A 57,671-nucleotide genomic window follows, 5' to 3' on the forward strand; every position below is an offset into this window, starting at 1 on the left:
CAATCTTTCAAGGGGAAAGAATTACAAGAATTAGAGGCATTAAAATCCATTTTCCCTTGGCGAGGCTATTCGGGGTTCCGCTTTGCGGATGTGAAAGAACGTAAAGAAGGTGAATTTGATTTAGTTATTGTGACACACTGCAATGTGTTGATTGTGGAATTAAAGCATTGGAATGGTGTGATTACCTCTGATAAAGATAAATGGTATTTAAACAAAAAAGATATGGGGCGTTCACCAGTTTCTGTTACTCGAAATAAACAGTTTTTACTGGAAAAGAAACTGGATAAATTTAAACAACAATTTACCAATAAAGGTTTTAGTCCACAGGTACATTTTTTGGTTGTGATGACAGGTAATGCTGATTTTAGTCAGTTGCCCGACAATGAAAAACTACATGTTCTCACTTTAGCGGATTTTCTTAAACTTAAAAACGAACATAAATTTAACAAACGTTTTCGTCCACACCCAGAGAGTAGAACCTTAAATCAAGATTTTTCTATCTTTGATAATAAAATTTTTGGTGGCAATACTGTCAAACCCAACTCTATCAATATAAGTGGCTATTATGCTGAAGATACACCTATTTTTTCGCACCCCAAACACATTTTTCAAGAATATCTTGCGCAAACTGAAAACAAAAAATACCAAGACCAAGTTCTTTGCGTCGTTGGGATTTCACTAAAATCAACCGTCCGGAAGCACAAACGCCAGACGGGCGTTACCGTTTGGTCAGCCGCGAATACGATGTATTGAACCATATCAAATTAAAAAATAAAGACTTATATCACGCTTGTTTAAACTATAAAACCACGCCGCAAAAAAGCGAGATTACAGCTGAACATATTGATTTATTTGAGTTGTTCCCTCAGCAAAAGCGTTTTAATCAATTTGTCGGCGGGCATAGTGGTGAAAATTTAAGTCAAGAACGCCGTTTGGGATTAGTTCAGCTTTTATTAGATAAATTTGCCCAATTACATAAAATTGGTATTGCTCATCGGGATTTGGGCGAACACAGTATTTGGCTGTCGGCAGATGACAAAATTACATTATCAGGTTTTGCGACCGCTTACTTTCCGTCAGAGCAAACTGTTGGTGATGTGCGTGAAATTTTGGAAGTATCCGGCGATTTGGCAAAAGAAGCTTTTTCACTTTCAGACGGCATCAAACTTACGCCCTATCAATATGATGTACGTTCATTGGCAGTGCTAGCTTGGCATATCATTAAAGCAGAGAGGATTTCCTCAGCCAGCATTACCGATATGAAAACAAGATTGAATGAAGAAACAAAATGGTATAGCGATTTATTGCAGGTTGCATTGTCCGAAAAACCCTTTGAAAGTGCGGTAGAATTTTTGGACAGTTTTAATCAAAACAGACCTGACCAATCAGTAGATTTTTCATTTGATTTTTCAAAATTAGAGCCATTTACCCACGATATTAACCATTCTCGTGCCTATCGTGAGGACGATGATTTTATTGTTGAAACCAGTGAAAAAGAAGTTTACCGCTCTAATGGTTTATTGGTTAAAGCGTGGTTAAATTCAGACCCGCAGACCGATAGTTCAAAAGCCAGAGTAGTTTTGCATTGGCTGGAAAATATGGCGAAACTGGCGAAATTGTCGCCCGATTATGTGCCGAAAATCCGTGAATTCGGTATTGCTAAAAAATCGGGCTGCCTATTTGCAGTGAGCGATTTTATCGATAACGGTATACCTTGGCAAAAAACTCAAGAAATCAATTTGGCTGATGAGCTTAAGCTCACGCTTATTAATCAGCTTGTTCAAAATGTTGAACATTTGCACAGCTTAGGTTTTACGCACGGTGATTTGAAACCTGACAACGTATTGGTAACGATTGATAGCGACAATATTCGGCTTCAGATTTTGGATATTTTAGATTTCTCGCCAAGCGGACAAAGCCAGTTCAATACCGAATATTCGCCAGAATTTGATCATGCCACCGAAAAACAGCGGGATAATTTTGCCGTGATGAAAATGGCGTGTGAATTATTGGGCGTAGCATGGAATCAACCGTCTGAAAATTTTCCTGAAATTGCTGGATTAATACAACAAGAATATTCAGATAATCAAACGGCTTTTATTTCATTAGCCAGATTTAAAGAAGCGCTCAATCCAAAGCCAACCACGCCGATGATAAATATTACGGTGGGTGGGCGTAATTCGTTTACGCCAATTGAAATTTATCCTGATAATGGCGAGTTGTTTATTCAATTTGAGAAAAGCAAAAAAGATGATGTGTTGGTACAATTTATCGGTTTGGGAGGTGTATTAAAAGCGTTTTATTCGGTACGAGATAAGCAATTTACTCAAGCTTTGCCACCGATTGAACGCAGTTATATCAGCGGGCGAGACCGTGATAACAGTGTGATGAGTTTAACACTGGGACTAAATATTGTTTATGACTCTTACGGCGACATAAAGGCACTAAATGATGCTTTAAACAATCATGAGCAATTTACCCAAGTTATTGAACAATTTATCGCTGAACATATCTTAAAACAGCCTGAAAAAGAACAAATTGAAGCAGTTGAAGCGGTTCAAACTGAAACCGAAGTCGTTGATACTGATTCCGTAGATACTGTTATTGAGCAACGTCCCAGCATTCAAAAACTTTGGCAGGCAATTTTGGATACCGAAACAGAAGCTTTACCATCAATCACGGCAAGTGAAGCACTGCAAAAAAAGGAAAATGGCGACATTTATATCCCGTATGATGGTGAAATTAATCCGATTGACCAATTCAAACGTGATGAAATTGTAGAAGCGATTGGTAAAAGTGAAGATGGTGAAAAGATCTTTAAATATGGTGTGGTGGATATTGCCAAAAGCCAACTGAATGAATTACACCTCAAATCTAAAAATCTGACCAATTCAGCAAGCAATATTCAAACCGATACGCCTGTTTATTTGCAAAGCAAACAAAACAAAGCGTCTTACACCCGCCGTAAAAATGCTTTACAACGCATTTTAGATGGTGAAGGCGTAGTTAAAAATTTGGTTCATTATTTTGATGAAAAATGCGCTTTATCTGCGGACAATTATTTTATTAAAGTGAGTGATGATGAATTTAAACGTTACGACCAACCTGAAAAAGGCGTAAGTTTGAATGAAGCACAGCGTATCGCTTTCCAAAAACTGATTGCCAATGGACCATTATCTTTATTACAAGGCCCGCCGGGAACGGGAAAAACAGAATTTATTGCTGCATTTGTGCATTATTTGTTTGATGTACAGAAAGTTCGCAATATCTTGTTGGTTAGTCAATCGCATGAAGCCGTCAATACCGCTGCCGAACGCATCCGCAAGCACTGCCAACGCTTGGGAACAGATTTGCAATTGGTACGGTTTAGCAACCGTGAAGTGGCGGATTCTGAAATTTTAGAAGATGTGTTCTCGCCGAATTTGGTCGGGCAAAAAAAAGCGCAGTTGAATGTGAATAAAATTGGCAATATTTATCAGCTTGGGCGCAGTATGGGGCTGCCTGAAAGCTATTTGCGTGAGCGGGCGGAAATCATGTTTGATATCGGCTCACAAATCAGCCGTTATGAAAAAATCATTAAAAATTCAAAAGATGATAATATTGATGAAGACGAAAAGCGTTTACGCAAAAAGCTAGAAAATAGCATTAAAGAGCAAGCCCAAACAATGGGCATGCGTGAATTATTGGAGGTTGATGAGATTTTGCCAAAATTGATTGGTGAATTAAACCAAAAACACAATATTCAACCCGCAGAAGATGTTCAAGCCGGGAAATTGATTGGTTTAACCCAAGATATGTTGGAAGCGCTTTCCAATGAACGTACCAATTATGATGAGTTCTTGGCACGTTCCCGTCAGCTTGTGATTGGCACTTGCGTGGGTATTGGACAAAGACATATTGGCATTGCAGACAATATTTATGATTGGGTCATTGTGGACGAAGCGGCGCGTTCCATTTCCAGCGAATTGGCAATTGCCATGCAGTCAGGCACGCGCATTTTATTGGTGGGAGACCATAAACAATTACCGCCTTTGTATTCAGATGAACACAAAAATGCACTTGCCCGCCGTTTGGGGATTTCCAAACGTGGCGAAGAATTAGACCAAGCATTAGGTAGTGATTTTGAACGGGTATTCCAATCAGAATACGGCAAGCAAACTTGTGCAACGCTTAAAACACAATACCGCATGGCTCCTGCGATTGGTAGTTTGGTATCTGCTTGTTTTTATAATAATGTTTTGGAAAACGGCAAAACCGATAATGATGTACCCAATATTTATGCTAAGCTGCCTGAAAAAATCAAAGCCAGTGTGACTTGGTTGGATACCACTTCATTACCCAATGCTTATCATGAACAAGGTAAAAGTGGCAGTTTGTCTAATCGAGCTGAAGCCGATGTGATTATTGGCGTATTACAGGATTTGGCAGACGATGAAATGTTTATGAACAGCGAAGTTGTACAAAAATGCTTGGATAAGTGCGAACAAGTCATTGGCGTGATTTGTATGTATGGGGAACAGAAAAAACTCATTCGCAAAAAATTCAATGAACGTAGTTGGGATGAGCGTTTTCGCCGTTTCGTCAAAATTGACAGTGTGGACAGTTATCAGGGTAAAGAAAACCGTGTGATTATTTTATCGCTGACCCGCCACGATAAAACATACAGCACAGGCTTCTTATATTTACCCAACCGTATCAATGTCGCTTTATCCCGTGCGATGGATAAACTGGTAATTGTCGGTGCCAAAACCGTGTGGGAACAGCCAAAAAACAGCAAAACCCCATTAGCCAAGGTGTTACGTTTTATGCAACAACAAACCCATCCGCAATATTACGCTATTAAAACTCTGAAAAACGGAGCGAAAAAATGAGTGAACAACAAACACCCTATAATCAAATAGATTTTGTCGTTAAAGCCCCGCGATTCCGAATTGTATTTTCCTATATGAGCGACAAAGGCGTTGCATTTGTGCGCGAGTATTTGTTGAGGCTGTTGAAAGTAACACCGTGTAAACCTGCACAAATTGCCAAATATTTTGGCTTTAACCAACATGAAACCGAAATTGCTCTTGCTGATTTGGAACACAATAAATGGATTACTTGGCGAGATGATGGTTTGATTGAGCTGTCTGCTGAAGGCTCACGATTGTTTCAAAATGACGGACAAGATTCGCCCCAAATTCCAACATTAAAAGAATTTGGTGGAGAATATCGTATGGAGTTATTAAATAATAATTTTTTGCAGAAAAAAGATTGCGATAAAGCCCGCCAACAAGCCATTGAATTGGAAATTGAGTCCAAAGTATTGTCCGAAAGCAATGAAATTGTGCGAAAAACTTTTCAAAACAGTTTTCGGCAATTGATGGAAGATGACATCATCAATTTAAGTGAAAAAGATATTGCTTTATATAAAATTGATGCCATCGAGCCAAAAGGTTCACCTGATTATTTTCGGTTTACGCAAAAATTTGAATTGTTACCTGAAACAGGCGAATCCAAAGAACGCCATGATGTGCCAACCGTTATTTATCAAGATAATATCCAACAAGCGATTACGGAAAAATTGGGGCAATTTCCCCGTGGTGATAATTTGCGTGAATTACGTCAAAGCATGGATGAAATAGGTGATGACGATACATTAAAAGTGTTGTTTGGTGGGCGATTTGATATTATTGAATTTAAAAAGGCTCAATATCAATTTGAACAGCAAAATGGTTTGTATTTTTTGGGGCAAATTTATCATCAAGAAGCGTTATTCAAACGAATACAGGGTATTTTGAATGAATTGGATAAGAAGCAAACCAAAAAACTATATTGGCTTGCTCCAAGTGATATTTATTGGGGAAAACAGCGAAAAATCCACAATAAAATCCAATCTTTAGCTGATAAACAAAAGGAAAAAAATTATGATTTCCGACTTTATTTGCCTTTGCCATCTGAGCGCTATGATCGTGAAAAGCAAGAATGGTTGCATCAGTTTAGAGATGTATCAGAATCAGAAAAAGTACTCTATGGATTTTGTGAAGGCTTTTTAGACGGTAATACGGAAATTTTGTTTTTAGAAGATAAATTTGCAGTGGTTTGTTACCATACAAAATCACCTTCCTATCCAGTTACTTTACCGATTGGTTTTATGGTAACAAATAAAGATAAAGTTAAATATATTTCCAACTTAGTAGAACAATATTTAAACTCACAATTACACTCTTGTGATGAAAATAAAGACTTAGGTTTACTTGTTAAAAGAGCATAATAAAAAAGGATTGAGCCGAAACTCAATCCTTTTTAATTTATTGGGGAGGGGTTACATCATACCGCCCATTCCACCCATTCCGCCCATGCCTGCACCTAGGTCAGCTTTGTCGTCTTTTGGTAAATCTGTCACCATACATTCTGTAGTGATCATTAAACCTGCAACAGATGCTGCAAATTGTAATGCACTACGAGTCACTTTAGTTGGATCTAAGATGCCCATTTCAATCATATCGCCATATTGTTCAGTACCTGCGTTATAACCAAAATTACCTTCACCATTCTTCACCGCACTTGCGACTACTGATGCTTCTTCACCTGCATTAGTTACGATTTGACGTAATGGTGCTTCCATTGCACGTAATGCAAGTTTGATACCTACATTTTGTTCTTCGTTATCACCTTGAAGGCTCGCAACTTTGCTTGCTGCACGAATTAATGCAACGCCACCACCCGCAACAATACCTTCCTCAACGGCTGCACGAGTTGCATGTAGTGCATCTTCTACACGAGCTTTTTTCTCTTTCATTTCAACTTCGGTTGCTGCCCCAACTTTAATTACAGCTACACCGCCAGCTAATTTCGCTACACGTTCTTGTAATTTCTCTTTATCGTAGTCAGAGGTAGACTCTTCGATTTGTTGACGAATTTGCGCGACACGAGCTTGGATTTGAACTTCATCACCGATACCATCAATAATCGTAGTATTGTCTTTGTTGATTACAACACGTTTGGCTTGACCAAGATCCTCTAACGTTGCTTTTTCTAATTCCATACCGATTTCTTCAGAAATCACAGTACCAGCAGTTAAGATAGCAATATCTTGTAACATTGCTTTACGACGGTCACCAAAACCAGGTGCTTTCACTGCTGCTACTTTCACGATACCACGCATTGTATTTACAACTAACGTTGCAAGCGCTTCTCCTTCAACATCTTCTGCAATGATCAATAATGGTTTGCCTGCTTTCGCAACGCCTTCTAATACTGGTAATAATTCACGGATGTTAGACACTTTTTTATCTACTAATAAGATAAATGGGTTATCTAACTCAACCGTTGCAGTTTCAGGTTTGTTAATGAAGTATGGAGATAAGTAACCACGATCGAATTGCATACCTTCAACAACAGCTAATTCATCTTCTAAACCGGTACCATCTTCAACAGTGATAACACCTTCTTTACCTACTTTATCCATTGCTTGTGCGATGATTTGTCCAACGACACTGTCAGAGTTTGCTGAAATCGTACCAACCTGTTCAATTTCTTTTGAGGTTTCACAAGGTTTAGATAGGTTTTTTAACTCAGTCACTACTGCTGCAACAGCTTTGTCGATACCACGTTTTAGGTCCATTGGATTCATACCTGCCGCAACTGCTTTTAAGCCTTCATTTACGATAGCTTGTGCTAATACTGTTGCCGTCGTTGTACCGTCACCAGCAGCATCATTAGCTTTAGAAGCAACTTCTTTTACCATTTGTGCGCCCATATTTTCGAATTTATCTTCTAATTCGATCTCACGTGCAACTGACACACCATCTTTAGTAATTGTTGGTGCTCCGAACGATTTATCTAAAACAACGTTACGACCTTTAGGGCCTAATGTTACTTTTACTGCATCTGCAAGGATATTCACGCCCGCTAACATTTTTACGCGTGCATCATTACCAAATTTAACATCTTTTGCTGCCATTTTTTATCTTCCTTCTCTTATTCTACAATCGCTAAAATATCGTTTTCAGAAATAATTAATACTTCTTCGCCATCGATTTTTTCTGCTTTCACGCCGTAACCGTCATTGAAAATCACAGTATCGCCAACTTTAACATCCAATGGTTGAACACTACCATTTTCTAAAATGCGACCTTTACCAACAGCTAATACTTTTGCACGTGTTGATTTAGTTGCAGCAGAACCTGTTAGAACGATACCGCCTGCTGATCTGGTTTCAACTTCTTCACGTTTGATGATCACTCGGTCGTGTAATGGACGAATATTCATTGAATTACTCCTTAATAAAAAATGTGTTATGAAAATTAAACGTTTCCCTAATATGTGGGAGCTTTTTTAGGTTTCAAGGGTAAAAGTAAAATTATTTTATTCTTTTATCATCATCCACTTGTTTTTCGTATTCTGCTTCAAATACTTCGTCTGTTTCGTTAAAAGTGCGGTGCTTTTTGGTAAAAAATTTACTACTAAAAAAACGAATTTTTCGACTAATGAATGACTCAATCCAATAAGTGGCTGGGGTAGTTAAAAGTAATAATCCCATCACATCTGTTAAAAAACCAGGAATAAAGAAAAGTACACCAGCCACAATCCAAATGCCTGACTTTAACAATGAACGTGCGGGAATTTCGCCCTGAGAAAGTTGTTTCTGCACGTTCAATAAAGTATACCAACCACGTGCACGAATCATAAAAATTCCAATTAAAGAGGATAAGATTAATAAAATAATTAATCCCAATACTCCCATACTTGAGCCAATCCACACCAATAAAGATAACTCAAGGTAAATAAATAAAAACACGCTAATCAGAAATAGAATTAAAGGCATTTTGTGATATCCTAAAGAGTAAAAAGTCATGTAGTTTAGTTTACTATAAATAGTAGCAAACTCTTCAAATTTCAACCGCACTTTGTAAGAAAATAAAAACAATAAAGCTCACAATCAATGCGAGCTTTATGAATTAAGTAAAAACCACTATTGTGCTGGATAAAACATCGGTGCATTTGGCCCAACTGGCAGCCCCAATACGAACACCCAAATAAAGAACAATAATGACCACGCAATTAAGAATGACACTGAGTACGGTAACATCATTGATACCATTGTTCCTACACCAGCATCTTTCTTATATTTCAACACGGTTGCCATAATTAAACCAAAATAGCTCATCATTGGTGTAATAATATTAGTCACCGAGTCACCAATACGATACGCAGCTTGAATAATTTCTGGTGAATAACCTGTCAACATTAACATTGGTACGAAAATTGGTGCAGTCACCGCCCATTGTGCTGATGCAGAACCAATCATTAAGTTAATCAATGCACAGATTAAGATAAAACCCATAAATAAAATTCCGCCATGTAATCCCATTTCATTTAAAGCATTCGCTCCTTTTACTGCAATATATTGACCAATATTCGTCCAGTTAAAGAAGGCAACGAATTGTGATGCAAAGAAGATAATCACAAGATATAAACCTAATGTACTCATTGCTTCAGCCATCGCATTTACCACATCTTTCTCACTGCGGATACTCTTAGTGACGACACCATACACTGTGCCTGGAATCGCAAATAAAATAAAGATGAAAGCCACAATCGATTTTAAGAATGGAGAACCTGTGACTAAACCTGTTTTTGGATCACGCAAAATACCATCAGCTGGTACGACTGTCCAAGCAAGCAATCCACAAATTACAAGGAATACCACACCCGCATAAACTAAACCTTTGCGCTCAAGTGGGGTAACTTCATTTGAATGTTGTAAATTGATCTCTTCTTGTGAAAGTGTGCTGCTATAAGGCCCAAGTTGTGGCTCAACGATTTTTTCAGTAATGAAATAACCAATGAAAGCTATCACAAACGTACTCGCTGCCATAAAAAACCAGTTTGCCTCAGGGCCTACGGTATAAGTTGGGTCAATAATTTGTGCAGCTTGTTGCGTAATACCCGCTAACAATGGGTCGATTGTTCCCAATAATAAGTTAGCCGAATAACCACCTGATACCCCAGCAAATGCGGCTGCAAGACCGGCTAATGGATGTCGGCCTAATGAATGGAAAATAATTGCTGCTAATGGAATTAATACCACATAACCTAATTCAGAGGCGGTATTAGAAAGAATACCTGCAAACACAATGGTAAATGTGGTTAATTTACGTGGTGATTTTGTCACTAACAAACGCATTACTGCGGATAAAAGCCCAGATTTCTCTGCAATGCCAACCCCTAATAAAGCCACTAATACCGTGCCTAATGGTGCGAAGTTAGTAAAGTTTTTCACTAAATTAGTTAAAATTTTACTCAAACCCTCAGCATCAAGTAAGCTGACGACATAAATCATACCATCTGCGGCACGACCTTTAGCGCCTTCAGGGCGTGGATCTGGCACGGCTAAACCAAAATACTCACCTAGTGCGGAAGAAATTAAAAGTAACACAATAAAGATCATAAAAAGCGTTACTGGGTGTGGCAACATATTTCCTAGCCATTCCACCGTACTAAGAAATTTACTACCCTTTTTTTGTTGAGTTGTCTTCATATTTAATCCTTCTATATTCTACTTGGCACAAATAATTTGATGTTTTTTTGCACGAATTAAATTTAGCATGAACTTTGCAACACCAAAATAAAATTTTTAACAAATTGTTAACAAGATCAAATTATTTTCTATCTATTTTTGCAATGTTGATGACTTATATATAACCGTTTGCCTTTACCCTACTCTGATTTGGGATTAAAAAAAGTAATCCGAAATATAAAAATATGTCTTGAGGTGATGGGGTAAAAATGTGACGTTGATCAAATATTTAACTAGGTCTTTTTCCTATAATAAGCAAATAATATATTTAGCACTCGAAATGGAGGATAAAAATGGTAGCAACAAGAAAAGAAGTCGATTTACTTGGCGAACGTGATGTACCAGCAGATGCATATTGGGGCATTCATACTTTAAGAGCGGTAGAAAATTTTAATATTTCAAATGCGGTGATTTCAGATATTCCTGAATTTGTCCGTGGTATGGTGATGGTAAAAAAAGCAACAGCCTTAACTAACGGCGAATTAGGTGCAATTCCAGATAAAATAGCAAAAGCAATTGTTTCAGCTTGTGATGAGATCCTCACTACAGGTAAATGTTTAGATCAATTCCCTTCTGATGTTTATCAAGGTGGTGCAGGTACTTCAGTCAATATGAATACTAATGAAGTAGTTGCTAACCTAGCTTTAGAATTCTTAGGTCATAAAAAAGGAGAATATCAATATCTTGATCCGATGGATCACGTAAATGCTAGCCAATCAACGAATGATGCTTATCCAACTGGTTTCCGTATTGCGGTATATAACAGCATTATGAAACTCGTGGCGAAAGTCCTTTATTTACAACAAGGTTTTGAAAATAAAGCGAAAGAATTTTCTCACATTCTAAAAATGGGACGCACTCAACTACAAGATGCAGTTCCAATGACTGTCGGTCAAGAATTCAAAGCATTCTCTGTCTTATTAGATGAAGAAGTGCGTAACCTAACCCGTACCGCTGAATTATTGCTAGAAGTCAACTTAGGGGCTACTGCAATTGGTACTGGTTTAAATACACCACAAGGCTATGCACCATTAGCGGTAAAATACCTGTCTGAAGTAACAGGTTTACCTTGTACATTAGCCACTAACTTGATTGAGGCAACTTCTGACTGTGGTGCTTACGTTATGGTACATGGAGCATTAAAACGCACTGCAGTAAAACTTTCAAAAGTATGTAATGACTTACGTTTACTTTCTTCTGGTCCACGTGCTGGCTTAAATGAAATTAACTTACCAGAATTACAAGCAGGTTCTTCAATCATGCCAGCGAAAGTCAACCCAGTAATTCCAGAAGTAGTGAATCAAGTGTGCTTTAAAGTGATTGGTAACGATGCAACTATTACATTTGCAGCAGAAGCAGGACAACTACAACTCAACGTAATGGAGCCTGTAATTGGTCAAGCAATGTTCGAATCAATTGATATTTTAAGCAATGCTTGTGTCAATTTACGTGATAAATGTATCGACGGTATTACTGTAAATAAAGAAGTATGTGAAAACTACGTCTTTAACTCAATCGGTATCGTTACTTACTTAAATCCATTTATTGGACACCATAACGGTGACTTAGTGGGTAAAATATGTGCGAAAACAGGTCGTGGTGTGAAAGAGGTTGTGCTCGAAAAAGGCTTACTCACTGAAGCTGAACTTGATGATATTCTTTCTGTCGAGAACTTGATGAACCCAACTTATAAAGCGAAGTTAAATAAATAATTTTATCAAAATCTCATAGAAACTCACCGCACTTTAATGCCCTAAAGTGCGGTGAATTTTTATAAAATCTCATTTTTTATCTTACCTATATGCTTATATCAAACTAGTGCTCATACCCACCGTGGAAACATTACAAATACACAAAATCCGCTTAAAAAATAAACACCAAGTGACATTTTGTCTATTTTTAAGTCGAATTTGTTGCATTTACGTTAAAATCTGTTATGTTGTTTTTGTCTAAGAAATGTCTTAAATGGTGAAAATAACCTCAAACATTACTTAATGACGATACAATTTCTTTTTAAAATCGAGTCTGATTTTATTTTATATACACATACTCATAAGGAGAAAAATATGGGTTGGATTTCAGCTATTATCGTAGGTGCTTTAATCGGTTGGATTGCAGAAAAAGTGATGAAAAGTGATATGGGGCTACTAATGAATATCATTATCGGTATTATTGGCTCATCACTTGGTCGCTGGATATTTGGTGATGTATTAAGTATCGGTGCTGCACACTCTGCGGGTAGCTTCAGCTTAACAGGTTTATTGTTTGGTGTACTCGGCGCAAGTGTACTGATTTTCTTATTACGTTTCTTCAAAGTAATGTCAAAATAATTGATTTCATTATAAAATATATAAAGCCGAGCATTTTGCTCGGCTTCTGTGTTTTCTAATTCTAGTTAATAATAATGTATTAATCTCTAAAATTATTAAATTGGAATGGTTGACCTAATTCAGCCCCTTTCACCAATTGAATCACTGACTGCAAGTCGTCTCTTGATTTACCCGTCACACGCACTTGTTCGCCTTGAATTTGAGTTTGTACTTTTAATTTAGATTCTTTAATTAATTTGGTGATTTTTTTCGCCATATCTGACTCAATCCCCTGCTTTAGTTTAATTTCTTTACTATAGGTTTTACCACTATGCTCATATTCAGTTGGTATATCTAATGAGCTAGAATCAATGCTACGTTTAATACAGGCGTTTCGTAAGATATCAACTAACTGCTCCACTTGGAAATCAGATTCGCTTGAAACTTTAATAGTTTCATTTTTTTCGTTTAATTCAATAGAAGCTTCAACATTTCGGAAGTCCCAACGATTCGTTAATTCACGATTTGCATTTTCAACTGCATTGCGCACTTCGTGAAGAGTGATTTCAGAAACAATATCAAAAGAAGGCATAATTATTCCTTATTTGTTTTACGTAATTTATCATTCGCACTCAATAAACATAATAGTGCGCTAAAGTCTGCGAAGTTTACCACAATTTGAGCTTGTTGTTGTACTTTTGGTTTTGCGTGTAACGCAACGCCCATGCCTGCAATGCCAAGCATAGCAAGATCGTTTGCACCATCACCAATTGCTACTGTATTTTGCAAATCAATTGCAAATTGCTGCGCTAAATGTTGCAAAGTACGTGCTTTGTACTGTGCATCAACAACATCGCCTACGACTTCACCGGTCAAAATTCCATTTTCAATGGCAAAATTATTCGCAACGGTATAATCAAGCTTTAATTGTGCTTTTAAATATTCAGTAAAATAAGTAAATCCACCTGAAGCGATTGCAGTTTTCCAACCGTATTTTTGTAATTCTTGTAAAGTATCAACTAAGCCTGGCATTAATGGTAAATTATCACGAACCTTAGCTAAAATGGTTTCGGGTGATCCTTTTAACGTAGCTACGCGATAACGTAAACTCTGCTCAAAATCCAATTCGCCACGCATTGCTTGTGCTGTAATCGAAGAGACTAATTCACCTGTACCTGCTAATTTTGCAATCTCATCAATACATTCAATTTCAATAGCGGTTGAATCCATATCCATCACTAACAAGCCTGCATTTTCTAAACTCGGTGTAAAATCCAGTAAAGCAAGATCAAGTGATACTTCATGTGCATAGGCTAAAAATTGTGCATCCCAGTTCCCTTTTAACAGCACTACTGTATTTTGTAACACATTCCAAGCGTCTAAAATTGCAAAATTTTTACCGCACTTTTGTTGAAATTGATTTAGAGCACTGAGGTTGAGAGTTGTTCCATATAAAATAAAATAGTTATCACCTTGTGGTAAGGATATTTGAGGCATAAATGACGAAGGAAATGAAGAAAAATATTGCGTAATTGTCGCAAGATTTTGTGTTTGCATAAAAAATCCTGTAAATTGTGTTTCGTCTAAAAAATAACATGGCGATATTCTAGCCTATTTACTAATTTTTAGGGAAAAATAACTTGCATTTAAACAAAGAAAAATTCATTAAATTAACAATGATCTCAACGATCATTCTATTTTGTGTTGCAACACTATCAGTGATCTTATTTGGTGTTCAACAGTTTAAACTTGGCTCACAACTAGCAAGCATGAACCAAGTATCTAACCTTTCTCACCTTTTGGTGAGACAGCAAGCCAACCTGTTTTCAATGTTACTTGTGAACAATGCCAAAGCAGAAAAATTGACAGAAAACCTAGACACGTTTGCAAAAGAAGAATTTGTTTTAGATGCAGCAATTTATGCCAATAATGGAGAATTACTTGCACAAACGAGCCAATCCAAAAATTTACGTGTCACATTAGGGTTAAACCAAGAAAGTACAAGAGATAGTAATACACAGCAAATTGTTGAACCTATTTATTCATCCAATGGCATTGAAGGCTTCTTGCGTATTACTTTTGATACAAAATACGGTAATACCACACAAAATAAAATCAATCAGATTTTCCACCAGCTTTATGGCGAACTTATTATAGTATTCCTTGCTGGCGTATTACTTGCAAGCTCAGTCCATTATTTTTTGAGTCATTATCGCCGTGCTTATCGTAAACAGATAGAAAACAAACCGCTCAAACCATTGAAAACAACTGTCAGTAAAATAAACTATCACCGCCGTCGTAAACGTTTTAATAAATAGTGATACCCAAAAACTGGCAATAAAAAACCGCACTTTATTGTGCGGTTTTTTTATCTAAAATCTAAAAATTATGCTAATTTTTTGATTTGTGCAGATAATTTAGCTTTGTGGTTCGCTGCTTTATTAGCGTGGATTAAACCTTTTGAAGCCATTCTGTCTACAACTTTTTGCATTTCTACGAATGCAGTTTCTGCTACTGATTTATCACCAGCTGCTACTGCTGCATAAACTTTTTTAATATAAGTACGCATCATTGAGCGTTGACTTGCATTGTGCTGACGGCGTTTTTCTGATTGAACCGCACGTTTTTTAGCTGACTTGATATTAGCCAAGGTCAAACTCCTAAAATTATTTGTTAGTAAACGAGATAAATTAAAGGCGTAAAATATGCCTATTTTCTATGCTTTTGTCAATGACTAATTGTTTTTGTCACTGAAAATTTGTTATTGATTTCGGTGAGACACAACCGAAAGTTAAGCATCGTTGTATCAATCAAGCACTCTCAAGATAGACTCACCAAACGATGTGGGCGAGATTTTAACAGTTTTTTCGCTTAGAATATAGCGTAAAAACAAAATTTCTATACAATTAGGCAAATTTTCTTCAAACCAACAACGAATTTGAGTACATTATTTTGAGCAAAGGATTATTAAGATCAGGAATTGTGGTCAGCACAATGACCTTACTATCACGTATTTTAGGATTAGTCCGTGATGTCGTGATCGCCAATTTATTAGGTGCAGGTGTTGCTGCCGATGTCTTTTTATTTGCCAACAAGATTCCTAATTTCCTACGACGCCTATTTGCCGAAGGCGCCTTTTCACAAGCCTTTGTCCCAGTCCTAGCTGAATATCAAAAAAGTGGTGATATTGATAAAACCCGAGAATTTATCGGTAAAGTATCAGGCACCTTAGGCGGATTAGTCACTATTGTGACTGCACTCGCAATGCTATTTTCCCCAATTGTTGCTGCGATTTTTGGTACAGGTTGGTTTATTGATTGGATGAATGATGGTCCAAATGCAGCAAAATTTGAACAAGCTTCTTTGTTACTCAAAATAACTTTCCCTTATTTATGGTTTGTGACTTTTGTGGCCCTTTCTGGCGCTATTCTCAACACATTAGGTAAATTTGGTGTAATGTCATTTTCACCTGTGTTGCTCAATATTGCTATGATTTGTACCGCACTTTTCCTCGCACCACGAATGGATAATCCTGATCTTGCACTTGCGATTGGCATTTTTATTGGTGGATTATTACAATTTTTATTCCAAATTCCTTTTCTGAGAAAAGCTGGTTTATTGGTCAAACCTCAATGGGCGTGGAATGATGAAGGAGTAAAAAAAATCCGCACGTTGATGATCCCAGCATTATTTGGTGTATCCGTCAGCCAAATCAATTTATTGTTAGATACTTTAATTGCCAGTTTTTTAATGACTGGATCAATCAGCTGGCTTTATTATTCTGACCGCTTACTTGAATTCCCACTCGGCCTATTCGGCATTGCGATTTCCACAGTCATTTTGCCTACTCTTGCTCGTCATCACGTCAGCCGTCACGACAACTCAGCACAAAGCGAAGTAGATTTTCGCAACACTTTAGATTGGGGGGTAAGAATGATTTTATTACTCGGTGTGCCCGCTATGGTAGGAATTGCAATTCTCGCTCAACCACTATTATTAGTACTATTTATGCGAGGTAATTTTGGTCTAGATGATGTACAAGCAGCCTCACTTTCTCTTTGGGCATTTAACGCTGGTTTATTAAGTTTTATGCTGATCAAAATTTTGGCGAACGGTTACTACGCACGACAAGATACAAAAACGCCCGTAAAAATCGGGATTATCGCAATGATTAGTAATATGGGCTTTAATCTACTTGCAATACCCTTTAGCTATGTGGGGTTAGCGATGGCATCAGCAATGTCGGCAACTTTAAATGCTTATTTACTTTATCGTGGATTAGCGAAAAGCAATGTTTATCACTTTAGCCGTAAAAGTGCGGTCTTTTTAGTAAAAATTTTATTGGCAGCCACTGTAATGGGAGGGATTGTTTGGTATAACAGCCCGAGCTTAATGGAGTGGAATGCAATGAGTTTCCTTAATCGCATTCATTGGTTATTTTGGTTAATTAGTCTTGCTGGGATTGTGTATCTTGGAATGCTTATGCTACTGGGGATACGTAAATATCATTTAACCACTAAGGGCTAAAAACCAAGCGAAAAAAGATCCCTATTTCACAAATTTCTGCTTATAATTAGGCATTACTTTAACCACAATTTTAAATGGATATTTTAGCTGTGCGATTAATTCGAGGCATTCACAATTTACCTCTAAATTTGTCAGGCTGCGCACTAACGATTGGTAATTTCGATGGTGTTCATCTTGGCCACCAAGCCATTTTAAAACACCTACGTAAAAAGGCAAATGAACTCAATTTACCTGTAATAGTGATGTTGTTTGAACCTCAACCAAGGGAGTACTTCACGGGTGAAGACATCCCTGCTCGCCTAATGCGCTTGAGAGATAAATTACACGCGCTTGCTAAAGCTGGCGTAGACTATGTACTGTGTATCCGATTTAACCAATATTTTGCCGAATTGAGCGCAGAAAAATTCATTGAGGACTGGTTAGTCAATAAACTAAGAGTACGTTTTTTAAGTATTGGTGATGATTTCCGTTTTGGTGCTAAACGCCAAGGTGACTTTTCATTATTACAACAAGCAGGTGAGCGACTTGGTTTCCAAGTGGAAAATAATCGTAGCTACTGCTTTCATAATTTACGTATTAGTAGCACAGCTATTCGTGAGGCACTTGCTAATGATGATTTATCGTTAGCAAGCAAAATGCTTGGAAAACCTTACAGTATTCTAGGACGTGTTGCACATGGTAACAAACTTGGTCGAACGATTGGCTTTCCGACCGCAAATATCCCATTACACCGCCAAGTGAATCCGGTTAAAGGTGTTTATGTGATTAAAGTGCGGTTAAAAACAGGCGAAATGTTCCATGGTGTTGCAAATATTGGAAACAGACCTACTATCAATGGCATTGTTCAATTACTTGAAGCACATTTATTTGATTTCCAGCGTGATATTTATGGGCAATGCATTGAAATTGAGTTATGCCATAAAATCCGTAATGAGCAAAAATTTGCGTCGTTTGATGAACTCAAACAACAAATCCTCAAAGATGTTGAGTTTGCCAAAGCCTTTTTCAACTAAAAGTATGAGATATTTCTCTCATACTTTTAGTTGAAAAAGAACAGCCTGAAACTGCCAAATATCTCAACTTATTACACCCTCTCTTAACCAAGTAATTTACCAAGAAATAAATCCATCAGATTTCAAAAAATCTTCGAAAATTGACCGCACTTTTCGTATAATGTGCAAATTCTTTTCAATAAATTATGCCTTTTACTTTCAATCTATTTAAAAAAAGGCTATAACTAATCGATTTTATTTTTAATTTTGATTTATCTGGAACACTAAAAATGACCGTTGATTATAAAAATACGCTTAACTTACCAGAAACTGGTTTTCCAATGCGTGGGGATTTAGCTAAACGCGAACCACAAATGTTAAAAAATTGGTATGAGAAAGAACTTTACCAAAAAATCCGTCAATCTTCGAAAGGCAAAAAATCTTTTATTTTGCATGATGGTCCTCCTTATGCGAATGGTTCACTTCACTTAGGTCATGCCGTTAATAAAATTCTAAAAGATATTATTATTAAATCCAAAACAGCTTTAGGCTATGACTCCCCATATATTCCTGGTTGGGACTGTCATGGTTTGCCAATCGAACTAAAAGTAGAAAGTATCGTAGGTAAGCCAAATGAAAAAATTTCGGCAGCTGAATTTCGTGCAGCTTGTCGCAAATATGCAGCAGAGCAAGTAGAAGGGCAAAAAGCAGACTTTATTCGTATGGGCGTATTAGGAGATTGGGATAATCCGTATCTCACTATGAATTTCCATACCGAAGCTAATATTATTCGTGCTTTTGGTAAAGCCGTAGAAAATGGACATTTATATAAAGGTTCAAAACCTGTTCATTGGTGTCTAGATTGTGCATCTTCACTTGCTGAAGCAGAAGTGGAATATGAAGATAAGGTATCACCATCTATCTATGTCCGTTTTAGTGCTGTTGATACTCATGCAGTTTTAGAGAAATTTAACGCTGAAGGTAAAGGTACAGGTACTATTTCAGCCGTGATTTGGACCACAACACCTTGGACAATCCCATCTAACCGTGCGATTTCGATCAACGAGAACCTTGATTATCAATTAGTACAATTCAATGATGAACGGGTGATCTTAGCAAAAGATCTTGTCGAAGAAGTTGCCAAAGCTGCTAGTGTAGAAACATTTAAAGTACTTGGCGAAGCAAAAGGTCAAGATCTTGAATGGTTACGATTTAACCATCCATTCTATGAATTCAGCGTGCCATTTATTTTAGGTGATCACGTGACAACTGAGGGTGGTACAGGTTTAGTACATACAGCACCAGATCACGGTCACGACGACTATATGATTGCGATGAAAAATGGTATCGAAATGGCTGGTCTAATCGGTAATGACGGTAAATTTAAAGCAGATGTACCATTCTTTGCAGGCAAAGCAGTATTTGAATCAAATGATCTTGTAGTAGCAAAATTACAAGAAGTAGGCGCAATGCTTAAATTCAGCAAGATTAAACACAGCTACCCACACTGTTGGCGACACAAAACACCTATCATTTTCCGTGCTACACCACAATGGTTTATCGGTATGGAAAAACAAGGCTTACGCCAACAAGCATTAAACGAAATTCAGAAAGTGCGTTGGATTCCAAGCTGGGGTCAAGCACGTATTGAAAAAATGGTTGAAAACCGTCCTGACTGGTGTATTTCTCGTCAACGTACTTGGGGTGTGCCTGTCGCATTATTTATTCATAAAGAAACTGAAGAATTACATCCTCGTACTGTAGAATTAGTAGAAGAAGTAGCAAAACGTGTTGAAGAAAAAGGCATTCAAGCTTGGTGGGATCTTGATCCAAAAGAATTACTTGGAGCTGATGCTGAGCAATATAGAAAAGTACCAGATACGTTAGATGTATGGTTTGATTCTGGCTCTACTTATTTCTCAGTTGTCAAAGATCGTCCGGAATTTAACAATAATGAAGCAGATATGTACCTAGAGGGTTCTGATCAACATCGAGGTTGGTTCATGTCATCCCTTATGCTTTCCACTGCGACTGATAATAAAGCACCGTATAAACAAGTGTTAACTCACGGTTTCACCGTGGATGAAAAAGGTTATAAAATGTCTAAATCTCTTGGCAATGTAATTCTACCAAGTGAGGTTTGGAATAAAAACGGAGCAGATATCCTACGTTTATGGGTTGCCTCAACTGATTACACAGGTGAAATTGCTGTTTCACACAAAATCTTAAATAGCGCAGGTGATACTTATCGTCGTATCCGTAATACTGCTCGCTTCTTATTAGCCAACTTAAATGGTTTCGATCCAAAACGTGATCTTGTAAAACCAGAAGAAATGATGGTACTAGACCGCTGGGCAGTCGATTGTGCATTACAAACGCAAAATGAAATCAAAGATGCTTACGATAACTACCAATTCCACGCTGTTGTACAACGTTTGATGAAATTCTGTTCTATCGATATGGGCTCATTCTATTTAGATATCATCAAAGACCGACAATATACCACTAAAGCAGATAGTCTGGCTCGTCGTAGCTGCCAAACTGCTTTATGGCACATTGCAGAGGCATTAGTTCGTTGGATCGCTCCGATCTTATCGTTCACAGCAGATGAAATCTGGCAATATATTCCTGGAGAGCGTCCGGAATTCGTCTTTACAGAAGAATTCTATGAAGATTTATTCGCCTTAGATCCAAATGAACAAATGAACGATGCTTACTGGCAACAAGTGATCACATTACGTAATGAAATTAACCGAGTGTTAGAACAAGCACGTAATGAAAAAACTATTGGTTCAGCACTTGAAGCTGAGCTCACTATCTACGCAAACGATACTTATGCTGATTTGTTAAACAAATTACAAAATGAATTACGTTTTGTATTAATTACCTCAAAAGCAGAAGTAAAACCATTAGTAGAAGCTGATGTAGCAGAAGGTGAAGTGAAAGGTCTAGCAGTAAAAGTTGTACGCTCTGTTAACCATAAATGTCCACGTTGCTGGCACTATTCTGATAGCAAAGATGAAGCATCACTTTGCTCTCGCTGTGATGAAAATGTGAATGGTAATGGTGAAGTAAGATACTTTGCATAATGATAAGGCAGACGTTGTGTCTGCCTTTTGCCAAATAGGCACCAAATTTTATAAGGGCGAACAATTAAGTTCGCCCCTAGCATTTTGACTATTTTTTAAAGGTTCTTATGACAAAATCAAAAAGCGGTCTTTCATTTCTTTGGATAAGTGCGGTTACTTTTTTATTAGATTTAGGATCAAAATATCTAGTGGTTAAAAATTTTGATTTATACGACAGTGTCAATATTTTGCCAATGTTCAACTTAACCTATGTCCGCAATTACGGGGCAGCCTTTAGTTTTCTTGCAGATCATGACGGTTGGCAAAAATACTTTTTTATTATATTAGCTATCGGCATTTCTTTAATGTTGCTGTACTTCTTAGCCAAAAATAACGCAACACAAAAGCTACAAAATACGGCATACACACTAATTATTGGTGGTGCACTTGGTAATATGGCAGATCGTAGCTACCATGGTTTTGTTGTAGATTTCTTTGATTTTTATTGGGACATTTATCATTATCCAGTATTTAACGTTGCAGATATTGCCATTTCTATTGGGGCAGGCTTGTTAATGTTAGATGCATTTAAAAATCGTGAAAATACAAAACCGAACAACACGCCAGAAAACAAATAGGAAAAACAGAATATGAAAATTATTTTAGCTAACCCACGTGGTTTCTGCGCTGGGGTTGATCGTGCGATTAGTATTGTGGAATCTGCCTTAGAAATTCACGGTTCACCGATCTATGTACGCCACGAAGTTGTACATAACCGTTTTGTGGTAAATGGTCTGCGTGAACGAGGTGCAATTTTTGTTGAAGAACTTGATGAAGTGCCTAATGGTGCAATTGTGATCTTCTCCGCACACGGCGTTTCGCAAGCAGTTCGTCAAGAAGCTAAAAATCGTAATCTGAAAGTGTTTGATGCGACTTGTCCATTAGTGACTAAAGTGCATATGCAGGTGGCACGAGCAAGCCGTAAAGGGACAAAAGCTATTTTAATCGGTCATGAAGGTCACCCTGAGGTAGAAGGCACGATGGGTCAATACGACAACCCAGAAGGTGGAATTTTCTTAGTGGAAAGCGTAGAAGACATCGCAAAATTAGGTTTGAAACAAGAAGATGAGCTCACTTTTATGACTCAGACAACATTGTCGATTGATGATACTAGCGAAGTAATAGAGGCCTTAAAACAAAAATACCCAGCAATTCAAGGGCCACGTAAAAACGATATTTGCTATGCCACAACTAACCGTCAACAAGCAGTGCGTGAGTTAGCGCAACAGTCCGATTTAGTCATTGTTGTAGGCTCAAAAAACTCCTCAAACTCAAACCGATTAGCTGAACTCGCCTCTCGTATGGGAGTAATGTCTAAACTAATTGATGATGCAGATGATATCGAACCACAATGGTTGGAAAATGTGAATACTATTGGCATTACCGCAGGAGCCTCTGCTCCAGAAGTATTAGTACAATCCGTTGTAAAACGCTTACAAGAATTGGGAGTAACTAGTGTAGAAGAATTACAAGGATGTGAAGAAAATACAGTCTTTGAAGTGCCTAGAGAATTACGTATCACCGAAGTAAATTAATTACAAATCTCTATAACAAAAAAGCAAGAAGTCTTTTCTTGCTTTTTTGTTTTTTAGCATTCTTATTCTATTTTTACGATCAAGATCGCAAAAGTGCGGTCAATTTCTAGCAAGATTTCCATATTTCAATGAAAGTACATTACGTTGAATTTTCAACAAGATAACGTTCAAATTGAAAAGGAAAAAACTATGAAATTTAAACCGCTCTTAATTTCTCTTTTAGCTGGCTTTTCTTTACTATCAAGCTCTAGCGTATCGGCAGAAACAGTCAACGTAGAAGCAAAAACAGTTGTTCAACAAAACCTAACAACAGGGCAACAGACCGTAACACAAACAGATCAAGTGAATATCAATACAGCAACTGCAATTGAATTACAAAAAGCGTTAATTGGTATTGGTACGAAAAAAGCTGAAGCCATTGTGCAATATCGTGAAGCACACGGACCTTTTACAGCAGCTGAACAACTCATGGAAGTACAGGGCATTGGCAAAGCAACATTAGAAAAAAACAAATCTCGCATTGCGCTTTAATCTGATAAAAAAGCGGAATTATAATATTCCGCTTTTATCAAATGTATAAAAATAAAAGTATAATTACTCTAAATTTAATGGGTTACTATTTTTTGCTAATGTAGCTTTATGTTCCTGAATTAATGCGATAAATGGCTGAGCAAAGCGCTCAAGCTTAATACTTCCCACACCATTGATTTGTAACATTTCAATATTACTAGTGGGCTGGTATTGTGCCATTTCTTGTAAGGTTGCATCATTAAATACAATGTAAGACGGAATATTTTCTTTATCTGCAATTTGCTTACGCAAGAAACGCAAACGTGCGAATAAATCTTTATCGTAATGTTGTACTGCACTTTTTTGTGGTGCAGTAATGGCGTGTAAAGAAGAAAGCCTTGGCATTGCTAATGAAAGTGGCTTTTCACCACGTAAAAAAGGTTTTGCACTTTCAGTCAGTTGCAATGTGGTATTGAAGTGATCAAAAACTTGCTTAATTAAACCTAAATGAATGAGTTGACGAATGACTGATTGCCAATGTTCTTTGCTTTTATCTTTACCTATGCCATAAACAGTAAGTTCATCGTGCTGATGATCTTTAATTTTTTGATTGCTCAAACCACGCAGGACAGCCACGATGTAATGTATACCGAAACGTTGCCCTACTCGATAAATCGTGGACATCACTTTTTGCGCATCAATCAAACCATCGTATTGTTTCGGTGGGTCAAGACAAATATCACAATTTTGACAAGGTTGTTGACGATGTTCACCAAAATAATTAAGCAATACTAAACGGCGACAAGTTTGGCTTTCCGCAAACTCACCAATCGCCTGTAATTTAAGTTCTTCGATTTGGCGTTGAGGAGTTTCAGGCTTTTCAAATAAAATTTTATGTAACCACGCATAATCTGCTGGCTCATAAAAAAGCACTGCCTCTGCTGGTAAATCATCACGCCCTGCTCGACCTGTTTCTTGGTAATAAGATTCAATGCTACGTGGTAAATCAAAATGCGCCACAAAACGTACGTTAGATTTATTGATCCCCATTCCAAATGCGATAGTTGCTACCACTACTTGCAGATCATCACGTTGGAAAGCACGTTGCACATCTTCTCGTTGTGTGGTTTCCATTCCTGCGTGATAGGCTTGTGCTTTAACACCTTTATTACGCAAACTTTCTGCTACTCGTTCTACTTTGTTACGACTATTACAATATATAATGCCACTTTTGCCTTTTTGCCCTAGCACAAAACGGCAAAGTTGCTCCATTGGTTTATATTTCTCAATTAAGGTATAACGGATATTGGGACGGTCAAAACTACCAATGTAGATATACGGTTGCTCTAGTTTCAAATGCACTAAAATATCTTGCCGAGTAGCGTGATCTGCTGTTGCAGTTAATGCCATGATTGGTGCATTAGGAAAAGCATGTTTTAACCCACCTAATTGAGTATATTCAGGGCGGAAATCATGTCCCCATTGTGAAATGCAATGTGCTTCATCAATAGCAATAAAACTGACTTTACAGTGTGAAATTAAGTGGAAAAAGCTGTTTGTCATCACTTTTTCTGGTGAAACATAAAGCAATTTCAACGTGCCAGACATCACTTTACTATGCACGTTTTGTTGCTCTGCAAAAGTTTGACTTGAATTTAAGTAATCCGCCTCGATTCCATTCGCTAAAAGTTGATCAACTTGATCTTTCATTAGTGAAATCAGAGGCGAAATTACTAAAGTTAATCCATCAAAACACAAAGCAGGAATTTGGTAGCACAAGGATTTCCCATTCCCTGTAGCCATAATGACAAGGCTATCTTTGCCTGCTAACGCAGACTCAATAACTTCTTCTTGCCCTTTGCGGAAACTTTGATAGCCGAAAGTAGATTGCAACACATTAAGCGCAACCCGTTTTAAGGAAATTTCCGAAAAATCGACCGCACTTTGATTCACACTCTTCTGTACAACATCAGAAAACATTATTTAATGAAATACCTAAGCCAATGCGCTGAATATTTTTTTGATAATCCACTAAAGACTCACCATATCCATTGTAATACTGCGCATAAAAACCGATATGTTTTGTGATTGGATACGTATAGCTCGCTTCTACCCCACCTTTTTGCGAGAGTGGATTATAATGCCCTGTTAATTTGAATTGATGTTCATCTAAACGATAACCGACAGATAAATCAAAATGACCACGATAGCGTGTTAAATCAGGGTTATCATTGTATTTTGATTTTTCAGGGATACGCCACCAAGGTTTTAATTCCACAATCCAGTTACCTTTGGTTGCCGAAGCTCGAACATACAAACGGTTCCAACTGCGAGAAAGTCCTTTTTCGTCACTGCGTCCATTTGATTGATGATTAAAACCGCTCTCAAAATCACGTAAGGTCCAATCTAATGGTAATTCTTGATCTGTTTTCCATGCTAGAAATAACTGAGGTTCATAGTTACTTTCACGGAAAGGTGAGGAATGTTTCACATTACTGATTTGAAACCACGATTTTTGTGTATAAGATCCAGCTAAAACCGAATTTTCACCTAAGATGCCTCGCCAGAATGGCAATGCCACACTAATTTTAAATTTGATTTCATCCTTGCGAGTATCATATTGATCAAAAAAATTACCGCTGGAAAAAGTCCCCATCAAATAGTTCTGTTCATAAGCCATTAGCCCAATAAAATCACCTGTATTTTGGGTTAACAAAACTTCTGTTTTTGATCTATAGGGAGTCGGTGAAATTTCTGCTGCACTCTGGTTAGCATAAAGTACAGTCATGATCAGAGTCAAAATGACACTTTTTTTGTACATAATGCAATCCTTAGCTAAAGCTGACTGATTCACCGTGAGTCTTGCAAGCCTCTTCTAAACAAATCCAAAAATTTTTACCATCACTGCTGATCCACTCCCCATCCTTAAAACTGAAATGGAAGCCACCAGCACGGCTTGCAAGCCAAAGTTCTAAAAGTGGTTCTTGCTTGTTAATTACCACTTGGCTGCGATCTTTAAAAGTAATACTGAATACTGAGCCTTGTGTGTCACAATCTACATCACAATCTTGTTCTTCTAACTGCTCTTCAATAAGAGACCAGATGTTTTCAATATTTCGATGAAATTCAGCTACGTTCATAAATCCCTCTTAACTCTCGTCATAAAAACAAGATTATAAAGATTTTCGCATTATTGTGATAGCACAAAGGCGGATTTAATGGTAAAAAGTGTTAATTAAATTTAACAATTAAGGATCATAAAATGAAAAAATGGGTTTCTCTTTTTCTCTTAAGTGCAATCTGTGTATTGAGCACATCTTGCGGCGTGAAGGGTGCATTATATTTTCCAGAACAAACGCAGCAACAAACCACCCAAAAATAACAAAACAGCAGGTAAGTTATGGATTACTTTCAGTATCAAAATCAGCAATTAATGGCAGAACAAGTGCCTGTTATACATATCGCACAACAATTTGGCACACCGCTTTACATTTATTCTCGTGCAACGTTAGAGCGTCACTGGCACGCATTTGATAAGGCATTAGGAAAGCACCCCCATTTAATTTGTTTTGCCGTAAAGTCTAATCCAAATATCGCAATTTTAAATGTAATGGCGAAATTAGGCTCTGGTTTTGATATTGTGTCCCAAGGTGAATTAGAACGAGTTCTGGTTGCCGGCGGTGATGCAAATAAAATCGTCTTCTCTGGTGTAGCCAAAACTGAAACTGAGATTGCTCGTGCACTTGAAGTGGGCATTCGCTGTTTTAATGTAGAATCCGTTGCGGAATTACATCGTATCAATCAAGTAGCAGGCGAATTAGGCAAAGTTGCCCCAATTTCATTACGTGTCAATCCTGATGTTGATGCACATACACACCCTTATATTTCCACTGGTTTGAAAGAGAATAAATTTGGCATTAGCGTTGATGAAGCCCGTGAAGTTTATCGTCTAGCGAGCCAATTACCCCATATTAAAATCACTGGGATGGATTGCCATATCGGCTCACAATTAACAGAATTACAACCGTTCTTAGATGCTACAGACCGCTTAATTGTATTAATGAAACAATTAAAAGAAGATAGTATCCAGTTAAAACATTTAGATTTAGGAGGCGGGCTTGGTGTGACTTACACAGACGAAACGCCACCACACCCAACAGAATATGCCTCGGCGTTATTGGAAAAATTGTCTGATTATCCTGATCTCGAAATTATTTTGGAACCCGGCAGAGCGATTACCGCTAATGCTGGGATTTTAGTAACTAAAGTCGAATATCTAAAACATAACGAAAATCGCCATTTTGCGATTGTCGATGCGGGAATGAACGATATGATTCGCCCTGCATTGTACCAGGCATATATGAATATTATCGAAATCGACCGCACTTTAGCCCGAAAACCACAGGTTTATGATGTTGTTGGCCCAATCTGCGAAACCTCAGATTTCTTGGGTAAACAACGCACCTTAGCGATTGCAGAGGGCGATTATATTGCACAGCGTTCAGCGGGTGCTTATGGTGCGAGTATGTCATCAAACTACAATTCTCGTTCTCGCACCGCAGAGGTGATGGTGGATGGAGAGCAAGTGCATTTGATTCGTCGTCGCGAGAAACTAGAAGAGCTTTGGGCGCTAGAACAATTATTGCCTTAGAATCATAAAAAAGCGGTGAAAACTCGTTAAAAATACACCGCTCTTTTTTTCGTCTAAAAAAGAAATATTGCTAGACAATCATCACAATTACATACATCCAGCTTAATCATCTGTTTGCTCAGGCAAAAAACCACCGCTTTGATGTGCCCAAAGTTTGGCATAAAGCCCATTTTGTGCTAATAATTCAGCGTGAGTGCCTTGTTCTACGATCTGACCTTTATCCAACACAATGAGACGATCCATGGCTGCAATTGTTGATAATCGATGAGCAATGGCAATCACAGTTTTATTTTCCATCATTTTATCGAGGCTTTCTTGAATCGCCGCCTCCACTTCCGAATCCAAAGCGCTTGTTGCTTCATCAAGTAATAAAATCGGAGCGTCTTTCAACATCACTCGCGCAATAGCAATACGTTGGCGTTGACCTCCTGATAGTTTTACACCACGCTCACCTACGTGTGCATCATAACCAGTACGCCCTTTTGCATCAGTTAAGTGCGGTATAAAATCAGCTGCTTCTGCACGCTGGGCTGCTTGAATCATGTCTTCATCGGTGGCTTTTGGTCTACCATAAACAATATTTTCACGCACTGAACGGTGCAAAAGTGAGGTATCTTGTGTCACTAACCCAATCTGGCTACGTAAACTTTCTTGATTCACATCACAGATATTTTGCCCGTCAATAGTAATTTTCCCCTGTTGTGCTTCATAAAATCGCAAGAGTAAATTCACTATTGTAGATTTACCAGCACCGGAACGCCCAATTAACCCTACTTTTTCGCCCGCTTTGATAGTTAAATTAAACTGACGAAGCAATGGTTTATCTGCAGAATAGGCAAAATCAACCTTTTCAAAACGAATCTCACCTTTTGTGACAGCTAAAGGTTGGGCTTGTGGTTTATCGACAATCGTATGTGGTTTAGTTAAAGTTTCCATGCCATCATTAACCGTACCAATATTTTCAAATAAACGGGCAGATTCCCACATAATCCAATGAGATAGACCATTAACACGCAATGCCATTGCAACTGCAGTAGCAATAGCACCAACACCTACGTGCCCCTGTTGCCACAAAATAATTCCTAGTATTGCAGTGCTCAAAGTCAATAATACGTTGGCAGTATAAGTCAAAATATCTAATGATGTGGCTAAACGCATTTGTGCGTGTACAGTAACCATAAATTCTTCCATTGAGCGCTTAGCATAGGCCGCCTCTCGTGCGCCATGAGAGAATAATTTTACCGTTGTAATATTTGAGTAAGCATCTGTAATCCGTCCTGTCATTAACGATCGAGCATCAGCTTGACGCTCTGCTGTTTTCGCCAACTTAGGGATTAAAATACGCAAAATAATGCCGAAAAGAATAACCCAACCGATAAATGGTAATAACAACCAGCTGTCGAGACTAGCAAGTACAATGCCAGAGGTAATAAAATAAACGCTAACATATACCATCATATCTGCCAGTGTCATCACCGTATCACGCACTGCCAAAGCAGTTTGCATGACTTTAGCAGAAACTCGTCCCGCAAATTCATCTTGATAAAAACTTAAACTTTGCCCCAACATTAAACGATGAAAATTCCAACGTAAACGCATTGGAAAAACACCTTGCAAGGTTTGCAATCGTACTGCTGATGCAACAAATGACCAAAGAATACTGAATAGTAACAAAGCTGCCATTGCTAGCAATAAATTACCTTTTTCTTGCCACAACATCGCAGGTGTGTATTCGGTCAACCAATCAACAATAACCCCCATTAATTGAAATACAACGCCTTCAACGATCCCGATTCCAATATTTAAAAATGCCAGTAGAAAAATCCACCCTTTCATACCGTTCATACTGGTCCAAATAAAGCGAATAACACCTTTTTTTGGTGTACTTGGTGGCGCACTTGGATAGGGATTTAAGCGATTTTCAAACCAAGAAAATACTTTATCAAACATAATTTACCTTATAAAACTGTGAAAAAATGCACCGCACTTTTACCATAATTTGAGTGCTTGCATTTGTGCGGCGACATCTTCCACTTGAATTTCTGCCATTAAATTTTTGCCTTTCAGCTTGGTTGCCCAAGGAAGTTGGCGACTTGGTTTACCAAATTCTTTTTGCACATTTTGTTCATATACAGACACTACATTTGCCAAATTATTGTAAGGGCCTGTCCGGAACGGATTGTGATAAGCATACAAACCAATCACATTTGTGCCTTGTGTTGTGGCTAAATGTGCGGGTCCTGAATCTGGTGAAATCACAAGATCTACCATTCCAATTAATCCTACAAGTTGTTTTAAGTTAGTTTTTCCAGAAAGATCCGTTGGCTCAAAATTGCATAATGCTTTAATTTGTTGGGTCATTTCCATTTCACGTTTTGCCGGCGAGGCACATAAAATCACGTGAACATTGTGTTGATTGGCGATATTGGCAACTTCAGCATAACGTTCAATTAACCAATCTTTTTCTTTTTTGCTCGAACAAGGGGAAATAATCAGATTTTTACGCGTAAGATCAATATATTGTGCGACCGCTTGGCGATCTTCATCACTGATAGCTAATTGCCATTTTGGCGTATCAATCGGCACACCAAGATAATCCACAAATGCCATAAAGCCATCAAGCACATGCGGACTTTGCGGATCTGTAATGCGCTTATTGGTGAACAACCACTGCCCTTCACGCGCACGCTGTTTGCCAAACCCGATTTTATGAGTTGCTTTAATTCCTAAAGAAATCACTGAGGCACGCAATGCTGTTTGCATATTTAACAGCGCATCAAAATGTTGATGTTTCAGCTGTTTCCAAAGTTCCAGTACACCTTTCCAGCCTGTTTTTTTGTCATACACAATCAACTCAATATTAGGAAGACCGGCTAATAATTGTGCTTCCGTTTTACCGACTACCCAAGTGATTTTCGTATTTTGCCAATGACGTTGAATTTGTTGCACCGCAGCTAATGCGTGGCACACATCGCCAATCGCAGACAATCGCAATATGCAGAGCGATTTCGGTGGAGTATGAAATAATGCCATAGACTATCCTTAGACAAGCGAAATTTTGGAGTTCTTGTTATTTTAAAGTAGAATGTGGCTATTCGCTATCTCTGATTCTCTCTTATCTTAATATGCTTGAAATCGAAACAAAAAATGGACTTTTTCTCTTCCATTTTGATCAACCCAAAGATGATCAAACTTACTTCTTCGAACCAGAATTTTGGCAAAAAAAAGACCGCACTTTAGGTTTTGCTAAAGGAAGAGGAAAAACCTGGTTCTTAAATACTGCTGATATTTTCGGGGTCAATACAGCACTTCGCCACTATTATCGCGGAGGCTTATTCGGAAAAGTCAATCGTGATTATTATTGGCATTGGTCACGCAATAAAACTCGCAGTATGGCTGAATTTCATTTATTACATCAACTACATCAAGCTGGGTTTCCTGTACCAAAACCAATCGGAGCAAGAATTCAAAAAAATATTTTGGGATTTTATCGCGCTGATTTACTGACTGAATTAGTAGAAAATGCGAAAGATCTTACAAGCTATTTAAGGCTCAATTCTTTAGGACAAGGACATTGGCATCAAATTGGTGAGTTAATTCGTCGATTACACGACCATCAAATCTGCCATACAGACTTAAATGCCCATAATATTTTGCTACAAGAAACCCAAAATGGTATGCAATTTTGGTTACTCGACTTTGATAAATGTAGTAAAAAATTGGGTGAAAAATGGAAAACATCGAACTTACAACGTTTATACCGTTCTTTCCAAAAAGAAATTGGCAGAATGGGGATTCAGTTTACGGAAGAAAATTGGCAAGCCTTATTAACTGGCTATAAAACGAAGGTATCATAATCGCCCAAATTACAGTGCTTTGAGAAATAACCGCTAAAGTGCGGTTATTTTTTTAACTTTTCTAATGCTTGAAACACAACCTCAGGCACAAGTTTGCTGACATCACCTTTGTGAAGATGAATTTCACGAATCATCGTAGAAGAAACATAAGACCAACGTTCTGAAGGTGGAAAAAACAAACTTTCAACGCCATCCGTTAATAAACGGTTTAAATGCGCTAGTTGTAATTCATAATCAAAATCACTTGCACTACGCACACCACGAATAATCGCACTGATATTGCGATCTTTAACAACATCCGCTAACAAATCTAAAAAGCCTACAACTTCTACATTAGGTAAATGCGCTACCGCTTGTTTAACTAACTCAACACGCGTTTCTAATTCAAATAATGGGCGTTTATTAGGGTTTGATGCTACCGCCACTAACACATTTGGAAATAAGCGTGCTGTACGTTGAATAATATCAAGATGTCCGTTAGTAATTGGATCGAAAGTACCTGGGTAAATTACAGTAATCATATTATCGACTTAAATAAGGTGCTAATAAATCAAGTAAGCGCTGCAATGCGCCACGATTTTCAATTAATACTTCATACCCCGCATTACCATAACGTTCGCGGAGTTCTTTTGAATCTAAGAATTTTTCCACCGCACTTGTCAGTGCCTTCTCACTTTCATTTACTTCTAGCGCCCCTTGTACATACAGCAGTTTGGTGAACACTTCAGGAAAGTTAAAGGTGTATTTTCCTGTAATCACAGGTAATTTAAACGCTAATGGTTCAAGTGGGTTATGCCCGCCATGTTTTACTAAGCTACCACCGACAAAAGCGATATTAGAGATCCCATATAGCAGCATTAACTCACCCATTGTGTCACCAAGTACAATTTGCGTAGTTTCAGACGGTGCAATATTTTCACTACGGCGCACATAAGTGAATTTTTGTTTTTCAATTAATTCCGCCACTATATTAAAGCGTTCAGGATGACGAGGTACTAAAATCAACAACAAATTAGGATAAGTTCGCAATAGCGCTTGATGACTGTGCAAAATTATCTCTTCTTCACCTTCATGCGTGCTTGCCGCAATCCACACCGGACGATTTGCTGCCCACAACTGGTGTAGCTGTTGAATTTTATCTAGTAATGTCTGACTGACAACCAAATCATATTTAATATTACCCGTCAATCGTAAACGTTGTGGAGAATAACCAAGTTCCAAATAGCGTTTACCACTCACATCATCTTGCGGTGCAATTAAACTGATATTATCAAAAACAGGACGTAAGGAATTTTTAAACCAACCATAACGTTTTGCCGAACGCTCAGATAATCGCGCATTAGCAATAATGAAAGGAATATCTCTTTTTTTCAAGCTAGCGATTAAATTTGGCCATATCTCCGTTTCAATCACAATACAGGCTTTCGGCTGAATAAAATGGATAAAACGTAATACGGCATCAGGTAAATCGTAAGGTAAATAAAAGTGAGAAACGCTATCATTAAAAGCCGCTTTAACGCGATCTGAACCTGTTGGCGTAACTGTTGTCACAGTGATAGATAAATCAGGATATTTTTTTTGTATGCGTTTAATTAACGGAGTAGCTGCGATAACTTCCCCCACAGATGCCGCATGTACGACAATGCCCTTTGGCTTTGGAGGTTTTAAGCCGCAATAAAATCCATAACGCTCATTCAGTCGTTTGCGATAATTTGGTGACTTTACACTGCGCCCCAACATAAACAACACAACTAATGGCTGAAGTAAATACATCAATACAGTATAAGAAAAACGCAACATAGAATAAATTGACTTATGCTAAAATGAATAAAACTGGATGTAGTATAAACTGTTGTTCTCAAGACTTAAAGGATAAAAGTATGTCGACACTTAGCGTAGCAATGATTGTCAAAAATGAAGCTGAAAATTTAGAAAAATGTCTTAAAACTATACAAGGTTGGGTTGATGAAATTGTTATTCTCGATTCAGGCAGTACAGATAATACAGAAGAGGTCGCTTTAAAATTTGGTGCAAAATTTTATACTAACACGGACTGGCCAGGTTTTGGTAAACAACGTCAAATCGCACAACAATATGTAACCAGTGAATATGTGCTTTGGCTAGATGCTGACGAGCGAGTGACACCTGAGTTACGTCAATCTATTCAAAGTGCGGTTGAAAAAAATGAAGAAAATGTAATTTACAAAATTTCACGCTTAAGTGAGGTATTCGGGCGCAAGATCCGCCATTCAAATTGGTATCCTGATTTTGTATTACGTTTATATAAAACTAAATTTACACAGTACAATAATGAGCCAGTACACGAAAAAGTTATCATACCAAACAATGCAAAAGTAGAGAAACTTAGTGGTGATTTAGAGCATTACACTTATAAAGATATGCATCACTATCTTGTGAAATCGGCAGGTTATGCCAAAGCGTGGGCAGAAAAACGTGAAAAAGCAGGTAAAAAAGGGAGTTTATTCTCTGCCTTTACACATGCTATTGGTTGCTTTACAAAAATGTATATCTTAAATGCTGGCTTTTTTGATGGTAAGCAAGGATTATTACTTGCAATTCTTTCTGCCCATTCTACTTTTGTAAAATATGCTGATCTTTGGGTCAGAACTGAAACAAAAAAATAGCCTTATATATTGATTGTACAGGGATTTTCCCTGTACACCACTCTCTTAAAATTTCATTTTATAGCATCCATCCATAGCAACATGAATTAACTCTATTTGAAGTTAGATTTAATTAAATAAACAAAATAATAATCAAAAATAATTTTATTATAAAGTCAAATTTATATAAACTTCAGTTTTACAAAGATATTGTAAACAAAAAGATCCCTCTATTCCATCTAGTGTAAAAAAATGTAATTTGCCAGCTCCAGCCTTTATTTTATAGGTGTTTTAATATAGATTCTGCCTAACTTTTCTATCATTTTATATTCAATTTTTAACCTCAACTCTCTATCTAAAACTAGATAGAGAATTTTTCATTTGATTAATTTAAGGGATACGGGCTTATTTATGAACAAAATCTTTAGGGTTATTTGGAACCACGCAACACAAACGTGGATTGCAGTGTCAGAAATTAGTAAATCACACGGTAAATCTAATAGTCAAACAGATGAACGCAAATCGCCAACAGCTACATTACTTGCAATAACGGCAACAGGTGCATTGTTATTTGCATCCCCAAGTTTTGCAGCATCATTTAACGGAAATTTTGATACATTTTACCAAGCAAAAGTTACGTTTGCGCCAGAGATTGGCACAGTCCGTAACAGCAGAGATAGTTATACAACAAGAGCGGGAGCTGTGTCACAACAAAGACTTGAAGGACAGTACAATAGCTCTATTCAACAACAAAGAATCATTCCGTCGTTAACTACGGCAACAACTCGTCAAGAAGCTAGAGCAACCAGAAATGAAAGAAATAATACAACAGCAGGTAAAAACTCCCCTAATGTTGTTGAACAGAGAATTGTAAAGTTCCCATCTTACAACTCTAATTCGTTTGCTAACGCAACACGAGATGTATCAATTCAACTAGGTGGCAATACAGTTACTACGACAACAGTGTCTGTGGAAGACTCGTCTATTCGTAGTTCTCAATCTCGAGTATTATTAAACGGTTCATCATCAAGACAAACTAGTAGTGTGACAAAACCAATTAGCAATATTCAATTGTCTAATGTGGCAGATATTGCAACGAATTTAGTAAATACTACGAATGTGGGTGGTAGCTCAAGAACAACAATAACTAGCCATACCCCAAGCTATAATTCGCAGACAACAACCAGTCGCACTACAACTACACAATCAAGCCAACGCAATGTTTTAACAAATGATGCATCTCTTAATTCTGTCAATAGTGCATTAAATGCTTTGAACTCTTATGTTAGTCGTGGCACAGGCAGTGTGAATACTACCGTTATTAATGGTCAAAATATTTCTTCTAATGTCAGAAATGAAATTAATAATCAGACCAATATTAATACCAATACAACGGATATTAGACTAGACCAAAATAACGTAAATATTAATCGTAATGATATTGTATCAAATAATGAAAATGTGAATATTTCTGGTTCAATAACAGATATTGCAAACAGCGGTACAAATACATTACCAGATTTTGGCTCATTCAATACTGGAGGGAATATTGAATCCTTACCAAGTTTGCCACCAGTAATACCAATGCCAGGTGCCTTAACTAATACGGGAACTTTAACCCCGACAGATAACAATACTGTTATTGCTCCGGCTTTTGGAACTGTGAACAATGCGAATACAGCAACAATCGGTGATGTGCTAAATTCAGGTTGGAATTTACAAGGTAACAGCACACCAACAGATTTCGTAAGACACGGTGATACAGTTAACTTTATCAATGGGATAGGTTCAAAAGTTACTACTCATACAGATACAGCAACGAGCGTAACGACAATTAAATTTGATACGCCATTAGCTTACGTTAATACAACAACACCAGCTGACCAAGCAACACCAACAAACACTGTTCAATTAGTAGGAACAGGAAATACGACTGTCATTCTAAAAAATGTTGCGAGTGGTTTAGAAGGTAAAACATTAACTGAAGCTGCTGCTGCAACACCAACCAATGCGGTTAACGTATCAGATCTAAATAATGCAATTAAGCAAAATGCATTCTCATTTGCATTAGGAGGTAGAGCCCTTGATGGAGGTGAGTTTAACAATGAAGGCTTAAACAATTGTGGTGATAAATGTATTACTAAAGATGAACTTTTACAATTCAATGCAGGTAAAAATATCAAGATCAAACAGATTCCTAACGGTTTCGAACTTTCAACAAGAGATCAAATCAGTTTAGGTAGCAAATCTGTAGCAGGCCAAGACGGCGTTGATGGTAAAGTTGATGTCACTGGCAAAGATGGTTCTAAAGTATCTATCGATGGCAAAGATGGTTCAATCTCTATCTCTCGTCCAGTAAATGGCGATGTAGCAGATGTGAAAATTACTGCGCAAAAGGGCAAAGCAACGCTTGAAGCAAAAGATGTAAATGGAATCGATCGTATTGTGTACGTAACTAAAAATGCAGATGGTTCGACCACAACACGTCAAGTTGCAACTATGGACGATGGTTTACTCTTTGCAGGCGATACTGGCGCTGACTCAGCACGTAAATTAGGTGAGAAATTAACAATCACTGGTGGCCAAAAAGACGGTAGCAAATTATCAGACAACGCAAATATCGGCGTAAGCTCTGATGGTAAAGGCAACTTAACTGTTAAATTAGCGAAAGAACTTAATTTAAGCGGTCCAAACAATGCAAATGACGGCAAAATTGGTGGTTTAGCACACAATTTACCTGAAGCAAACGCTAACCTAGCTACTCAAGATTTACCAGCAAACGTAAATGCAAATAACGCTGCAACAGTAGGTGATGTATTAAATTCTGGTTTCAATATCAAAGGTGCTAAAACCGCTGATGGTAATGTTGAAAATGTTGATTTTGTAAAACCTTACGACACTGTTGAATTTGTTGACGGTAGTGCAACTGACTTCATCGTTACAACAAATGACAATAAAACAACAACAGCGAAAGTTGATATCAAAGTTGACGGTAAAACAATTAAAGTTGATACATCTAAAAATCAATTAACTGCAGTAACTAGCACAATTACTCCAGTACAAGAAGCTGATGGTAAAGCAACCTTTACTCCAGTAATGCCTGATGCTTTAGTGACAGCAAATACCGTTGCTGAAACTGCAAACAGTATTATCAAAGAAGGTTTGGATTTTGTAGGTAATAATGCAGGTAAAACTGTACATCGTGATCTTGGTACAAAACTGACTATTCGCGGTGGTAAACCAACAGTTACTGATGCGACAGATAAAAACGTTTATGTTTATGCCAACGATAAAGCGAATGAACTAATCATCAAATTCTCGGAAAAACCAGAATTTAAAGAAGTGAAATTAGCTGAGGCTGGAAAAGCTGCGATTACATTAAATACAACTGGTGATACAAATACCCCAACATTAACCTTAAATACCGCAAATAACAAACCAGTCACAATCACAAATGTAGCAGCTGGTACAACTACCCTTGATGGTACAAATCGTGGCGATAAAGCTACTGCGGCAGAATCAACACGAATTGATAATACAAATACTTTTGGCGCAAATTTAGCAGCTGCTTACAATGGTTTAGCTAACTTGAATGGCTCACCAGAAACAAATGTATTCACCGTTGCTGATGCGAAAAACTTAGGTTGGGTTGTTTCTGCGAAAGATAATAATTATGCAGATGATGTACGTAATGCAAACGAAGTACGTTTCGTTGGAAAAAATATGGCCCGCGTAACTGGTAGCACTGGTGCTGACGGTGTACGTGAGATCACTGTTGATGTGAACGTACCAAACTTACTTGCGAATATTGAGATCCCTGTTGTTTATACAACTGTTGAAGGGAAAAAATTATTCAAATCAGTGAATGGTAAATTCTATGTAGTTGGCACAGATGTTGATGCTAAAGGTGAACCAACAGATCCAACTGTAAAAGACGTGCCTGCTACTGATGTAATTGCATCAATGAACAATGGCGCGAATAGCTCAACTGATCCAATGACATTAGCGAATGTAAAAGGTAACTTACCTAATACTTACAGCAGCACAAAAGATATCAATGGACAACCAGTTACTCCAACAACAGCTACAGTACTTCCAGAAGCATTTGATCCTTCTTCAGCTGCATTTAACAAAACTATGCTAAATAATGCTGCTACTCTTGGTGACGTGTTAAATGCGGGTTGGAATTTACAAGCTAATGGCACTGCAAAAGATTTTGTAAAACCATTTGATACTATCAATTTTGCAGATGGTACAGGTTCAACTGTAGAGATTGGTGTATCTGCTGATGGAAAAACTAACACCATCAAAGTTAATACTGCAACAGTTTACACTGATGCTAACGGCACAATCGTGAAAAAAGCAGATGACAATAAATTCTACCCTGTTGATGCAAATGGCACACCAGATAAAACGAAAAGTGCGGTCGAAAATCCACAAGTTAATTTAGTGAATATAGATGGTACTGCGACTAAACCAACTCAATTAGGCAATGTAGCAGCTGGTGCAAATACTATTGCCGATAAAGCAATTGATGGCAAAGCACTTGTGAATGTAGGTGGCAAACTTTACGCACAAGATCAGTTTGAAAAAGGCAAATTGAAAGCTGGTGCTGTTGAAGCTCAAAATGGCGCTGCAGTAACTAAACCAGTTGATACCGCAAAAGCAGGTTTAGCTGATTTAGAACACTCAAATCCGACAAACGCTATCACTGTTGCTGATGCGAAGAACTTAGGATGGGTAATTTCTGCAAATGGTAACGATTATGCAGCTGATGTACGTAACACAACTGAAGTGAAATTCGTTGGTGGTACAGGCATTAATGTTGAAGGTAAAACAGAGAACAACGCTCGTGAAATTAAGATCTCAATCAACGAAGGCGATGTTGTTGCAAGCAACGAATATGTTGGTCCTAACGGCGAAACATTAATCAAAGTTGATAATAACTTCTACAACAAGGCTGATATTGACCCAAGTACAGGTAAACCTAAAGCAGGTGCAAAACCAGTTGAACAAGACATCGCAAGCAAAGCGAAAAACAACGGTAAAGGTTTAGTGACTGGTAACAAAGTTGCTGAAGCAATCCAAAAATCAGGTTGGAACCTTGGTTTAGCAGATGATGCAAAAGCGACTGAAGCGTTTGCAGATGCATCTAAAGCACTTTCTGTTGATACCTTAGAAAAAGTGAATCCAAACGACAATGTTCGCTTTACTAATGGTAAAGGCACAATGGCGAAAATTGCGACTGTGAAAAATGTAAATGCAGATGGCACAGTGGTGACTGATACCTTTATGAAACTTGATGTGGATTTACCAATTACATATGCAGCGAAAGATGCTGATGGTAACCCATTAGTGAAAGCGAATAATGGCAACTGGTATCAACCAGCTGATGTGAATCCAGATGGTACATTGAAAAACCCTGCTGCAACAGCTAAAGCTCCTAAAGCTGGCTCTGTTGGCGCAGCATTAACTGATAATGATGCAAATACACCAGATTATGCAGCAGTGGATCCAATCACTAAAGCGGTTGAAGATCTCAAAAAACAAAAACCAAGTGCAACTGCAGATGAACTTGCAAAAGCGAAAGAAGATGCAATTGCTAAAGACCCTACTGCTAAAGATAAAATTATCGAAGGCACTGGCGGCGTGAACTTAAACAATGTTGCTTGGGCGAAAGAACCAGATCAAGCGGTGAATAAAGATCAGTTAGATCAAACTGTCAATAAATCTGGCTTTATCGTGAAACAAAACAGCAAATCAACTTTAACAGCAAATGCAAATTCAACTGAAGATGCAAAATCTGAAAAAGTAACACCAAACGATGTGGTTGATTTTGTTGATGGTAAAAACACGAAAGTTTCTGCGACAACTGAACGTAAAGATGGTCGTGATGTAACTACTATTCGTGTTGATGTAGATGTTGATGCTGTAGCTGGCAATGCCGATATGCCAGTGGTTTACACCAATAAAGATGGTGATAAAGTTGCTAAAGGCGATGACGGCAACTATTACAAAGCTGATAAAGATGGTAAACCAGACTTAAAAGCTCCTGTTAATACAGGTGACATCATTGCAAGCGTTGTCAACCCTAACGGTGATAGCACAACAGCTCCGACTGTATTAAGCAATGTTGCTCAAGGCGCTGGCGTTTTAGATGGTGCCAAAGATGCTAAAGGTAACCCATTAGTTAAAGTTGGAGATAAATACTACAAACAAGATCAATTTGATCCAGCAACTGGTAAAGTTAAAGCAAATGAAATTGCAAACAATGTTACCCCAGCAAAAGCAGCTGATCCGAAATCTGCATTTAATGGTTTAGCATCTTTAGATAATGCAAAACCAAGCAATGTAATTACTGTTGCTGATGCGAAAAACCTTGGTTGGGTAATTTCTGCTGATAAAGAAGCTGGTAAAGATACTGCTTATGAAGATGATGTACGCAATGCACACGAAGTGAAATTCACTGGCGGCGCAGGTATCAAAGTGACAGGTAAAACAACAGATAACATCAGAGAGATCAATATTTCTCTACAAGCAGGTGAAATTGTTCCAACAGATGTAAAAGACAAAACGGGTAACCTACTTGTTAAAGTTGGCAACGATTATTATAAAGCAGAAGACATTGCACCAAACGGCAAACCTAAAGCAAATACAACACCAGTTGATCCAAAAACTGTTGTTAAAAATGACAATGCTGGTGCTGGTTTCGTAACTGGTAACCAAGTAGGTGATGCAATCCAAGCTTCAGGCTTTGTAGTAGGTAAAGCAACTGATGTTCCTGCAGCTGATAAGTTTGAAAGCAAAGATGAGCGCGTAAATCCAAATGATGAACTTCGCTATGCTGAAGGTAAAAACTTAAATGTGAAATTAGCGACAGTTGAGAAAGTGGATGCATCAGGTAAAGTTGTAACAAGCACAACTGTGAAAATGGATGTTGATTCACCAATTGACTTCAAATATACCGATGCGAAAGGCAACGAATATGCGAAGGCTGTTGATGGTAACTTCTATGCGAAAGATGCAGTAAATGCAGATGGCACATTGAAAGATCCAGCATCTAAAGCAAACGCATTAAAACCTGAAGATGTGGCTAAACTTAATAAAGGTGCTCAGTTAACAAATGGCATCAATAAAGACGGCATTGCTAATAACCCTTACACAGTAGCAGATCCACTTCAAGTTGCGGTACAAAAAGCAATTGCTGATAAATTGAAAGAAAATCCAGCTGCAACAACTGAAGAGTTAGTAAAAGTTGCAGATCAAGCAAGAGCTGCTGCAATTAAAGCAGATTTTGATGCGAAAGATAAAATCGTTGCAGGCAAAGATGGGGTTAACTTAAACAGCGTAGCTTGGGCAACACAACCAGATCAAGCGGTTAATAAAGACCAATTAGATCAAACTGTGAATAAATCAGGCTTCTTCGTGAAACAAAATGGTAAATCTACTTTAGCAGCGAATGCAAACTCAACTGAAGATGCGAAGACTGAGAAAGTGACACCAAATGATGTAGTTAACTTCGTTAACGGCGGTAATGTATTAGCCAAAGCTGAAACTAAACGTGATGCTGCAACTGGTCAAGACATTACTGAAGTAAGCTATAACGTAACTGGTTTACCAATTACTTATACCGCAAAAGATGGCTCTCCAGTAGCGAAAGTAGGTGATAAGTTCTTTAAAGTGAATAATGCGGGTTACCCTGTAGGTAAAGAAGTTCCTGCAAGTGAGTTAACAACAAACTTAGTTAATCCAACGGCAGCACCGAACGAAATTGGTGCACCGTCAGTGTTAGGTAATGTAGCTTCAGGTACAAATACTATTACAGACAAGTTTGGTGATGATGGTAAAATACTTGTTCAAGTGGGAGATGGTGCAGGAGCTAAATTCTATGCACAAGATCAATTTACAAATGGCGTGTTAAAACCAAATGCAAAAGAAGCTCAAGCAGTAAAACCGGCGACCAAACCGATGGATAAAGCGAAAGCTGGCTTAGCTGATTTAGCTAACTCAAATCCAAACAATGCGTTGAACGTATCTGATGCGAAGAAACTTGGCTTCATCGTAGGAGCTAAAGACAACAACTATGCAGATGATGTACGTAATGCAGATGCAATTGAGTTTGTAAGTGGTAACAACTTAGCAACTGTAACTGGATCTACTCGTGCTGATGGCGTACGTGAAGTTCGTGTAACAGTAAGTAAAGATCCTACGTTCAATACAGTACAAGTAGGCGGTAACGCTGGTCCTAAACTAAGTGCAACACCAGAAGGCGACTTGAACTTAGCGAAACCAGATGGCTCACCAGTTCGTATCAGAAACGTTGCAAAAGGTGTTGACCCAACAGATGCTGTAAACGTAAGCCAATTACGCGATGCTGTAACTGATGCTCTCGGTGGTGCAATTATCGAAAAATTTGGTGATATCAACGGTAAGATTGGTACTGTAGATAAAAATATGCGTGCTGGTGTAGCAGGCTCAAATGCAGCAGCTGGCTTACCACAAGTTTATATACCAGGTAAATCAATGGTTGCTGCATCTGCTGGTACCTTCAAAGGTCAAAGCGCTATCGCTGTGGGCTATTCAAGTGCAAGTGATAACGGTAAAGTTATCCTGAAACTTCAAGGTAACGGAAATACTCGTGGCGACTTCGGTGGCTCAATAGGTGTCGGTTATCAATGGTAATCATGAGAAAATGATATAAACAAAGGGTATTGAGTCACATCAATACCCTTTTTGTATACAGTGAATTAAATCTAGGCTCTGGTTTTAATTGAACATTTAACACTGAGCATAGCTTATTTTAAAGTTCCCTGATATTTAAAATTTTCTAGAAAATGACCGCACTTTAATGTATTAATACGACCTATCAATTCACTCTTACCCCATCCTATATTTCACCTTAAATAAAGCGTTATATTGATTAAATGTCTCAAACAATACGTTTTCTGAACCTTATTTTGTAATATTCACTTTATAAGAATTATAAGAAAGATGGCTTCATCCCATTGATTTTTAAAAGTCTTCCTATCAACAATCTCAAATTAACTCATAAAATATAACAGTAACACAAGAATAAGATAGAAATATTATGTATGTGATGAAATCTTTATATAAAAAGTGCAGTAAGCTTTTAATTATATTAATGCAAATAAATGCAATGTATTTAAATGTATTGTCTATTTTGGTAAGATTTATAGTATGTTTTTCACCCTAAATTTACTTATTACCTAAGGATAGTATCTTCTCTACTCCATATTTCATCTAAAATAGAGCACTATTAGCTCTGAACTTTAAGGAAAAAGTTATTATGAATAAAATATTTAAAGTTATTTGGAATCATGCTACTCAAATGTGGATTGTTGTATCAGAGCTGACTAAATCTCACGGAAAATCCACTAATCAAACAGATAAACGTCAATTGCTTAAAACTATTTTAATCAGTATTACTGCAAGTGGCACATTATTATTTGCTTTGCCAAGTTTCCCTAACTCAGCAACTGTTGGAGGTGGTGTTGGTACAAATGTTTGTACACTAAATAATAATAAAGATTTGGCTTGTGGTAATAATAGTACACAAGCAGGAGGAAATATCACAAACAGCGGTAAGGGTAATATTGCAATTGGTGTCGGCTCAATAGCAAAAAGCGTAAATAGCAAGACAGCTGGTGCAGGAAATATTGCTATTGGTCACAATGTAAAAGCACTTGGTAGTGCCTCATTAGCAATAGGGATTTCTACTGGAAATTATGATGGCTCTGCAACAATTGCCGCTGGCGCAGACTCATATGCAATTGGTAATGGTGCGACAACAGGAGGAGATGGAACACCTCCACAAGAAGGTGGTGAAAGAAAATATACATTAGAGCCTGAAGCAGCAGCAAATGCTGGCACCCCCGGCGGACTAGGAGGAATTGCGATAGGTAGTGAGTCTTGGGTTATGGGGAGTAGCTCTTATGGAATTGCAATTGGTGATAATGCAACCTCTAAAGGTACTCACTCTATGGCTTATGGTCGTTTAGCCTATGCAAAAGGAGACTATACGATTGCTATGGGGACAAGCAGTAACGCATCTGCTAATAAGTCTATATCTATCGGTAACGGTAGCCAAACCACTGGTGAACATGCTCTTTCACTTGGTGCTCATACTAAAGCAAGTGGAAATCAGTCCATTGCTATTGGTGGCTCTAGCTCTGGAACCTATGCTGCTAAAGCTTCCGGTGAATCCTCCATTTCTCTTGGTGAAGAAACTAATTCATCTAACGCTCAAGCTGTTGCTATTGGTAAAAGAGCCAATTCATCAGGAGCTCAAGCCATCGCATTAGGTTTTGAAAGTAAAGCATCAAATGCACAAGCTATCGCAATTGGTAAATCAGCACAAGCAAAAGGAGATAAAGCAATTGCAGCAGGTCATAATGCCAAAGTTGAAAGCTCAAATGCAGTAGCTTTGGGTAACAACATCACTATTGCTAGCGGATATAATAACGCTGTTATACTTGGCTCAGGTAGTACAACTCAGGGGGGAGAAAAACATCGCGATGTAACAGTTAATGGTATCGGTTATTCAAATTTTGCAGGTCACGATAATGTTGCTAAAGGTGATATTGTCTCTATTGGTAACACTACACACAAACGCCAATTAGTAAATGTGGCACCAGGAGCAATGACTGCAACCTCTACTGATGCAGTAAATGGCTCACAGCTTTATATGGTTGCTGACACTGTTGCAAATCTAGCTAAAGCCACTGCAGCACACTTAGGTGGAGGCTCACAGCTTTCTAACAATAATATCACCGCACCTAGTTATCAATTATTCACAGGGAAAAGCGAATCAGCACAAGGAGGTAATAGTAATACCCTTCTCACTGGATCACCATTCACTAATGTTGGTGCAGCACTTTCTGGATTAAATGGATATATCAATAAAGGCTTCACTATTACTAATAATGACAATGCAACCAAAGGTGTAGTAACGCCTGGAAATACAGTTAAATTCACAAACGGTAAAAATACACAATCCAATGTAAAACAAGAGGTAGATGGTGTTACTGAAATTACCTTTAATGTCGAGAATACAGATTTGAATGTTAACGATGGCAAAGTTAGTGTTCCAAATAATGATGGAGCTAAGTTTGTTAATGCAACTACTGTAGCAAAAGCAATAAATAATATTTCTTGGAAAGTCGGTAAAATACAGCATACAGATGACATTACATTTAATAACAGCGATGATGATGTCAAAGGTGGTGATGAAGTGCGATTTGCAGATGGTAATTTTACAAAAATCAGCGTGGGTTCAAATACAGGAAAAACAAAAAGTGTCGTTAAGTTTGATGTTGATGCCCAAAAAGTCGTAGAAGCGTCACAAACACCAGTGGTTTATACAGATAAATATGGTAATAAATTAATCAAAAAAAACAATGGGAAATTTGTTAGAGCTGATCAATCTACTAATAGTGTAGAAATTAATCCCGAAGACGTAATTGCTTCTATTAATAGTGGTGATAATAAGAGCACGAAACCAACTACATTGGCGAATATTAAAAGCAATTTAACGCCTGATGAAAATAATACTTCAACGTCAGCCCCTGAATTTAACACAGTTACGCCAAATAAAAACCACGCAGCAACCCTCGGCGATGTACTAAATTCTGGCTGGAATTTACAAGAAAATGGCACTGCGAAAGATTTTGTGAAGCATGGCGATACGGTGAATTTCGCCAATGGTACAGGAACAAAAGTAAGCATTACAAAAGAAAACAATGGAAATAAAATTCGTATTGATACGCCATTAGCTTATGTGAATACAGCAACCACTGATACATCAACCCCAAGTAATACGGTTAAGTTAGTGGGTGGGAATAATAACGATCCAGTATCTCTAAGTAATCTTGCAAGTGGTTTAGGTAATCAAGACTTAGCAACGGTAGCCGCATCAAACCCAAATAACGCTATTAACGTAAAAGATTTACATAATGCTATTAGCGGTTATTCATTCATGTTAAGTGGTGAAAAAACCGAGGGAGAATTTGAAGCTCTTTCTACGAATACTGATGACGATAAACAGATCAAAAAAGGCGATACATTCAAACTTAACGCAGGTAAAAATATAAAAATTAAGCAAATTGCTGATGGCTATGAAATTGCCACCAAAGATCAAATTGAACTTGGTAAAAATGATCCAAATGGCACAAATGGAAGCCTGAATGTAACAGGTAAAAGCAGTGCTGGTGTTAAAATTGATGGTACAGATGGATCTCTCACCTTAACTGGCGTGCCAAATAATGGGCAAACGCCAAGCTTAAAAATTACTAGCAAAAAAGGAAAGAAAACGCTTGATACAACAGATCCTGCGGATGGTATAAATCGCATCACTTATACTACTGATAATGGAAAAGAACGCCAAGTTGCTACCATGGATGACGGTTTAACATTTGCGGGCGATTTTGGTGCGGAGGCACCTCGTAAGTTAGGTGAGAAGTTAACGATCAAAGGCGGTGAAACAGACACTAATAAATTATCAAATGGTCATAATATTGGTGTGGAATCTAATGCCAATGGCACATTAACAGTAAAACTGGCGAAAAACCTCAATCTAGGAAACAATAATGCGAATGATGGCAGTATTGGCGGGCTAGCACATAATCTACCTCAACCAGCTGATACAGAAGCTAAACAAGATGCACCGAATAATATTGCGGATCAAAATAATCATGCTGCTACCGTGGGTGATCTCTTAAATGCTGGCTTTAATGTAAGGGGTGCAAAAACCGCAGATGGTCAAGTGGAAGATGTGGATTTTGTGAAACCTTATGACACCGTTGAGTTTGTTGATGGTAATGCAACGGATTTAATAGTGACCAACACCGATAACAAAAAGACAACGGTGACGGTGGATATCAGAACCGATGGTCAAACCATTCAGGTTGATCCAAACAGTAAGAAAATAACAGCGGTAACAAGTAATATCACAAATTCAGTTACACAAATAGGTGATAAAACAACATTTACCCCTGATACACCAACAGCGTTAGTTACCGCAAAAACAGTTGCTGATGTGGCTAACAAACTCATTGAAGAAGGGCTGGTTTTTGCAGGTAATACAGCTAATACAGATATCAAGCGTCCTTTAGGCACTAAGCTAACCATTAAAGGGGAAAAAGCGGATGATACCGAGGTATCTGCGAAAAATATTTATGTTAAAGCAGATAATACAAACGGCAAAAATGAGTTAGTCATCAATTTCTCCGAAAAACCAGAGTTTAAAGAACTGAAATTAGCGGATACTGGAAAATCAAGTGTGACGTTAAATACTACAGGAACTGATGATAAACCTTCATTAACCTTAAATGGTGGTCAAAATAATTCACCTGTCTCATTAAAAAATGTGTCTGCAGGCACGATCACTTTAGATGGAACACATCGTGGGGATAAAGCAACTGGTCCAACAGCTATTGCAACAGACACAAAATTGGGTGAGGCACTGAAAAATGCCTATAACGGCTTAGCTAATTTACAGGGTTCATCTGATACTAATGCCTTTACAGTAGCTGATGCGAAAAATCTGGGTTGGATTGTATCTGCGAAAAATAATGACTATGCAGCTGATGTCCGCCATGCAAACGAAGTCCGTTTTATTGGCACCAATATGGCAACCGTTACAGGTGAAACTAAAGATGGTGTGCGTGAAATCACGGTGGATGTAAATGCACAAAAAGTAGTGGAAACGGCACAGATTCCAGTGGTATACACCGATAAGGCAGGCAATAAATTAATTAAATCGCCAAATGGTAAATTCTATGCAGCAGGCACCAAATTAAATGATCAAGGTGAGCCTGAAAATCCTGTAAATACACCAGTTGCAAATGAAGATGTAATTGCATCATTAAATAATGCCGATGGCAGTGCCAAAAATCCGATGGTCTTAGCGAACGTTAAAAGTAATTTAACACCAGACGATAATAACGGTCAATCGACGCCGAACTTTGCGAGTGTTAATAAAAATAACGCCGCTACTGTAGAGGATGTATTAAATTCTGGTTGGGATTTACAGGAAAATGGCACCGCAAAAGATTTTGTCAAACATGGCGATAAAGTGAACTTTATCAACGGTCGTGGTACCAAAGTGACGATTGGTACTGCAAATGGGGCAAATACCATTAAGTTTGATACACCGTTAGCTTATGTGAATACCAACCCAACAACCGATGAGTCTACCCCAAGCAATGAAGTAAAACTTGTCGGGTCGAATAATAATCCAGTCAAATTAGGCAATATTGCTAGTGTGATCAATGATCAAAATCTGTCTGAAGTAGTAAAAACCAATCCACACTATGCGGTCAATGTGTCTGATTTAAATAAAGCTATTGGCGACTTTAACTTTAAGTTAGGCGGTAAAGCTTCAGACGGTGAATTTGAAGCAGCAACAAATAAAGATTGTGACGAGAGTTGTATTAAGAAAGATGAAACCTTTGTGCTTGATGCAGGTAAAAACATCAAAATCAAACAAATTGCTAATGGCTATAAAGTTGCAACCAAAGATCAGATTACGCTAGGTAGTAAAACTGAAAATGCTAAAGAGGGCGTAGATGGTAATCTGATAGTGACTGGAAAAGAGGGTGCTTCTGTCGCAATAGATGGCAAAGACGGTTCTATTACCTTAACAGGCAAGACGGATAATGGTCATACGCCAACTGTGAAAATGGGTTCGGAGAAAGGTAGCAAAACCGTGAATCCTGCCGATGCCAATGGAATTGTTCGAATTGTGTACACCACTACAGAAAACGGTCAACCGAAAAAACGCCAAGTGGCAACCCTAGATGATGGTTTAGTGTTTGCAGGTGATTCTGGGACAGATTCCCCTCGTAAATTGGGTGAAAAAATCACCATTAAAGGGGGAGAAACACAAACCGATAAACTTTCCAATAATAACAATATTGGTGTAGCTTCTGATGGACAAGGCAACTTAACCATTAAACTGGCGAAAAAACTGAATCTCAGCGAACCGAATGAGGTCAACAACGGAAAAATTAGTGGGTTAGGTCATAATTTGCCAGAGTCTAATAATGGAAACAAACAAGGTGCTAACAATCCTAATATTACTGCTGAAAATCAACACAATGCTGCTACTGTAGGCGATGTGCTTAATGCAGGCTGGAATTTGCAAAATAATGGTGCAAGCAAAGACTTTGTGAAACCTTATGACACAGTCAACTTTGTTGATGGAGCAAATGCACAGTTAGTTGTTACAGCAAACGCAGAAGGCACATCTAGTGATGTGACCGTAAATGTGGTGGGCTTACCTGTACAATACACCACCAAAGATGGCATCCCAGTAGCAAAAGTGGGTAATAAGTATTACAAAGTTGATGCAAATGGTAAACCGATCACGAAGAAAGATGATGGAAGCGATGCAGAGGAGATTCCTGTAGCTGATTTAATTACTAATATTGTTAAACCAGGTACAGCACCGAATGTGAAAAGTGATCCAGCTACATTAGGCAATGTGGTCAGTGCGTTAAAACCATATTCTATGACAAATGCTGCAACTAACGGTCAACCAAAAGGTAATTTACTGGATTTAAATACTCAAGATGGCAATACCGCGATCAGTAACAACAATGTAGTAACTGTTGGCGATTTACGCAAAATGGGTTGGGTGATTTCATCGAATAAATCAACGGATAATTTAGCAACGCCATATAGCTCGGCTGTGATGAATGCCCATGAAGTTAAATTTGCGGGAACGGGTGTAGCAACTGTATCAGGTAAAACTGAAGGTGAAACACATACCATTACCGTAGATGTAAATGCACAGGATGCGATCAATAAAGCCCACTTTCCTGTGGTATATACCAAATCGGATGGCACGAAAGTGGTGAAAGATCCAGATTCGAATAAATTCTATGTTGCAAAAGAAGATGGTACGCCTGATAAAACTCAGGAAGTTCAGGCAACGGATCTGATTGCTTCAATGAATAATCCTGCGGATAGTAAAACAAAAGCCTCAACGCCAACCACCTTAACGAATCTAAAAGGTAATTTAAATCGTGTTAATAAGGACGGTAATGTAACGGATCCTGCAGGTCAAAATGTGGCAAATGCCGAAAACACATTAACCAAAGCACCAGCATTACCAGATGCTTTCAATGAAGAGCATAATGACTATAAACTAACTATTCTCAACAATGCGGCAACCATTGGAGATGTGTTAAATGCAGGCTGGAATTTACAAGGCAATGGCAAGGCGGTGGATTTTGTCAAACCATTTGATACAGTCAACTTTGCGGATGGTATTGGTACAACGGTGGAAGTGGTATCCTCTGATAACAATAAAACCAATACCATTAAAGTGAATACGGTGATAGCGTATACTGATGCCAATGGTAAGCTTGTGAAAAAAGCAGATGATGGTAAGTTCTATACTGTAAATGCAGATGGACAACCTGATAAATCAACGACACCAGTAGACAATCCACAAGTTAATCTTGTTAATGCGAAGGATAACAACACCACTACACCAACACGTTTAGGCAATGTGGCAGGGGGTACCAATACCTATGCCGATAAAGCGGCAACACCGGATGGTCAACCTTTGGTGAAAGTTGGGGATAAATACTATGCACCTGATCAATTTGAAGCAAACGGTAAGCTAAAAACAACAGCAACCGAAACTCAATATGATACAGCAGTAGCACCTACCTTAAATGTCACAAAAGCAAAATCAGGTTTAGCAGATTTAGAACATTCTGATCCAAATAATGTGATGACCGTGAGTGATGCGAAAAATATGGGTTGGATTGTGTCTGCCGATGGTAATGACTATGCCAAAGATGTTCGCAATGCCAATGAAGTGAAATTTATTGGCGGCACTGGCATCAGTGTAACGGGTAAAGACAGTACAGATAACAATGCTCGTGAAATCACTATCGCCATTAAAGAGGGGGAAGTAGTACCAAGTAATGAGTACACTGCTGAAGATGGTAAAACTTTAATTAAAGTAGGAGAAGATTTTTACTACAAAGACGACATTGACCCTACTACGGGCAAAGCTAAACCTGGAAAAAATAAAGTTTCTGATGAAATTGCTAGTAAAGCGATTAACAACGGCACAGGCTTTGTGACAGGGAATAAAGTGGCAGATGCTATTAAGAAATCTAACTGGACCTTAGGCAAAGCAAACCCTGATGAAATTGCGAAAACAGCATTTAAATTTGATGCAGGCAATGTGGAACACATTAATCCAAATGATAATGTGCGTTTCTCCGATGGTAAAAATACCCGTGTGGCTTTAGGTACTGTGGAGTCATTAGATCCAGAAGGCAATAAAATCACTACCACAACGGTGAAATTTGATGTGGATTCACCAATTGACTTTAAATATACCGATGCGACAGGCAAAGAGTATGTCAAAGCCAATAATGGTAAGTTCTATGCGAAAGAAGATGTGAATGCAGATGGTTCGTTGAAAACTACCGAAAATGGTGCAGAGCAACCTCAAGCATTAGATGATAATGCTATCGGTATGCTTAACAAAAGTGCTCAATTGACTAATGGATTAGATAAGGATGGCAAAGCTAACGTCTCATATAGGATAGAAGATCCAATTACCAAAGCGATTGAAACTGCAAAAGCAATGCCAAACGCAACAGAGGAGCAAATTGCAGAAGCGAAAGAAAATGCAATTAAAGCCAACCCAACCCCAAAAGACACATTTGTGAAAGGCACAGGTGGGGTGAACTTAAACAATGTCGCTTGGGCAGAGAAACCTGATCAAGCGGTGAATAAAGATCAGTTAGATCAAACCGTAAATAAATCGGGCTTCTTGGTGAAACAAAATGGTACTTCTACCTTAACGGACGATGCGAATAAAGGTTCAACGGAAGATGGTAAAACTGAGAAAGTGACACCAAATGATGTGGTAGATTTTGTCAACGGCACCAATACCAGTGTTACTGCCACCACGACTCGTGAAAATGGTCGTGACGTGACCAAAGTCCGTGTTGATGTGACGGGTATGCCTGTTACCTATACGGATAAAGAGGGTAATAAAGTCGCAAAAGCACCAGATGGTAAGTACTACAAAGTCGATAAAGACACTGGACTTCCTAAAGTTGAAGAAGGAGCTTATATACCAGCAGATAAACTCGTTGCAAGTATGGTTAATCCAGATGGCGATAACACAACAAAACCAACAACCTTAAGCAATATTGCCAACGGTGCGAGTACCTTTGAAGCACCGAAAGGTGAAGGGGATAAAGCATTGAAATTGGCTAATGATGGTAAGTGGTATGAAGCCGATAAAGTGAATGCTAATGGTCAAGCGAAAGCCGATGCACAACCTGCCACCAAACCGAAAAATGTGGGCACGGGTGGATTAGTGGATTTTGCGAACTCCAATCCAAACAATGCTGCCAATATTGGGGATTTACAAAACTTAGGCTGGGTGGTCAGTGCTTCTCAAACAGAGGGTGGCTATACAGACCAAGTGCGTAATACCAACAAAGTGGACTTTGTGGGTGAAGGTTTAGCGAAAGTCACAGGCGTAACCCGAGAAGATGGCACACGTGAAATTAAAGTGAGTGTACAAACCGGTGAGGTGATTGGCACTAACGGTGATAATCCTGTCTTAAAAAATGATGATGGTACTAAAACACCTGTGATCAAAATTGGAAATCAATACTTCAAGAAAGAAGATTTAAATCCAGAGACAGGGCTACCAAAAGCAACAGCTCAACCATTAACGGCTGAAGAAGTAGCAAAAGTGGTTAATGAAGGTAACAAAGGTGCAGGTTTAGTGACAGGTAACCAAGTGGGTGATGCGATTCAAAACTCAGGTTGGAATGTGGGTAAAGCTACATCAGAGGAAGTGAATAAAACCACCTTCAACAATAATGACGGTAAGGCAGAGAAAGTCAATCCTAATGATAACGTTCGCTTTAGCGATGGTAAAAATACCGTTGCTAGCTTAGGTACGGTTAAAGTGGTGGATGAGCACGGTGTGATTACGACCACTACTACGGTAAAAGTTGATGTAGATTCACCAATTGACTTCAAATATACCGATGCATCGGGCAAAGAATATGTGAAGGCAAATGATGGTCAGTTCTATGAAAAAGTGGCAGTGAATAATGATGGTTCATTAAAAGATCCTGTAAATCCACCAACGGCATTAGACCAAGACGCCATTACGAAACTCACCAAAGGGGCACAGTTGACGAATGGCTCGCAAGCAGATGGGGTGAACAATGAAGCCTATAACGTGGTTGATCCAATTCAAGCGGCAATTCAACAGGCGATTAGTGAAAAACTGAAAGCCAATCCAAATGCACCTGCAGAGGAGATTGCGAAAGCGATTGACACTGCCAGAGCGGAAGCCGTGAAAATGCATCCTAATGCGAAGGATAACATCACGCAAGGAACTGGTGGTGTGACCCTCAACAATGTAGGATGGGCAACACAACCTGATCAGGCGGTGAACAAAGATCAATTAGATCAAACAGTTAATAAAGCGGGATTCTTGGTGAAACAAAATGGTGGCTCAACCATTGCAGGTCAAGCAACGGAAAAAGTGACACCAAACGATGTCGTGAATTTCATCAACGGCGGCAATACGGTAGCGAAAGCTGAAACTACTCGTGATCCTGCAACAGGACAAGACCGAACCGATGTAAGCATTCACATGACGGGCTTACCATTAACTTACACTGCGAAAGATGGTACACCAGTGACGAAAGTGGGTGATCAATACTTCAAAGTGAATGCGAATGGTTATCCAATAGGTGAAGCGGTCCCTGCGAGCGAATTAACCACCAACTTGGTGAACCCAACGGCAAAAGCGAATGAAATTGGGGCACCAACGGTGTTGGGGAATGTGGCATCTGGTACGAATACTATTGCGAATAAAGTTGATGCAAAAGGTAATCCATTAGTTCAAGTGGGTGAAGGTGATACTGCGAAATACTATGCGCCAGATCAGTTTGATAATGGCGTGTTAAAAGCAGATGCTAAAGAAGCTGAAAACCCAGCGGATGCCACTACACCAATGCATAAAGCAAAAGACGGTTTAGCGGATCTTATTCACTCTAACCCGAACAATGCGTTAAGTGTGTCTGATGCGAAAAAACTTGGTTTCATTGTTGGGGCAAAAGACAATGAGTATGCTGATGATGTACGCAATGCGAATGTGGTTGAGTTTGTAAGTGGTAATGACATTGCTACCGTGACTGGCGAAACACGTAAAGATGGTGTACGTGAAATCAAAGTAACCGTAAGCAAAAACCCGGTATTTGAAACCGTACAAGTGGGTGGTAAGCTAGGTCCTAAGATTGGTGCGACCCAAGACGGAAATATCCACATTGCGAAAGCAGATGGTTCACCAAGCCGTATCACTAACGTGGCACCAGGTGTCAACCGTAATGATGCAGTGAACTTAGGTCAATTAGACGATAAAATTGGCGATGTACACAAACGCATCAACAAGTTAGATAAAGGTATGCGTGCGGGTGTGGCTGGAGCGACAGCCGTGGCCTTCTTACAACGTCCAAATGAAGCTGGTAAGAGCCTTGTTTCATTAGGGGTAGGTAACTTCAAAGGTCAATCTGCAGTGGCAGTGGGTTACTCAAGAAACTCTGATAACAACAAGATTTCCATTAAATTGGGTAGTGGTTTCAACACCAATGGTGATGTGAATATCGGTGGTAGTATCGGTTATCAATGGTAATCCTCCCCTACTAACATAAACTTTAAGGGTATTGAGTTCAGCTCAATACCCTTTCTTTTTTCTCCAAAAGATGAGAAAGTGTATCCGATTTACGTTTTGGCTTTATCAAACAGAAAAGCGTATAATTTATTCAGGTTTTCTCAACAATAGGATTTTCAATGAAACAAAAAGTCGTTCTCGCCACAGGCAATCAAGGCAAAGTAAAAGAAATGTCAGATGTATTATCTGACTTAGGTTTTGAAGTTATCGCACAAACTGATTTGAATATTGAAAGCCCTGAAGAAACAGGCTTAACTTTTGTAGAAAACGCATTATTAAAAGCACGTTATGCCAGCAAAATGTCGGGGTTGCCCGCAATTGCAGATGACTCTGGCTTAGTCGTTAATGCACTTGGTGGTGCACCGGGTTTATATTCAGCACGCTATGCCGGCGTTGACGGAGCCGCAGCAGATGCGAAAAATCGAGAAAAGCTACTCATCGAATTAAAAGATATTCCACAAGCAGCACGACAAGCAAAATTTGTCAGCTGTATTGTGATGTTACAACACGAAACTGATCCGTCCCCAATTATCGCCGAAGGTGAATGTTTTGGGGAAATTGCCTTTGCCGAAAAAGGGCAAAATGGGTTTGGTTATGACAGCTTATTTTTCAGCCCAGAAGTGAATTGCACTTTTGCCGAGCTTGAAACTGTGGAAAAGAAAAAGATTTCACACCGAGCACGCGCTTTATCGGTATTAAAAAGTAAATTAGCAAACAAAGGAGCTTAGTATGTGGAAAAAGTGCGGTCTATTTTTGTTGAGTTTTACGCTCTCTAACGTTGCTTATTCTTTAGATTATACGGAAGCACAGAGGGAGCTATTGGCCGAGGCGAAAAAAGGCAATGCTGAAGCACAATATAATCTCGCTCTAAGTCTTGAAACAACAACAGATTATGCACATCTACTCGAAAGTGATTTTATCTATTGGCTAGAAAAAGCAGCCAAACAAAATTATGGCACTGCGGTTGATTTACTTGATGATATTCACGCGGAATATGATCCAAAAGAAATTATTAAATTTTCGCCTTACAACACGCAATCCATTATCGATGAAGTACATAATCTGGAAAAAGATACACCTAAAAATTATGCACTAATCACGAGCAAGATAAAAAAAGCCGCTGAATTAGGCAATGAATATGCCCTATCTCAGCTCACTTGGATGTATGGCGATAAAGAATTGGCAAAAAAATATGGTGTCAAATTTTCAACCATTCAAGCTTGCACTTTAGCGATTTATAATAACCGAATTTACGGCGATATTGATAAAGAGGATATGGAATACCTATGCAGTGGTGATATTCTCAATCGTGCTGATTGGGAGCTTGCACAAAAGCTCGCTGAAAAAACCGCAGACAAAATTGTCGAAAATCCGACCGCACTTTTCAGCATTTTAGAGACACTTAAATAAGGAAAGACTATGATCATTACGACAACCCCAAATGTAGAAGGAAAACAAATTACAGAGTATAAACAAATGGTATTCGGTGAAGTGGTTGCAGGTTCAAACTTTATTCGTGACTTCTTTGCCGGCATTACCGATATTCTAGGTGGCCGCTCTGGTGCTTATGAATCAAAAATTGCACGTGCTCGTGAAGAAGCTCTAGAAGAATTACAAAAAAATGCCAAACGCGTTGGCGCAAATGCGGTTGTTGGCGTAGAAGTTAATTACACGTCAATTACAGGCGAAGGCAAAAGTATGTTTATGATCGTGGCAAGTGGTACAGCCGTGGTGGTGCGTTAGTGAATTCACTACAACTTCCACCACTTAGTTTATATATTCATATTCCTTGGTGCGTACAAAAATGCCCTTACTGTGACTTCAACTCGCACGCACAAAAAGGGCAAATTCCTGAGCAGGAATACATCCAACATTTGTTACAAGATCTTCAACAAGATCTGCAACACTACAAACACAGTGTTCAAGATCGTACCCTCTACTCTATTTTTATTGGTGGGGGTACGCCAAGCCTCTTTTCAGCAGAAGGTATTCAACAACTGCTCTCTGGCGTTGAGCAACTTATCCCATTTAAATCTGATATTGAAATCACTCTGGAAGCTAACCCCGGTACAGCCGAAGCTGAACGTTTTAAAGGCTATGTGAAGGCTGGTGTCACCCGTATTTCAATGGGAATCCAAAGTTTTAACGATGATAAGCTTAAGCGTTTAGGCAGAATTCACAATGCACAAGAAGCCAAAAGTGCGGTCAATTTTGCC

General features: G+C 38.3%; 36 protein-coding genes (2 of these 36 only partly in view). 22 read left to right on the forward strand and 14 right to left on the reverse strand.

Annotated features, from left to right (window positions below):
• The 3 genes in view from CKV78_RS10575 to CKV78_RS06950 are tightly spaced (each overlapping or abutting the next) and all read left to right on the forward strand, a layout consistent with a single transcriptional unit that may run on beyond the window.
• Positions 1-753 carry the 3' portion of a nuclease-related domain-containing protein gene (locus CKV78_RS10575; protein WP_005763299.1) on the forward strand. Its footprint begins 96 nt before the window's first position, so 753 of the gene's 849 nt are visible here — the last part of the coding sequence; its start codon lies beyond the left edge, outside the window; it ends in the stop codon at positions 751-753.
• Positions 660-4,871, forward strand: a complete 4,212-nt coding sequence (locus CKV78_RS06945) for an AAA domain-containing protein (RefSeq protein WP_197696245.1) — start codon at positions 660-662, stop codon at positions 4,869-4,871. Before CKV78_RS10575 ends, CKV78_RS06945 begins: the two co-directional genes overlap by 94 nt.
• Positions 4,868-6,253: a hypothetical protein gene (locus CKV78_RS06950; RefSeq protein ID WP_005763302.1), complete on the forward strand. Its 1,386-nt coding sequence runs from the start codon at positions 4,868-4,870 to the stop codon at positions 6,251-6,253. Before CKV78_RS06945 ends, CKV78_RS06950 begins: the two co-directional genes overlap by 4 nt.
• A 51-nt stretch (positions 6,254-6,304) precedes the next feature.
• On the opposite strand, the gene groL is transcribed toward CKV78_RS06950, so the two are convergent.
• The 4 genes from groL to CKV78_RS06970 form a co-directional block, all read right to left on the reverse strand.
• Positions 6,305-7,945 (reverse strand): chaperonin GroEL, encoded by a 1,641-nt coding sequence (gene groL / locus CKV78_RS06955; RefSeq protein WP_005763304.1) that lies wholly within the window; start codon positions 7,943-7,945, stop codon positions 6,305-6,307.
• A 17-nt stretch (positions 7,946-7,962) separates the two neighbouring features.
• Entirely contained in the window at positions 7,963-8,253 is a 291-nt protein-coding gene (locus CKV78_RS06960; RefSeq protein ID WP_005763306.1) for a co-chaperone GroES, read from the reverse strand.
• A gap of 91 nt (positions 8,254-8,344) precedes the next feature.
• Positions 8,345-8,809 (reverse strand): FxsA family protein, encoded by a 465-nt coding sequence (locus CKV78_RS06965; RefSeq protein WP_032855360.1) that lies wholly within the window; start codon positions 8,807-8,809, stop codon positions 8,345-8,347.
• Positions 8,810-8,956: 147 nt separating this feature from the next.
• On the reverse strand, positions 8,957-10,525 hold the full coding sequence (locus tag CKV78_RS06970; RefSeq protein WP_005763310.1) for an AbgT family transporter: 1,569 nt from the start codon (positions 10,523-10,525) through the stop codon (positions 8,957-8,959).
• 332 nt (positions 10,526-10,857) lie between these two features.
• On the opposite strand from CKV78_RS06970, the gene aspA reads away from it, so the two are divergent.
• Entirely contained in the window at positions 10,858-12,276 is a 1,419-nt protein-coding gene (aspA, locus tag CKV78_RS06975; protein ID WP_005763312.1) for an aspartate ammonia-lyase, read from the forward strand.
• Between the two features lie 354 nt (positions 12,277-12,630).
• The gene (locus tag CKV78_RS06980; protein WP_032855362.1) at positions 12,631-12,894 is read left to right on the forward strand and encodes a GlsB/YeaQ/YmgE family stress response membrane protein; all 264 of its coding nucleotides are present in this window, start codon (positions 12,631-12,633) and stop codon (positions 12,892-12,894) included.
• A gap of 79 nt (positions 12,895-12,973) precedes the next feature.
• On the opposite strand, the gene CKV78_RS06985 is transcribed toward CKV78_RS06980, so the two are convergent.
• Together CKV78_RS06985 and serB are read right to left on the reverse strand one after the other, a co-directional pair.
• The gene (locus CKV78_RS06985; protein WP_005763316.1) at positions 12,974-13,465 is read right to left on the reverse strand and encodes a YajQ family cyclic di-GMP-binding protein; all 492 of its coding nucleotides are present in this window, start codon (positions 13,463-13,465) and stop codon (positions 12,974-12,976) included.
• A gap of 2 nt (positions 13,466-13,467) precedes the next feature.
• Positions 13,468-14,430 carry a phosphoserine phosphatase gene (serB, locus tag CKV78_RS06990; protein ID WP_005763317.1) on the reverse strand — a complete coding sequence of 321 codons (963 nt, stop codon included), beginning with the start codon at positions 14,428-14,430 and terminating at the stop codon, positions 13,468-13,470.
• A gap of 83 nt (positions 14,431-14,513) precedes the next feature.
• Here serB and CKV78_RS06995 point away from each other — a divergent pair, with 83 nt between their 5' ends.
• Positions 14,514-15,191, forward strand: coding sequence for a YtjB family periplasmic protein (locus CKV78_RS06995; RefSeq protein WP_032855364.1), 678 nt, complete (start codon positions 14,514-14,516; stop codon positions 15,189-15,191).
• Positions 15,192-15,259: 68 nt separating this feature from the next.
• On the opposite strand, the gene rpsT is transcribed toward CKV78_RS06995, so the two are convergent.
• On the reverse strand, positions 15,260-15,523 hold the full coding sequence (gene rpsT, locus CKV78_RS07000; RefSeq protein WP_005763321.1) for a 30S ribosomal protein S20: 264 nt from the start codon (positions 15,521-15,523) through the stop codon (positions 15,260-15,262).
• 302 nt (positions 15,524-15,825) lie between these two features.
• Between rpsT and murJ the strand changes: the two genes are divergently transcribed.
• From murJ to CKV78_RS07030, 6 genes are all read left to right on the forward strand, one after another.
• A complete protein-coding gene (gene murJ / locus CKV78_RS07005; protein ID WP_032855366.1) occupies positions 15,826-17,400 on the forward strand; it encodes a murein biosynthesis integral membrane protein MurJ in 1,575 nt (524 codons plus the stop codon).
• An 89-nt stretch (positions 17,401-17,489) separates the two neighbouring features.
• Complete coding sequence (ribF, locus tag CKV78_RS07010; protein ID WP_032855479.1) at positions 17,490-18,413, forward strand: bifunctional riboflavin kinase/FAD synthetase; 924 nt, start codon at positions 17,490-17,492, stop codon at positions 18,411-18,413.
• Positions 18,414-18,682: 269 nt separating this feature from the next.
• Complete coding sequence (gene ileS, locus CKV78_RS07015) at positions 18,683-21,481, forward strand: isoleucine--tRNA ligase (protein ID WP_005763327.1); 2,799 nt, start codon at positions 18,683-18,685, stop codon at positions 21,479-21,481.
• Between the two features lie 107 nt (positions 21,482-21,588).
• A complete protein-coding gene (gene lspA, locus CKV78_RS07020; protein ID WP_005763329.1) occupies positions 21,589-22,098 on the forward strand; it encodes a signal peptidase II in 510 nt (169 codons plus the stop codon).
• A 12-nt stretch (positions 22,099-22,110) separates the two neighbouring features.
• On the forward strand, positions 22,111-23,055 hold the full coding sequence (gene ispH / locus CKV78_RS07025) for a 4-hydroxy-3-methylbut-2-enyl diphosphate reductase (RefSeq protein WP_005763330.1): 945 nt from the start codon (positions 22,111-22,113) through the stop codon (positions 23,053-23,055).
• 189 nt (positions 23,056-23,244) lie between these two features.
• Positions 23,245-23,586: a ComEA family DNA-binding protein gene (locus tag CKV78_RS07030; protein WP_032855368.1), complete on the forward strand. Its 342-nt coding sequence runs from the start codon at positions 23,245-23,247 to the stop codon at positions 23,584-23,586.
• A 63-nt stretch (positions 23,587-23,649) separates the two neighbouring features.
• Here CKV78_RS07030 and recQ read toward each other — a convergent pair whose 3' ends face one another.
• From recQ to cyaY, 3 genes are read right to left on the reverse strand one after another with little or no spacing between them, the layout of a single operon-like run.
• Entirely contained in the window at positions 23,650-25,545 is a 1,896-nt protein-coding gene (recQ, locus tag CKV78_RS07035) for a DNA helicase RecQ (protein WP_005763334.1), read from the reverse strand.
• Positions 25,535-26,386 carry a phospholipase A gene (locus tag CKV78_RS07040; protein ID WP_005763336.1) on the reverse strand — a complete coding sequence of 284 codons (852 nt, stop codon included), beginning with the start codon at positions 26,384-26,386 and terminating at the stop codon, positions 25,535-25,537. Before CKV78_RS07040 ends, recQ begins: the two co-directional genes overlap by 11 nt.
• A 10-nt stretch (positions 26,387-26,396) precedes the next feature.
• Complete coding sequence (gene cyaY, locus CKV78_RS07045) at positions 26,397-26,705, reverse strand: iron donor protein CyaY (RefSeq protein WP_005763338.1); 309 nt, start codon at positions 26,703-26,705, stop codon at positions 26,397-26,399.
• Between the two features lie 122 nt (positions 26,706-26,827).
• Between cyaY and lptM the strand changes: the two genes are divergently transcribed.
• Positions 26,828-26,947 (forward strand): LPS translocon maturation chaperone LptM, encoded by a 120-nt coding sequence (gene lptM / locus CKV78_RS10630; RefSeq protein WP_005763340.1) that lies wholly within the window; start codon positions 26,828-26,830, stop codon positions 26,945-26,947.
• A gap of 18 nt (positions 26,948-26,965) precedes the next feature.
• Complete coding sequence (lysA, locus tag CKV78_RS07050; protein WP_005763342.1) at positions 26,966-28,216, forward strand: diaminopimelate decarboxylase; 1,251 nt, start codon at positions 26,966-26,968, stop codon at positions 28,214-28,216.
• Positions 28,217-28,318: 102 nt separating this feature from the next.
• Here lysA and CKV78_RS07055 read toward each other — a convergent pair whose 3' ends face one another.
• Together CKV78_RS07055 and CKV78_RS07060 are read right to left on the reverse strand one after the other, a co-directional pair.
• Complete coding sequence (locus CKV78_RS07055) at positions 28,319-30,166, reverse strand: ABC transporter ATP-binding protein (protein WP_005763344.1); 1,848 nt, start codon at positions 30,164-30,166, stop codon at positions 28,319-28,321.
• 39 nt (positions 30,167-30,205) lie between these two features.
• A complete protein-coding gene (locus CKV78_RS07060) occupies positions 30,206-31,249 on the reverse strand; it encodes a glycosyltransferase family 9 protein (RefSeq protein ID WP_005763347.1) in 1,044 nt (347 codons plus the stop codon).
• A 92-nt stretch (positions 31,250-31,341) separates the two neighbouring features.
• Here CKV78_RS07060 and CKV78_RS07065 point away from each other — a divergent pair, with 92 nt between their 5' ends.
• Positions 31,342-32,073 carry a 3-deoxy-D-manno-octulosonic acid kinase gene (locus tag CKV78_RS07065; RefSeq protein ID WP_005763349.1) on the forward strand — a complete coding sequence of 244 codons (732 nt, stop codon included), beginning with the start codon at positions 31,342-31,344 and terminating at the stop codon, positions 32,071-32,073.
• A 44-nt stretch (positions 32,074-32,117) separates the two neighbouring features.
• On the opposite strand, the gene coaD is transcribed toward CKV78_RS07065, so the two are convergent.
• Together coaD and waaA are read right to left on the reverse strand one after the other, a co-directional pair.
• On the reverse strand, positions 32,118-32,594 hold the full coding sequence (coaD, locus tag CKV78_RS07070; protein ID WP_005763351.1) for a pantetheine-phosphate adenylyltransferase: 477 nt from the start codon (positions 32,592-32,594) through the stop codon (positions 32,118-32,120).
• 1 nt (position 32,595) lies between these two features.
• Positions 32,596-33,873, reverse strand: coding sequence for a lipid IV(A) 3-deoxy-D-manno-octulosonic acid transferase (gene waaA, locus CKV78_RS07075; protein WP_032855371.1), 1,278 nt, complete (start codon positions 33,871-33,873; stop codon positions 32,596-32,598).
• An 80-nt stretch (positions 33,874-33,953) separates the two neighbouring features.
• On the opposite strand from waaA, the gene CKV78_RS07080 reads away from it, so the two are divergent.
• The 7 genes from CKV78_RS07080 to hemW all read left to right on the forward strand — a co-directional run.
• On the forward strand, positions 33,954-34,718 hold the full coding sequence (locus tag CKV78_RS07080; protein ID WP_032855373.1) for a glycosyltransferase family 2 protein: 765 nt from the start codon (positions 33,954-33,956) through the stop codon (positions 34,716-34,718).
• Positions 34,719-35,108: 390 nt separating this feature from the next.
• Entirely contained in the window at positions 35,109-43,379 is an 8,271-nt protein-coding gene (locus tag CKV78_RS07085; protein WP_005763357.1) for an ESPR-type extended signal peptide-containing protein, read from the forward strand.
• A 625-nt stretch (positions 43,380-44,004) separates the two neighbouring features.
• Positions 44,005-55,416 carry an ESPR-type extended signal peptide-containing protein gene (locus tag CKV78_RS07090; RefSeq protein WP_005763359.1) on the forward strand — a complete coding sequence of 3,804 codons (11,412 nt, stop codon included), beginning with the start codon at positions 44,005-44,007 and terminating at the stop codon, positions 55,414-55,416.
• Between the two features lie 158 nt (positions 55,417-55,574).
• Entirely contained in the window at positions 55,575-56,183 is a 609-nt protein-coding gene (gene rdgB / locus CKV78_RS07095; RefSeq protein WP_005763361.1) for an RdgB/HAM1 family non-canonical purine NTP pyrophosphatase, read from the forward strand.
• A 1-nt stretch (position 56,184) separates the two neighbouring features.
• On the forward strand, positions 56,185-56,865 hold the full coding sequence (locus tag CKV78_RS07100) for an SEL1-like repeat protein (protein ID WP_005763363.1): 681 nt from the start codon (positions 56,185-56,187) through the stop codon (positions 56,863-56,865).
• A gap of 9 nt (positions 56,866-56,874) precedes the next feature.
• Positions 56,875-57,198: a YbjQ family protein gene (locus CKV78_RS07105; protein WP_005763365.1), complete on the forward strand. Its 324-nt coding sequence runs from the start codon at positions 56,875-56,877 to the stop codon at positions 57,196-57,198.
• On the forward strand, positions 57,198-57,671 hold the beginning of the coding sequence (hemW, locus tag CKV78_RS07110; RefSeq protein ID WP_005763367.1) for a radical SAM family heme chaperone HemW. Its footprint extends 681 nt past the window's final position; 474 of the gene's 1,155 nt are visible here — the first part of the coding sequence; it begins with the start codon at positions 57,198-57,200; the stop codon falls past the right edge of the window. Before CKV78_RS07105 ends, hemW begins: the two co-directional genes overlap by 1 nt.

Source organism: Pasteurella dagmatis (assembly GCF_900186835.1).
GTDB classification, from domain to species: Bacteria; Pseudomonadota; Gammaproteobacteria; order Enterobacterales; family Pasteurellaceae; genus Pasteurella; species Pasteurella dagmatis.

Bases quoted from the DNA above. Each gene is read 5' to 3' on its own strand.
- aspA (WP_005763312.1), top strand. From the start codon at position 10,858: ATGGTAGCAACAAGAAAAGAAGTCGATTTACTTGGCGAACGTGATGTA.
- CKV78_RS06960 (WP_005763306.1), bottom strand. From the start codon at position 8,253: ATGAATATTCGTCCATTACACGACCGAGTGATCATCAAACGTGAAGAA.
- CKV78_RS07060 (WP_005763347.1), bottom strand. From the start codon at position 31,249: ATGGCATTATTTCATACTCCACCGAAATCGCTCTGCATATTGCGATTG.
- coaD (WP_005763351.1), bottom strand. From the start codon at position 32,594: ATGATTACTGTAATTTACCCAGGTACTTTCGATCCAATTACTAACGGA.
- lptM (WP_005763340.1), top strand. From the start codon at position 26,828: ATGAAAAAATGGGTTTCTCTTTTTCTCTTAAGTGCAATCTGTGTATTG.
- rdgB (WP_005763361.1), top strand. From the start codon at position 55,575: ATGAAACAAAAAGTCGTTCTCGCCACAGGCAATCAAGGCAAAGTAAAA.
- recQ (WP_005763334.1), bottom strand. From the start codon at position 25,545: ATGTTTTCTGATGTTGTACAGAAGAGTGTGAATCAAAGTGCGGTCGAT.
- ispH (WP_005763330.1), top strand. From the start codon at position 22,111: ATGAAAATTATTTTAGCTAACCCACGTGGTTTCTGCGCTGGGGTTGAT.
- CKV78_RS07065 (WP_005763349.1), top strand. From the start codon at position 31,342: ATGCTTGAAATCGAAACAAAAAATGGACTTTTTCTCTTCCATTTTGAT.
- waaA (WP_032855371.1), bottom strand. From the start codon at position 33,873: ATGTTGCGTTTTTCTTATACTGTATTGATGTATTTACTTCAGCCATTA.
- CKV78_RS07030 (WP_032855368.1), top strand. From the start codon at position 23,245: ATGAAATTTAAACCGCTCTTAATTTCTCTTTTAGCTGGCTTTTCTTTA.
- CKV78_RS06980 (WP_032855362.1), top strand. From the start codon at position 12,631: ATGGGTTGGATTTCAGCTATTATCGTAGGTGCTTTAATCGGTTGGATT.
- cyaY (WP_005763338.1), bottom strand. From the start codon at position 26,705: ATGAACGTAGCTGAATTTCATCGAAATATTGAAAACATCTGGTCTCTT.
- CKV78_RS07100 (WP_005763363.1), top strand. From the start codon at position 56,185: ATGTGGAAAAAGTGCGGTCTATTTTTGTTGAGTTTTACGCTCTCTAAC.
- lysA (WP_005763342.1), top strand. From the start codon at position 26,966: ATGGATTACTTTCAGTATCAAAATCAGCAATTAATGGCAGAACAAGTG.
- CKV78_RS07080 (WP_032855373.1), top strand. From the start codon at position 33,954: ATGTCGACACTTAGCGTAGCAATGATTGTCAAAAATGAAGCTGAAAAT.
- CKV78_RS06970 (WP_005763310.1), bottom strand. From the start codon at position 10,525: ATGAAGACAACTCAACAAAAAAAGGGTAGTAAATTTCTTAGTACGGTG.
- groL (WP_005763304.1), bottom strand. From the start codon at position 7,945: ATGGCAGCAAAAGATGTTAAATTTGGTAATGATGCACGCGTAAAAATG.
- lspA (WP_005763329.1), top strand. From the start codon at position 21,589: ATGACAAAATCAAAAAGCGGTCTTTCATTTCTTTGGATAAGTGCGGTT.
- serB (WP_005763317.1), bottom strand. From the start codon at position 14,430: ATGCAAACACAAAATCTTGCGACAATTACGCAATATTTTTCTTCATTT.
- CKV78_RS07085 (WP_005763357.1), top strand. From the start codon at position 35,109: ATGAACAAAATCTTTAGGGTTATTTGGAACCACGCAACACAAACGTGG.
- CKV78_RS07105 (WP_005763365.1), top strand. From the start codon at position 56,875: ATGATCATTACGACAACCCCAAATGTAGAAGGAAAACAAATTACAGAG.
- CKV78_RS06965 (WP_032855360.1), bottom strand. From the start codon at position 8,809: ATGCCTTTAATTCTATTTCTGATTAGCGTGTTTTTATTTATTTACCTT.
- CKV78_RS07090 (WP_005763359.1), top strand. From the start codon at position 44,005: ATGAATAAAATATTTAAAGTTATTTGGAATCATGCTACTCAAATGTGG.
- CKV78_RS07055 (WP_005763344.1), bottom strand. From the start codon at position 30,166: ATGTTTGATAAAGTATTTTCTTGGTTTGAAAATCGCTTAAATCCCTAT.
- ileS (WP_005763327.1), top strand. From the start codon at position 18,683: ATGACCGTTGATTATAAAAATACGCTTAACTTACCAGAAACTGGTTTT.
- CKV78_RS06985 (WP_005763316.1), bottom strand. From the start codon at position 13,465: ATGCCTTCTTTTGATATTGTTTCTGAAATCACTCTTCACGAAGTGCGC.
- CKV78_RS07040 (WP_005763336.1), bottom strand. From the start codon at position 26,386: ATGTACAAAAAAAGTGTCATTTTGACTCTGATCATGACTGTACTTTAT.
- CKV78_RS06950 (WP_005763302.1), top strand. From the start codon at position 4,868: ATGAGTGAACAACAAACACCCTATAATCAAATAGATTTTGTCGTTAAA.